The organism is Yunchengibacter salinarum, assembly GCF_037658235.1.
In the GTDB taxonomy this organism is placed as follows: domain Bacteria; phylum Pseudomonadota; class Alphaproteobacteria; order Sphingomonadales; family Kordiimonadaceae; genus Yunchengibacter; species Yunchengibacter salinarum.
In genome coordinates this window covers 1-56615 of record NZ_JBBJLN010000005.1, presented here as the reverse complement: position 1 = coordinate 56615, position 56615 = coordinate 1, and the positions used below count along the sequence as shown (strand labels likewise).

General features: G+C 63.3%; 53 protein-coding genes and 1 other RNA gene (1 of these 54 running past the window's edge). 33 read left to right on the top strand and 21 right to left on the bottom strand.

Going from position 1 to position 56615, the window contains the following annotated elements; genetic code table 11:
- Both WGH93_RS06680 and WGH93_RS06675 read right to left on the bottom strand, forming a co-directional pair.
- A protein-coding gene (locus tag WGH93_RS06680) for a S8 family serine peptidase (RefSeq protein ID WP_374764090.1) crosses the window boundary here: on the bottom strand, positions 1-1617 show its 5' portion. 1359 nt of this gene lie to the left of the window's left edge; the window shows 1617 of its 2976 coding nt (coding positions 1-1617); it begins with the start codon at positions 1615-1617; the stop codon falls past the left edge of the window.
- A 162-nt stretch (positions 1618-1779) separates the two neighbouring features.
- Positions 1780-10371 carry a cadherin domain-containing protein gene (locus WGH93_RS06675; RefSeq protein WP_374764089.1) on the bottom strand — a complete coding sequence of 2864 codons (8592 nt, stop codon included), beginning with the start codon at positions 10369-10371 and terminating at the stop codon, positions 1780-1782.
- Positions 10372-10627: 256 nt separating this feature from the next.
- Between WGH93_RS06675 and WGH93_RS06670 the strand changes: the two genes are divergently transcribed.
- The 3 genes from WGH93_RS06670 to WGH93_RS06660 are packed head-to-tail and all read left to right on the top strand — an operon-like array spanning position 10628 to position 13489.
- Positions 10628-11758, top strand: coding sequence for a Re/Si-specific NAD(P)(+) transhydrogenase subunit alpha (locus WGH93_RS06670; protein ID WP_374764088.1), 1131 nt, complete (start codon positions 10628-10630; stop codon positions 11756-11758).
- A 12-nt stretch (positions 11759-11770) separates the two neighbouring features.
- Positions 11771-12064 carry a proton-translocating transhydrogenase family protein gene (locus tag WGH93_RS06665; protein WP_374764087.1) on the top strand — a complete coding sequence of 98 codons (294 nt, stop codon included), beginning with the start codon at positions 11771-11773 and terminating at the stop codon, positions 12062-12064.
- 9 nt (positions 12065-12073) lie between these two features.
- Entirely contained in the window at positions 12074-13489 is a 1416-nt protein-coding gene (locus WGH93_RS06660; RefSeq protein ID WP_374764086.1) for an NAD(P)(+) transhydrogenase (Re/Si-specific) subunit beta, read from the top strand.
- A 119-nt stretch (positions 13490-13608) separates the two neighbouring features.
- Here WGH93_RS06660 and WGH93_RS06655 read toward each other — a convergent pair whose 3' ends face one another.
- Positions 13609-14181 (bottom strand): PAS domain-containing protein, encoded by a 573-nt coding sequence (locus WGH93_RS06655; RefSeq protein ID WP_374764085.1) that lies wholly within the window; start codon positions 14179-14181, stop codon positions 13609-13611.
- 132 nt (positions 14182-14313) lie between these two features.
- A complete protein-coding gene (locus WGH93_RS06650) occupies positions 14314-15084 on the bottom strand; it encodes a DUF1295 domain-containing protein (RefSeq protein ID WP_374764084.1) in 771 nt (256 codons plus the stop codon).
- 216 nt (positions 15085-15300) lie between these two features.
- Between WGH93_RS06650 and WGH93_RS06645 the strand changes: the two genes are divergently transcribed.
- The 16 genes from WGH93_RS06645 (at position 15301) to tolB (ending at position 29643) form a co-directional block, all read left to right on the top strand.
- Positions 15301-15843, top strand: a complete 543-nt coding sequence (locus tag WGH93_RS06645) for a hypothetical protein (protein ID WP_374764083.1) — start codon at positions 15301-15303, stop codon at positions 15841-15843.
- A gap of 60 nt (positions 15844-15903) precedes the next feature.
- On the top strand, positions 15904-16500 hold the full coding sequence (locus WGH93_RS06640) for a hypothetical protein (protein WP_374764082.1): 597 nt from the start codon (positions 15904-15906) through the stop codon (positions 16498-16500).
- Between the two features lie 295 nt (positions 16501-16795).
- Complete coding sequence (locus WGH93_RS06635) at positions 16796-18025, top strand: sensor histidine kinase (RefSeq protein WP_374764081.1); 1230 nt, start codon at positions 16796-16798, stop codon at positions 18023-18025.
- The gene (locus WGH93_RS06630; protein ID WP_374764080.1) at positions 18022-18828 is read left to right on the top strand and encodes a LytR/AlgR family response regulator transcription factor; all 807 of its coding nucleotides are present in this window, start codon (positions 18022-18024) and stop codon (positions 18826-18828) included. The genes WGH93_RS06635 and WGH93_RS06630 overlap by 4 nt, the downstream gene beginning before the upstream one ends.
- Before the next feature lie 295 nt (positions 18829-19123).
- Positions 19124-20428, top strand: a complete 1305-nt coding sequence (locus tag WGH93_RS06625; protein WP_374764079.1) for a cystathionine gamma-synthase family protein — start codon at positions 19124-19126, stop codon at positions 20426-20428.
- Positions 20429-20449: 21 nt separating this feature from the next.
- Positions 20450-21076, top strand: a complete 627-nt coding sequence (locus WGH93_RS06620; protein ID WP_374764078.1) for a trimeric intracellular cation channel family protein — start codon at positions 20450-20452, stop codon at positions 21074-21076.
- Between the two features lie 72 nt (positions 21077-21148).
- Positions 21149-22207 (top strand): Kelch repeat-containing protein, encoded by a 1059-nt coding sequence (locus WGH93_RS06615; RefSeq protein WP_374764077.1) that lies wholly within the window; start codon positions 21149-21151, stop codon positions 22205-22207.
- A 237-nt stretch (positions 22208-22444) separates the two neighbouring features.
- Positions 22445-23200: a YebC/PmpR family DNA-binding transcriptional regulator gene (locus tag WGH93_RS06610; RefSeq protein WP_374764076.1), complete on the top strand. Its 756-nt coding sequence runs from the start codon at positions 22445-22447 to the stop codon at positions 23198-23200.
- An 81-nt stretch (positions 23201-23281) separates the two neighbouring features.
- Entirely contained in the window at positions 23282-23779 is a 498-nt protein-coding gene (ruvC, locus tag WGH93_RS06605; RefSeq protein ID WP_374764310.1) for a crossover junction endodeoxyribonuclease RuvC, read from the top strand.
- Positions 23776-24399: a Holliday junction branch migration protein RuvA gene (gene ruvA, locus WGH93_RS06600; protein ID WP_374764075.1), complete on the top strand. Its 624-nt coding sequence runs from the start codon at positions 23776-23778 to the stop codon at positions 24397-24399. The genes ruvC and ruvA overlap by 4 nt, the downstream gene beginning before the upstream one ends.
- 67 nt (positions 24400-24466) lie before the next feature.
- Complete coding sequence (ruvB, locus tag WGH93_RS06595) at positions 24467-25510, top strand: Holliday junction branch migration DNA helicase RuvB (protein ID WP_374764074.1); 1044 nt, start codon at positions 24467-24469, stop codon at positions 25508-25510.
- Positions 25511-25544: 34 nt separating this feature from the next.
- Positions 25545-26024 carry a hotdog domain-containing protein gene (locus WGH93_RS06590; protein ID WP_374764309.1) on the top strand — a complete coding sequence of 160 codons (480 nt, stop codon included), beginning with the start codon at positions 25545-25547 and terminating at the stop codon, positions 26022-26024.
- A gap of 21 nt (positions 26025-26045) precedes the next feature.
- Positions 26046-26774 carry a protein TolQ gene (gene tolQ / locus WGH93_RS06585; protein ID WP_374764073.1) on the top strand — a complete coding sequence of 243 codons (729 nt, stop codon included), beginning with the start codon at positions 26046-26048 and terminating at the stop codon, positions 26772-26774.
- Positions 26774-27205, top strand: a complete 432-nt coding sequence (tolR, locus tag WGH93_RS06580; protein WP_374764072.1) for a protein TolR — start codon at positions 26774-26776, stop codon at positions 27203-27205. The genes tolQ and tolR overlap by 1 nt, the downstream gene beginning before the upstream one ends.
- Before the next feature lie 3 nt (positions 27206-27208).
- Complete coding sequence (gene tolA, locus WGH93_RS06575) at positions 27209-28111, top strand: cell envelope integrity protein TolA (protein WP_374764071.1); 903 nt, start codon at positions 27209-27211, stop codon at positions 28109-28111.
- 176 nt (positions 28112-28287) lie between these two features.
- Complete coding sequence (gene tolB / locus WGH93_RS06570; RefSeq protein ID WP_374764070.1) at positions 28288-29643, top strand: Tol-Pal system beta propeller repeat protein TolB; 1356 nt, start codon at positions 28288-28290, stop codon at positions 29641-29643.
- Between the two features lie 26 nt (positions 29644-29669).
- Here the strand turns inward: tolB and WGH93_RS06565 are convergent, their stop codons facing one another.
- The 5 genes from WGH93_RS06565 to WGH93_RS06545 form a co-directional block, all read right to left on the bottom strand.
- A complete protein-coding gene (locus WGH93_RS06565) occupies positions 29670-30491 on the bottom strand; it encodes a TIGR00282 family metallophosphoesterase (protein ID WP_374764069.1) in 822 nt (273 codons plus the stop codon).
- A gap of 72 nt (positions 30492-30563) precedes the next feature.
- Entirely contained in the window at positions 30564-31166 is a 603-nt protein-coding gene (locus tag WGH93_RS06560; RefSeq protein ID WP_374764068.1) for a 5-formyltetrahydrofolate cyclo-ligase, read from the bottom strand.
- A 29-nt stretch (positions 31167-31195) separates the two neighbouring features.
- Positions 31196-31354: non-coding RNA, 6S RNA (ssrS, locus tag WGH93_RS06555), on the bottom strand.
- 12 nt (positions 31355-31366) lie between these two features.
- Positions 31367-31681 carry a cell division protein ZapA gene (locus WGH93_RS06550; protein ID WP_374764067.1) on the bottom strand — a complete coding sequence of 105 codons (315 nt, stop codon included), beginning with the start codon at positions 31679-31681 and terminating at the stop codon, positions 31367-31369.
- 28 nt (positions 31682-31709) lie between these two features.
- Positions 31710-32411, bottom strand: a complete 702-nt coding sequence (locus tag WGH93_RS06545; RefSeq protein WP_374764066.1) for a coiled-coil domain-containing protein — start codon at positions 32409-32411, stop codon at positions 31710-31712.
- A gap of 274 nt (positions 32412-32685) precedes the next feature.
- Between WGH93_RS06545 and tkt the strand changes: the two genes are divergently transcribed.
- The 5 genes from tkt (at position 32686) to thiE (ending at position 38886) form a co-directional block, all read left to right on the top strand.
- Entirely contained in the window at positions 32686-34665 is a 1980-nt protein-coding gene (gene tkt / locus WGH93_RS06540; protein WP_374764308.1) for a transketolase, read from the top strand.
- Positions 34666-34722: 57 nt separating this feature from the next.
- The gene (gene gap, locus WGH93_RS06535; RefSeq protein WP_374764065.1) at positions 34723-35730 is read left to right on the top strand and encodes a type I glyceraldehyde-3-phosphate dehydrogenase; all 1008 of its coding nucleotides are present in this window, start codon (positions 34723-34725) and stop codon (positions 35728-35730) included.
- 100 nt (positions 35731-35830) lie between these two features.
- On the top strand, positions 35831-36997 hold the full coding sequence (locus WGH93_RS06530) for a phosphoglycerate kinase (protein WP_374764064.1): 1167 nt from the start codon (positions 35831-35833) through the stop codon (positions 36995-36997).
- A 216-nt stretch (positions 36998-37213) separates the two neighbouring features.
- Positions 37214-38134: a class I fructose-bisphosphate aldolase gene (locus WGH93_RS06525; protein ID WP_374764063.1), complete on the top strand. Its 921-nt coding sequence runs from the start codon at positions 37214-37216 to the stop codon at positions 38132-38134.
- Between the two features lie 89 nt (positions 38135-38223).
- On the top strand, positions 38224-38886 hold the full coding sequence (thiE, locus tag WGH93_RS06520; RefSeq protein WP_374764062.1) for a thiamine phosphate synthase: 663 nt from the start codon (positions 38224-38226) through the stop codon (positions 38884-38886).
- Here thiE and WGH93_RS06515 read toward each other — a convergent pair.
- From WGH93_RS06515 to purE, 4 genes are all read right to left on the bottom strand, one after another.
- Positions 38883-39248 carry a globin family protein gene (locus WGH93_RS06515; protein WP_374764061.1) on the bottom strand — a complete coding sequence of 122 codons (366 nt, stop codon included), beginning with the start codon at positions 39246-39248 and terminating at the stop codon, positions 38883-38885. The genes thiE and WGH93_RS06515 overlap by 4 nt on opposite strands.
- 163 nt (positions 39249-39411) lie before the next feature.
- Positions 39412-39882, bottom strand: coding sequence for a DoxX family protein (locus tag WGH93_RS06510; RefSeq protein WP_374764060.1), 471 nt, complete (start codon positions 39880-39882; stop codon positions 39412-39414).
- A 138-nt stretch (positions 39883-40020) separates the two neighbouring features.
- Positions 40021-41100 carry a 5-(carboxyamino)imidazole ribonucleotide synthase gene (locus tag WGH93_RS06505; protein ID WP_374764059.1) on the bottom strand — a complete coding sequence of 360 codons (1080 nt, stop codon included), beginning with the start codon at positions 41098-41100 and terminating at the stop codon, positions 40021-40023.
- The gene (purE, locus tag WGH93_RS06500; RefSeq protein WP_374764058.1) at positions 41097-41606 is read right to left on the bottom strand and encodes a 5-(carboxyamino)imidazole ribonucleotide mutase; all 510 of its coding nucleotides are present in this window, start codon (positions 41604-41606) and stop codon (positions 41097-41099) included. Before purE ends, WGH93_RS06505 begins: the two co-directional genes overlap by 4 nt.
- 250 nt (positions 41607-41856) lie before the next feature.
- On the opposite strand from purE, the gene WGH93_RS06495 reads away from it, so the two are divergent.
- On the top strand, positions 41857-42609 hold the full coding sequence (locus tag WGH93_RS06495; protein ID WP_374764057.1) for a GGDEF domain-containing protein: 753 nt from the start codon (positions 41857-41859) through the stop codon (positions 42607-42609).
- An 84-nt stretch (positions 42610-42693) separates the two neighbouring features.
- On the opposite strand, the gene WGH93_RS06490 is transcribed toward WGH93_RS06495, so the two are convergent.
- Complete coding sequence (locus tag WGH93_RS06490; RefSeq protein ID WP_374764056.1) at positions 42694-42891, bottom strand: YdcH family protein; 198 nt, start codon at positions 42889-42891, stop codon at positions 42694-42696.
- Positions 42892-42927: 36 nt separating this feature from the next.
- Between WGH93_RS06490 and WGH93_RS06485 the strand changes: the two genes are divergently transcribed.
- Positions 42928-43425: a TIGR02444 family protein gene (locus WGH93_RS06485; RefSeq protein ID WP_374764055.1), complete on the top strand. Its 498-nt coding sequence runs from the start codon at positions 42928-42930 to the stop codon at positions 43423-43425.
- A gap of 46 nt (positions 43426-43471) precedes the next feature.
- Here the strand turns inward: WGH93_RS06485 and WGH93_RS06480 are convergent, their stop codons facing one another.
- Positions 43472-44062, bottom strand: a complete 591-nt coding sequence (locus WGH93_RS06480) for a UbiX family flavin prenyltransferase (protein ID WP_374764054.1) — start codon at positions 44060-44062, stop codon at positions 43472-43474.
- A 149-nt stretch (positions 44063-44211) separates the two neighbouring features.
- Between WGH93_RS06480 and WGH93_RS06475 the strand changes: the two genes are divergently transcribed.
- Positions 44212-44379: a YdcH family protein gene (locus WGH93_RS06475; protein WP_374764053.1), complete on the top strand. Its 168-nt coding sequence runs from the start codon at positions 44212-44214 to the stop codon at positions 44377-44379.
- A gap of 188 nt (positions 44380-44567) precedes the next feature.
- Entirely contained in the window at positions 44568-45992 is a 1425-nt protein-coding gene (locus WGH93_RS06470) for a sulfatase family protein (protein WP_374764052.1), read from the top strand.
- A gap of 137 nt (positions 45993-46129) precedes the next feature.
- On the opposite strand, the gene WGH93_RS06465 is transcribed toward WGH93_RS06470, so the two are convergent.
- Positions 46130-46762 carry a cell cycle transcriptional regulator TrcR gene (locus WGH93_RS06465; RefSeq protein ID WP_374764051.1) on the bottom strand — a complete coding sequence of 211 codons (633 nt, stop codon included), beginning with the start codon at positions 46760-46762 and terminating at the stop codon, positions 46130-46132.
- Positions 46763-47071: 309 nt separating this feature from the next.
- Positions 47072-48052: an NAD(P)H-quinone oxidoreductase gene (locus WGH93_RS06460; RefSeq protein WP_374764050.1), complete on the bottom strand. Its 981-nt coding sequence runs from the start codon at positions 48050-48052 to the stop codon at positions 47072-47074.
- A gap of 143 nt (positions 48053-48195) precedes the next feature.
- Here WGH93_RS06460 and WGH93_RS06455 point away from each other — a divergent pair, with 143 nt between their 5' ends.
- Positions 48196-48396, top strand: coding sequence for a DUF1192 family protein (locus WGH93_RS06455; protein ID WP_374764049.1), 201 nt, complete (start codon positions 48196-48198; stop codon positions 48394-48396).
- A gap of 108 nt (positions 48397-48504) precedes the next feature.
- Here the strand turns inward: WGH93_RS06455 and WGH93_RS06450 are convergent, their stop codons facing one another.
- Both WGH93_RS06450 and rpmE read right to left on the bottom strand, forming a co-directional pair.
- Positions 48505-48975, bottom strand: coding sequence for an Hsp20 family protein (locus WGH93_RS06450; protein WP_374764048.1), 471 nt, complete (start codon positions 48973-48975; stop codon positions 48505-48507).
- 264 nt (positions 48976-49239) lie between these two features.
- Positions 49240-49464 (bottom strand): 50S ribosomal protein L31, encoded by a 225-nt coding sequence (rpmE, locus tag WGH93_RS06445; protein WP_374764047.1) that lies wholly within the window; start codon positions 49462-49464, stop codon positions 49240-49242.
- Between the two features lie 238 nt (positions 49465-49702).
- Here rpmE and WGH93_RS06440 point away from each other — a divergent pair, with 238 nt between their 5' ends.
- Together WGH93_RS06440 and WGH93_RS06435 are read left to right on the top strand one after the other, a co-directional pair.
- Entirely contained in the window at positions 49703-51490 is a 1788-nt protein-coding gene (locus WGH93_RS06440) for an ABC transporter transmembrane domain-containing protein (protein WP_374764046.1), read from the top strand.
- A gap of 64 nt (positions 51491-51554) precedes the next feature.
- The gene (locus tag WGH93_RS06435; protein ID WP_374764045.1) at positions 51555-52202 is read left to right on the top strand and encodes a DUF8692 domain-containing protein; all 648 of its coding nucleotides are present in this window, start codon (positions 51555-51557) and stop codon (positions 52200-52202) included.
- A gap of 5 nt (positions 52203-52207) precedes the next feature.
- Here WGH93_RS06435 and WGH93_RS06430 read toward each other — a convergent pair whose 3' ends face one another.
- Positions 52208-53623, bottom strand: coding sequence for a mannose-1-phosphate guanylyltransferase/mannose-6-phosphate isomerase (locus tag WGH93_RS06430; protein ID WP_374764044.1), 1416 nt, complete (start codon positions 53621-53623; stop codon positions 52208-52210).
- Between the two features lie 123 nt (positions 53624-53746).
- On the opposite strand from WGH93_RS06430, the gene gmd reads away from it, so the two are divergent.
- Positions 53747-54820, top strand: coding sequence for a GDP-mannose 4,6-dehydratase (gmd, locus tag WGH93_RS06425; protein WP_374764043.1), 1074 nt, complete (start codon positions 53747-53749; stop codon positions 54818-54820).
- Between the two features lie 4 nt (positions 54821-54824).
- Positions 54825-55769, top strand: a complete 945-nt coding sequence (locus WGH93_RS06420; RefSeq protein ID WP_374764042.1) for a GDP-L-fucose synthase family protein — start codon at positions 54825-54827, stop codon at positions 55767-55769.
- A gap of 84 nt (positions 55770-55853) precedes the next feature.
- Here WGH93_RS06420 and WGH93_RS06415 read toward each other — a convergent pair.
- A partial coding sequence (locus WGH93_RS06415) for a transposase (protein ID WP_374764041.1) occupies positions 55854-56615 on the bottom strand: 762 nt, incomplete at its 5' end.

The following is a 56615-nucleotide window of genomic DNA, read 5'->3' as shown; positions in this document are numbered from 1 at the left end:
ATCGGCTTTCTGGGCCTGGATCTGGGGTTCCGAGAACGTCCCCACCGTATCCATGACCCGGCTGACCGTACCGTCGGGGGAGGTGATGGTGATGCGGAAATCGCCGAACTGTTCATGGGCGAAATTGGTCTTCAGCGTGACCACATCCAGTTCCAGATTGTCGCCCACCTCCACTTCAAAGGTGAGGGGGGCGCCGTAATCCACGGTGTGGACATCGTCGTTCGCCAGCACGGCGCTGCGGCTTTCGATCAGATTGTGGCTGGTGCGGGTCTGGTGCCAGGTCTGCGCCAGGCGCACGGCGCCGTGGATATCCAGCAGGCCGAAGCCGTGATCCTTGCTGAAATGCAGGCCCTGGCCGTTCACCTGTGCGGCGCCGTTGATCTCCCACGGGTGGAGGCGGCGATGGCCGGAGACATCCTCCGTCAGGCCGGGGCCGGCATGGCGGGCGGAAATGGCGAGGATTTCCTGCACGTCCCGCCAGCCCAGGTCCACCCCGAACTGATTGGTCTCCGCCGCTTCCAGCATCAGGGCCACCCCGCCGGAGACCAGCGGCGCCGCGGCGGATGTGCCGGTAAAGGCGCTCGTGCCGGAGCCCGCGAGGCCCAGCGCATCCACGTCGAAGCCAAGAATGCGGGGCATGTCCCAAAAGCCGTCAAAGGTCTCCCGGTCAATGGGGCGCAGGCTCGGGAGGGCGGTGTTGATCAGGCCGCTGACCACGGCGGAGACATGAATTTGTGTGCCGAAATTGCTGGCGCCGTCGATGTCGCCCGTTTCCCCCGCCCAGGCCACGGGGAGAATCTCGAACTGGTTGAAGATCGGTTCGGTCATCAGCGATGTCTGAAGATTGCCGCCGTTTCCCGCTGAATTGACCCATATGGCGCCCAGGTCGTCGCGCCCGGTTTCCGCCGCGCGGATGCGCCTGGCAAACATATCGGGCTGATTGAAGCGGGGCGTTTGCATTGAGGGGATGTCAGGGCCGCTGAGGCTGGATTGAATCACATCAAAGGGGCCGAAATCATCAATCACCGTGCTGATGCCAAAGAAGCTGGCATCCGGCGCCACACCCACCATGCCGATGCCGTTATTGCCTTCCGCCGCGATCAGGCTGGCGACACTTGTGCCATGATCGCCCGCGCCCGCGGCGCCGCCCCGGTCCCGTGCATCCGAAACGGTGGCAATCCGGGTGAAGTTTTCTTGCAGGTCCGGGTGGCGGTAATCCAGACCTTCCACGGATTTGATATTGACCCCCTTGCCGGTGAACTCGTCCCAGACGGGGATCAGATTGATATGGGCGCCGCCGGTGATGGCCGGGGCGCCTTCGGGGACGGGATAGAAGGGGGGGGGCGGGGTGCCCGGCACGTCATCCGTCAGGTTATTGATGAAACTGGCGGCGGCAATGGCTGCCTTTGTCATCTGCACGCCCACAATGCTGCCCATCAGGGGCAGCAGCGGGTCGTTGAAGGGCAGGGTGACGCCGGCGAAATCCCCCACGGGGACGGTGAAGGGCTCCTCGCCCGGTTGCCAGTCCCCCAGCAGTTCTTCCGCCACCCGGCGGGCCACATCGAAGCGTTCCGGATAGTCCATATCCGTGTTGCCGTCGCCGTTGGCATCACTCATTACACTCTCCCACAGTCGCGTTTTCTGGTTCGTTTTCTGGCACGTTTTCTGGCATACCGCCTGGAGCCTTTTATCCTGTGCACGTGCATATGTCACTTTTTGGTTGCAATTGAATCCATCAACCGGCCGGGCCCTCAGGCCCGGCCGTGTGGCCCGCCGAGGCTAGAAGTCGTAATAGCCGAGCTGGTGGGTTTGCAGGGTCTGATCGCCGTGATCGGTGTTGTCCTGCGCTTGCAGGATCAGGCTGCCGTCATCGGCGATGAGAAGGGCATTATAGCCCGCGTCCGCCAGGCTCAGCAGCTCGCCGGACTGGCTGATGCCGTCGCCGTTCGTGTCCGCCCAGATCTTGAGCATGTCGGCGAAGTCGTCCTCAAATGTGACCTGCCCGTCGCCATTGGTGTCCAGGGCGTTTGCCATCAGACCGCCGGAGGCCAACGCCCCCAGTTCCCCGCCATCATCCACCGTGCCATTGCGGTTCAGGTCGAAAACAAGAATCCCGTCCGATCCGCCGATCCAGGCATTGCCGGTTTCCGTTTCACCATTGCCGCTGATGTCGAAGGCGACCGTTCCGCCATCGGCGATGGCGCCGTCATGGTCCAGGTCCACGGCGGTGACGGAGCGGGAATTGCTGACCGCCAGCCTGGCATCGCCAAGGGTGACGGTTTCTCCGTCCACCGTCGCCGTACTGGTGTTGATCAGACCGTATTGGCTGTCCGGGTCCAGGCCGGTGGGCGTGGGGGTCAGGTCGATTTCCGTCATGCCCGCTTCCGTCAACGTGCGGAGTTCATCCGCCTGGCTGATGCCGTCGCTGTTCACATCCTGCCAGAGGGTGAAGTCGTCGAACCGGTCGTCATTGGCGGTGAGTTTGCCGTCTCCGTCGCTGTCAAAGGCGGCGAGCCCTTCCAGATCGGTGGTCGCCCCCTCCAGATCCTGCACGAAGGAGATTTCCGTTCCGTTGTCGATGGTGCCATTGCCGTTCCGGTCCAGCGCCAGCAGGCCATCCCCGGCATCCACCCAACTTGTCAGTTCCAGGTCTCCGTCCCCGTCCGTATCGAAACGCACGGTGGGGTCGCTGGTGGGGGTCAGCATGGTGCCGTCCCCGTCCAGATCGAAGATGACGGGGGGAAGGAAGGACCCCGGAATATGCAAGGTGTAGCTCATCAGGGCGGTGGTGCTTTCCCCGTCATCGTCTGTGGCCTTGACGTTGAATATCAGAAAGCCGCTCTTGTTTTCAGCAAAGGCGTTTCGTGGCCGGATTGCGCCGTGGTCATCAATTTCGAAAAGAACATTGGCGAAATTGAACGGCTCCCGCAGGATGTCGGTAATCTCAAAGCTAAAGCCATCCTGTTGCTGGCCCTCCGGGTTGTCCGGATCGAAGGCGTCGGCGTCCATTATGATTGTGGACGTGTTAAAGAAAACGGTGCCGGGGGCCTGAAGGGCCACTTCCCTTTGCTCATTCTCCATCGTCGGCGGGCTGGTGGGCACATTCGCGGTCACTGTGTAGGTTTTTTCATCTTTCCCGCCGTCGTCATCGCGGACGATGCCGGTGAAGGTGACCGAGTCCCCGTCTTGCAGTGTATCGACTGCGTTTTGGGTCCAGGTGATGACACCCGTATTGGCGTTCACATTCAGATAATTGTTGGGGTCGCCCGAAATGGCGAAGGTCAGCGGGTCAAGGTCGTCGTCCGTCGCATTCATGTCGAACACCTGCTGGCCCGCTACCAGATCCCGGGTAGCCGCGCCGTCCCCTCCATTGAAGGGCTCGGTCATCACCGGCGGGGTGTTGTCATTGAAAACCAGGATGTCGAAATCCTTGGTCTCGCTTGAACCATCGGTGGATGTGGCCTTCACCGTAATGGTGAAGGTGGTGTTCTGGCTCACATCCAGCGCGGCGGTGTCTTTCACCTTGACGCGCAGACCCCCGCGATAGGGTTCGGCGAATTCAAACGCCCCACCCGCATCGTCCACCATGGTCAGGGTCACGTCGTCCGACCGGTCCATGTCGCTGGCGCGCACGATCAGGCCGGTATCGGTTTCGGCGGGCTTTGTGTCCTTTACCTGGTTTGGGGAATCCGTGTGAATGTCCCGGAAATCGGAGATGCCGTGCTCGCTCGTGTCGTCCGCGACATGGATCGTGAAGGTCTTGCCAGCCGAGCGGGTTCCGTCGCCGGCGATCGCCTTGACGGTGACATCGTGATGTTGATCGCTCTCGGCGTCCAGCTTGCTGCTGTCATTCACCCGCAGCGTGCCGTCGCTGTCGATGCGGAAGGCGCCCGCATGTTCCTGGGACACGATCTCGAAGCCTGTGACGCTGTCCGATACATCGGCGTCCCCGGATTTGGCAACCACGCCCACCGTGCTGCCATTGGCCGCGCTTTCAATGATGGAATTGGCAGCGGGGTTGCTGTCCGTGGGGCGAGAGGGCGAAAATTCCTCCACGTCCTTGACGGCGATCGTCAGCGCCAGATCGTCCGACCATGTGCCGTTGCTGGATTTGGCCTGGATGTTGACGCTGTGGTGCTGGTCGCCTTCTGCATCCAGCTTGCTGGCGTCACCCACTTTCAGTTGGCCGCCATTGGTGATGGTGAAGGCGCCCGCATGTTCCTGGCTGGAGATGCGGAAGCCGACGATGCTGTCCGAGATGTCCGGGTCGTTGCTGGTTACGCTCAGGACATTGTCGCCCGTGCCCGCATTTTCCTTCAGCATGGGGCTGCCACCGGTAATGGTGGGCGTGGTGGGGCCGAATTCGCCGGTGTCGTCGTCAATGCGAATGGTGAAGTTCTGGGACGCGGACCACTGGCCATCGCTGGACCGGGCCTGCACGGCGATGCTGTGGTGCTGATCGCTTTCCGCATCCAGCCTGGTTCTATCGGCCACCGTCACGCGGCCGTTGCTGTCGATCGTGAAGGCGCCATCGTGTTCCTGACTGACAATGCGGAAATCGACAATACTGTCGGATTTGTCCTTGTCGCGGGAGGATGCATCCAGTTCAACGAAGGTGCCGTTTGTGGCGCTTTCCAGGACATGGTTCACGGTACCATCCGTATCCCAGGGGCGCTCAGGGGCAAACTCTTCCACGTCCTTGATGGTGATGCCAATGGTCTTGCCATCGGACCAAGTGCCATCGCTGGAGAAGGCTTGTATTGTTACATTGTGAACCATGTCGCCCTCGGCGTCGAGCAGGCCGGGGTCGTCCACGCGAACTTGTCCGTTTTCGTTGATTTTGAAGGCGCCCGCATGTTCCTGGCTGGAGATGCGATAGTCGACAATGCTGTCGGATGTGTCCGCGTCGGTGCTTGTCACTGTCAGCACATTGGCGTTCGCGGTGGCATCTTCTCTCACCATGGGGCTGCCGCCGGTAAGCGTGGGCGTGGTGGGGCCGAATTCTCCGGTGTCGTCTGAGACTGTAATGGTGAAGTCAGAGTCAGATATGGAGCCATCAGTGGACGTGGCGCGCGCCGTGATAGTGTGTGTCGTGGCAAGTTCCGCATCCAGTTTGCCGGGATCGGCCACGGCAACGACACCGGTATCGGGATCAATGGTGAAGGCACCCCCGGCATTATTCGTCAGAGAAAATGTTACAGTGTCGGTGATATCGCCGTCCTGGGCATTCGCGTTGATGCCCACTGTGGTGCCGGATGCCGCGTTTTCCTTAACGCGGTTCGCGGCGCCGTCACCGTCTGTTACAGCGCTTACACCCTCTTCATTCACATCACCGATGTCGATGGTGAAATCAGCATCGGAGATGGACCCGTCATCTGACGTGGCGCGTACGGTGATGGAGGCCGTACCACTTGTTTCCGCGTCCAGGAGATCACCATCTCGGACATAAACATCACCACCCACCGGGTCGATGCTGAAAGCGCCCCCCGCATCATTCGCAAGAGAGAATCTGACATTATCGGTCAGGTCCGGGTCTTTGGCGTTGGCGTTGATACCCGTCGTTGTGCCCGTGGCCGCGCCTTCGTTCACCCTGTTGGGGGCATTGTCTTCGTCCGTGACCGTACCGACCGGGGCTTCGTTGTAATCCAGCACTTCAACGGTGACACGTTGAACCGCTGACTCCGTACCGTCCGAGGCCACGGCAACCAGGTCGATATGATGCAATGCGTCGGTTTCCGCATCCAGCTTGGTCGGGTCGGCGACGGAAATACGGCCTTGAGAATCCACCTCAAATGCGCCAGCGACATTTTGGTCCACAATGCGGAATGTGGTGATGGTATCGCTGACATCCTTGTCTGAAGCAGACAGGTCAATGCCGGCGCTTTGGCCTGGGTCGGCGTTCTCCGACACGCGGTTGGGTAGGAGGTTGGTATCCCCGGATTCGATTACCGGCTTGTGCTCCTCCACATCCTTGATGTCGATGGTGAAGGCGCGCGTGGTGCTGGAACCATCAGTGGACGTGGCGCGCACTATGATGGTTTCCTCAGCCTCGAACTCGGCATCCAGGCGTTCTTTGTTCCGAACGCTGACCACGCCGGTATAGCGATCGATTTCAAAAGCCTCGTCGGCGTCATCATCCAGCGAATAGGTGACTCCGTCGGTCAGGTCCGGGTCGGTGGCTGTGGCGGTAATGCCGACCAGCGCGCCGTTTGATGACGGATTTTCCAATACAGCGTCATCGTCATTATTGCTGTCGGAAAGGCCGCCAATGTCGGATTCATTGATGTCCGTCACCTGTATGGTGAAAGACCGACTCCGATCACCGCTGTCGGTTTCGGCGCGAACGAACACCTGTTGACTGGCAGCGCTTTCCGCATCCAGCTTGCTGGGGTCCGTTACAAAGATTTGGCCGGTTTCCGGGTTCACGTCAAAGGCGCCGCTGTTGTTCTGGTTTGGGTCCAGCGAATAGGTGGCCGTATCCGTTACATCCTTATCGTCAGCGAAAGCAGTGACCCCGGTGAGCGTGCCCGCGACCGCATCTTCGCGCACCGTATTGATGTCGTCATTGGCGTCTACGATGCGCTCCAGGTCGAATTCGTCCCGGTCCAGAACTGTGACGGTGAAGGTCTTGTCCTGAAAGCTGCCATCAGTGGACGTGGCGCGCACGGTGAGGTTGGCGCTTTGTGACACTTCCGCATCCAGTTGCCCGCCATCAAGAACGCGGATTTCACCGGTCGCGGAGTCGATCTTGAAGGCGCCATTCGCGTCGTCGGTTAGGGAAAATGTTACAGTGTCGGTGATATCCCTGTCTTCGGCGGTTACCGTCAGGCCGACTTCCGAGTTGCTCGTCGCGCCTTCGAATATACGGCTTCTATCATTGTTCCGGTCTTGCAGCCCTTCCACAGCGAATTCGGTGGTGTCATCGCCGAGCGTCACGCCAATGCCCGTGCTGCTCTGGGAACCATCCGAAGACGTGGCGATAACATCGATGGGAAGGGTCCCTTCCGTTTCCGCATCGAAATCGGCGCCAGCGACGGTGAAGACGCGGCCGGTATCCGGGTCTATGGTGAAACGATCATCGCTGTCGGTGCTCAGTGCGAATGTGACAGTATCTTTAGGGTCCAGATCAGTGGCGGAAAAGGTGATGCCCGTATCCGCATTACCGCCGATGGATTCCAGCATGGTGGGGGTTTCCCGTGTCACGGAGACATCACCCACGGAATATTGATTGTCGGGGGTTATGGTGATGGTGAACTGCTGGTCGGATGTGGAGCCGTCGGTGGATGTGGCGCGGGCCGTGATCGTGTGATCCACCGGGCCGGTGTCGGCGTTCAGAAGGGTGTCGTCGGCGACGGTGATCCGGCCGCTGTCCGGGTCCACCTTGAAGCGCCCGCCCGCATCGTCCACCAGGCTGAAGGTCACGCTGTCCGTCAGGTCCGGGTCGTCGGCGGAAAGCCTGATGCCCACCGGGGTGTCTTGACCGGCCACATCCAGCACCGTATCGGCATCCGAATTGGCGTCCAGAAGGGCGCTGACGCTGTGTTCATTGGCATCGGTCACGGCCACGCTCACCGTGCGGCTGCTGGTGGAGCCATCGTCGGAGGTGGCCAGGACGGTCAGGCTTTCGCTGCTGGATGTTTCGGCATCCAGCAGGCTGCTGTCGGCCACGGTGATAACGCCGGTCTGGGCATCGATGGCAAAGGCGCCGCCCGCGTTGTCCGTCAGGCTGAAGCTCACAGAGTCCGTGCCGTCGGCGTCAGTGGCATTGGCGTCGAACCCCACCAGCGTGCCATTCTCGGCGGCTTCGCTGACATTCTCGGCGGCTGGGTCGCCGTCCGTGATGGCGGAAATAGCCGCTTCATTGGCATCCGTCACAAGAATGGTGAAGGTTTCGCTGCTGGCGCTGCCATCGTCCGAATTGGCCATGACGGTGATGCTGTGGCTCTGGGCACCTTCAAAGTCCAGGGACGCGCCGTCCGCCACGCTCACCGCGCCGCTTTCCGCATCAATGGTGAACCGGCCCCCGGCGTCGTCGCTCAGGCGGAAGCGCACGGCATCTGTCACATCCGGGTCGGTGGCGGTGGCCGTGATCCCCGTGGATGTCCCGGCTGTGGCATCCTCGCGCACGCTGTTGGCGGCGTCGTTCCCGTCGGTGACGGCGGAAATGTCCACCTCGTCCACGTCATCCACCGCGATCAGGAAGGTTTCGCTGCTGGTGCTGCCATCATCCGAATTGGCGGCGATGGTCACGCTTGCCGTGGTGCTGGTTTCCGCGTCCAGCAAGGAACCGTCCAGCACCGTGACAACGCCGGTCTGGGCATCGATGGCAAAGGCGCCGCCCGCATCGTCCAGCAGGCTGAAGCGCACCTCATCGGTGCCGTCGCCGTCCATGGCCCTGGCGGTCAGGCCCACCACGGCGCCCTGTGCGGCGCCTTCGCTCACGCGGTTTTCATCGGTGTTGGCGTCCGATACCGGCCCCACGGGGGTCTCATTGGCGTCGGTCACGGTGACTGCCACGGTGGTTTGTTCGGTGGACCCGTCCGAGGAGGTGGCCACCACCGTCAGGCTTGTCTGGGGGCTGGTCTCGAAATCCAGCCTGCTGCTGTCGGCCACCGTGACGACGCCGGTTTGAGCATCGATGGCAAAGGCGCCGCCCGCATCGTCCGCCAGGCTGAAGGTCACCGTATCGGTCACGTCCGGGTCCGTGCTGGTGGCGTCGAAGCCCACTGCCGTCCCGCTGGCGGCGGATTCAGAGACGGTTTCATCCAAAGGGTCCGCATCGGTGATCGGCGTGAGATCCGCTTCGTTCACGTCCCGCAGGAAGATCTGGGCGTTGAATTCGGAACTGGTGCCATCGGTGGACACCGCGCGCGCCGTGATCGTGGCATAGCTGGCGCTTTCCGCATCCAGCAGGCTGTTGTCGGCCACGGTGACGACGCCGGTTTGGGAGTCGATGGCAAAGGCACCACCCGCATCATCCGCCAGTTCGAAGCTGACCTCGTCAATCGCGTCCGCATCCTCGGCGGCCACGCGAATGCCCACCGGGGTTCCGGGGGCGGCATCTTCCGCCACGCTGCTGTCGTCGCCATTGGCGTCAAAGGCGGCGCCCAGCGGATTTTCATTGCCGGCGAACTGGGTGGGCAGGTCGTCAATGGAAAGCGTGCCGTCATTGGTGGAGACCTGCTCCACATCGCCGGTAAGCGTGGTGCGGTTGCCGTCGCCGTCCACAATGGTGATGGTGCCGTCCTGATTGTCGAAAAAGGACAGGGAGTCGCTGTCGGCTTCCAGAACCACGCGGTCATTACCCGCACCGCCGATGACCGTATCCTCGCCCAGTCCGGCGCGAATCAGGTCGTCGCCATTGCCGCCGTTCAAAAGGTCGCTGCCCGCGCCGCCTTCCAGCGTGTCTTTCTTGTCGCCGCCGAAAAGGCTGTCATTGCCGGCGCCGCCGCGCACGGTGTCATAGCTGGCGCCGCCGTTCAGGCTGTCATTTCCGGCACCCCCGTTCAGCACGTCGATGCCGTCCCCGCCGAGCACCACATCGTCGCCCGCCGTGGCGACCAGCGTGTCATTGCCGCCGCGCAGTTCGATGCGGTCAATGCCGGTAACATTGGTCTGGCTCAGGTCAATATTGTCGTGGCGACCGAAACTGGCGCTGTCGCGGCCCGCTAGGGTGACCCCGTCGAAGCCGCCGCCGGTGATGGTTTCCACCGCCCCGGCTTCAAAGCCGTTCAGGGCGATGGTCACGCCGTCCGCCGTGGCGGTCACCGTGTCGTCGCCATTGCCGCCGATGAAGCGGTCAGTGCCCGAATCCAGCCCCACTTCGAAGCGGTCATTGCCGCCGCGGCCCTGAAGCACGTCATTGCCGCTGCCGCCAGCGATCACATCGTCGCCCGCCGTGGCGATCAGCGTGTCATTGCCGCCGTGCAGTTCGATGCGGTCAATGCCCTGAAGTGCGGTGCCCGAAAGGTCGATGTCGTCATGCAGGCCGAAGCTGGCGCTGTCCCGCCCGCTGACCGTCACGCCGCTGTGGCCGCCCGCGCTGATGATTTCCACATCGCCCGCCGTCAGGCCGCGCAGGCCGATGGCCGTGTTGTCCGCCGTGGCGGCAAGGGTGTCGTCGCCAGCGCCGCCGATGATTTTATCCAGACCGTCGCCGGGACCGGTCAGAAACAGGTCGTCGCCCGCGCCGCCGAAAAGGTTGTCGTTGCCGCCGCCGCCCGCGAGGGTGTCATTGCCGTCTCCCCCGCCCAGCGTGTCGTTGCGACCACCACCGATCAGGCTGTCATTACCGCCCAGGCCCTGAATATCATCGGTATCGCCGCCGCCGGTCAGGGTGTCGCCATTTGCCGTGCCTGTGATGATCGCCATTGTGAACCTCTTTACACCTCGAAACAAAACACAACCAATGCGGATCGGATCGCATCAGAACTCAACCGATAAAGTAAGAAGCTGGTGGCCACGACATGACAACCAAAACATTTATCACAAAATTGTGTTGCCATTTAAGGGTGTAAATTCCGGCTTGCGGAATGGGCGGTGGGGGTTTGTGGTTGTCAGGCGCCAGTGAGTCTCTACCATCAGGGAACCCGCCGGAGGGGCGGTTCAATATTGGGAGGAGCCAAGAATGAAGCTGTTTGCGGTCAAGGAGCAGCGGCAGGATGAAAGGCGCGTCGCCCTGTCGGCGGAAACCGCGCGCAAGTTCATCGATGCCGGGCTTGAAGTGACGGTGGAGTCCGGCGCCGGGGTGGCTGCCGCGATTCCCGACAAGGCGTATGAGGCGGCGGGCGCGACGCTGGTGACGGATCGGGCAAAGGGCCTTGGCGAGGCGGATATCATCCTGTCCGTTCAGGGGCTGGAAAGCGCGGATGCGGGTGCGGTGAAATCCGGCGCGTTTCATCTGGCGCTGCTCAATCCGTTCGGCGAGCGGGATCGGCTTGAAGCGTTGGCGAAGGCGGGAATCACCGCCTTTTCCATGGAATTCGTGCCCAGGATCACCCGCGCCCAGTCCATGGACGTGCTGTCCAGCCAGGCCAATCTGGCGGGGTATCGCGCGGTGTTGGATGCGGCCCATACCTTCGGGCGGGCCATGCCCATGATGATGACGGCGGCGGGCACGATTCCACCGGCCAAGGTGCTGGTGATGGGCGCCGGTGTGGCGGGGCTTCAGGCCATCGCCACCGCCAAGCGTCTGGGCGCGGTGGTGCATGCCACCGATGTGCGCCCGGCGGCCAAGGAACAGGTGGAAAGCCTGGGCGGCAAATTCGTCATGGTGGAGGATGAAGAGACCGAAGCCGCCGAGACCGAAGGCGGTTATGCCAGGGAAATGAGCGATGCGTATAAGAAGAAGCAGGCCGCGCTCATTGAAGAGACCATCGCCAAGATGGACCTGGTGATCACCACCGCCCAGATTCCGGGCAGGCCCGCGCCGGAACTGGTGAGCGACGCCATGATCGAAACCATGAAACCGGGCAGCGTGATCGTGGACCTGGCGGTGGAGACCGGTGGCAATGTGTCCGCCAGCAAGCCGGGCGAAGTGGTGGAGCATGGCGGTGTGACCATTGTGGGTCACCGCAATGTGCCCAGCCTGGTGGCGGCGGATGCTTCCCAGTTTCTGGCGCGCAACCTGATGCACTTCCTGTCCCCCCACATCAAGGAGGGCCGGTTCGACCCGGATATGGAGGACCAGATCATTCAGGACAGCCTGGTCTGCCGGGACGGTGCCATTGTGCACGAGCGCCTGAAAGATGCCGGTTAAGGGAGAACCATCATGACCGAAATCATCGCAAACCCGTTTATCCAGCAGATCACGGTTTTCGTGCTGGCCATTTTCATCGGCTATTATGTGGTCTGGTCCGTGACGCCAGCCCTGCATACCCCCTTGATGAGCGTGACCAACGCCATTTCCAGCGTGATCATTGTCGGCGCTTTGATCGCCACGGGCGAAGGGGTGGGCTGGTCCCGCCTTCTTGGTGCGCTGGCCGTGGCGCTGGCATCCGTCAACATCTTTGGCGGATTTGCCGTGACCGCGCGTATGTTGTCCATGTACCGGAAAAAGAAATAGGGGGCCAGTGTGAGCCAATTTCAAACCGACATCACGGCGGTCGCCTATCTGGTTTCCGCTGTTCTGTTCATTCTGGCGCTCAGGGGGCTGTCCAGCCCGGAAACCAGCCGCCGGGGTAATATCGCCGGTATTCTGGGCATGACCATCGCGGTGGTGACCACCGTGCTCAATCCCGGCATCGTATCCTATGACTGGATTATCGGCGCCGTGGCCGTGGGTGGCATTGTGGGCTATGTGATCGCCCGCCGCATTGCCATGACCGCCATGCCGCAACTGGTGGCGGCGTTTCACTCCCTGGTGGGGCTGGCGGCCGTGCTGGTGGCATCGGCGGCTTTCCTCAATCCCGGCGCCTTTGGCATTGTGGGTGCGGATGGCGGTATTACCGTCGCGTCCAAGGTGGAAATGTCGCTGGGGGCTGCCATCGGGGCAATCACCTTTTCCGGTTCCATCATCGCCTTTCTCAAGCTTCAGGGGCTGATGTCCGGTACGCCGATCATGCTGCCCGCCCGGCACTGGATCAACGGCCTGATGGGGTTGGCCATCATCGCCCTGATCGCCGCCTTTTCAGCCGACATGGCCCTGATCGGCGGCGGCATGGAATTCTGGGTGCTGGTGGCGCTCAGTTTCATCATCGGCTTCCTGCTGATCATTCCGATCGGCGGGGCGGACATGCCGGTGGTGGTGTCCATGTTGAACAGCTATTCCGGCTGGGCGGCGGCGGGCATCGGCTTCACGCTGGCCAATACGGCGCTGATCGTGACCGGGGCGCTGGTGGGTTCCAGCGGGGCGATCCTGAGCTATATCATGTGCAAGGGCATGAACCGGCCCTTCCTGTCGGTGATTCTGGGCGGCTTTGGCGGTGACGATCCGACCGCCGCCGCCGGGGGCGGGGAAGACCGTCCGGTCAAGCAGGGCTCGGCGGAAGATGCCAGCTTCATCATGGCCAACGCCAACCGGGTCATCATCGTGCCCGGCTATGGTATGGCCGTGGCGCAGGCCCAGCACAGCCTGAAGGAAATGGCCGACGAACTGAAAAAGCAGGGCGTGGAGGTGTCTTATGCCATCCACCCCGTGGCGGGTCGGATGCCGGGGCACATGAATGTGCTGCTGGCGGAGGCCAATGTGCCTTATGACGAGATCTTCGAGCTGGAAGACATCAACAACGCCTTCAGCCAGGCTGATGTGGCCTTTGTGATCGGCGCCAATGATGTGACCAATCCGGCCGCCAAGACCGACCCGCAAAGCCCGATCTATGGTATGCCGGTTCTGGATGTGGAAAAGGCCAAGACCGTACTGTTCGTCAAGCGCTCGCTCGGCAGCGGTTATGCCGGGGTCAGCAACGAACTGTTCTATCGGGACAACACCATGATGCTGCTTGGCGACGCCAAGAAAATGGTGGAAGGCATCGTCAAAGCCATGGACTGAGGCGGCATTGCCCCCGTGTCATGCGTCGCCTGACGCACGAAGAGCCTCGCGGTACGCCGCGGGGCTTTTTTCATGGCTTGCGCGTGGGCTTTGCGGAGCTTGCCCCGCATGGGCGCCGTTCAGGGGTCGATCCGCTCCGCCGGCAGGCCCCCGCCGATATCGATAAAGCGGTGATCGGCCAGTTCCGGGTCCAGCTTCCTGGGGTCAACCGGCACCCATGGATGTCGGTTTCCGGCGGAGTCGCGGAAATCCATTGCCGCCACGCCGCGGGTTACGTCTCCATTCCGATCAGCCAGCGGCAGGATGTGCATGTCCAGCAGGATATGACCGGCCAGCGCCGTGTCATGGCGAAGGCGCCGGGTGGTGTTCAGCCCGCACGGGGTTTCCAGCATCCGGCGTACCAGATGGCGCTGTTGCGCAATTCCTTCAAAGCTGACGGGGTGATAATCCCCCGTGATCGGGGTGTCCTGATCCAGGCCCAGTATATCCTTGATGTGAGCCCCGACCATGTGCGCCGCCACATTGCCATCGCCCCGATGCTGGAATAGCAGGATATAGGGCATGACGGCCCGCAGGGCGGTGAGCTTCAGGTCGCTATGGGCGGGTACCAGGGGGTGTCTCGTGCGGGGCAGAGCCGTCCAGGCCTCCCGCAGGGCGGCTGGCACGTCCATTTCCGGCGATATCACAATCATGGATCATCCTGTGGTGATGTCATTACCCTTCCTGCGCTAGAGTATGTGCCCCCGCTCCCTCAAGGTTTGAATAAAATTATTCCTTTTCCGGTGTGTGGTTCCGGTATGCGGAATGGCGCGCCCGTAAGCGGGTCAGGGGCGCCGGGGCGGGCGGGGGAAAAAGGCGGGAACGCGTGCCATATAGTCCTCATAACCGGGCCGACGCTTGCGAAGTCCCTTTTCCAGCATGGGAACGCCGGACCATTTCATCAACAGAACCGTCATGATCACCGGGGCCGCCAGCGCGACCGGATCATGACCGATCAACCACAGCCCCCACCACAGGCAGGCATCCCCGAAATAATTGGGGTGACGGGTCCAGGCCCAGAGCCCGCTATCCAGCACGCGCCCCTGATTGTCCGAATCGGCTTTGAAACTGGTCAACTGGTGATCCGCCAGCGCTTCCAGAGCGATGCCGGTCAGGGCCAGCAGCGCGCCGCCCGCCACCAGGGGGGTTGCGGGATCGGGCGCCGCGACCACACTGAGCAACGGCAGACCGATCAGTCCGATCAACAGGGCCTGAAGCGCAAATATGACAGTGAGCGTATACAGGTGTCGGGAAAGGCCCTGCCGGTTTTTCAGGATCAGTGTGTAACGGCGGTCTTCCCCTTCTGTCAGATGGCGCCGCAGCAGGTGCCCGCCCAGCCGGAGCGCCCAGAGGCTGACAAGCCCCAGCGCCAGCCATATGGCGAGGGCGGTGGGCCGCCCCGCCGCCAGCCAGCCGGACCAGCCCAGCAGCGCGAAGCCGGGCGCCCAGGCCGCGTCGATGAAACTGACCCGGCCAAGCACGATGGACAGCAGCCACAGAACGCCCATCAGCGCGGCTACAGGGGCGAATGCTTCAAGCCAGAGGGTGAGGGTCATGGCGGGTGAACTCCTTCTTTGCCTTTGGGGCAGGGTGTCGCTGGTTTGTCTTGGTCCTGATACGGGTAGGCCATGGCGCCGGATGAGAGTGCATCGGTCAGTGGGGTGCCATCGGCCCCGCATTGAGTGCCCAAATGCCCGTTGCGGCGCCGATGGAAATGCACAGTCAAGAAAAGGTGGTTTGGCACCGGGCATCAGAGCGATTATACACGCACCATGAACAGCGCGCAGCAAACACCGGCTCAGTTGATCGACTTCCTGGCCGCCAGCCTGGACCGGCACGGCGGTGACGGGCGGTTCAGCCTGTCGCCGCGGGAACAGAAGGCGGCGGATGCCCTGTCCCGCGCCGTGGATGGTCAGCTTCATGAAATGGTCAGCGCGCTGGAAGACGTGGCCAGTTGTCAGCAGCCGAACCCCGCGCCCGCCCATGAGGACCTGCCGCCGCTTGAATCGTTCTGCGCCGGAATGCGGCATATCGGGGAACAGTTGCTGCCCTTGCTGTTCGACCGCTTCGAGGCGGCCGCCGCAGACGAGGGCGTGCGGCCAGGGGCCCTGGCCTGGATCGTCCGCAGCCGGGCGGAAGCCTATGTGGGCTATCTGATGCAGTTGGCGCGGGTGCATGGGCTGGCCTTTGACGGGGAGCGCCTGCAAAAGCGCGATACCCCGCCCACCGTGCGGGAGCAGGGAGTGCTGCTGGATCTGGAACGGGCTCTGAACGCCATATGTGATGACCGCCTGAGGCGCCTCGATCAGCTCTGACGCCCTATTCACATCCCGTTCACGTGGCTGTGTTTACGCTCACACAAGAAAATTGCATATGTGCGGCAAGGTGGGATTCGTGCCATTGGCGGACAACAGGAGGCTGGTCTTATGACAGACGCGACGATGCTTAAGAGTGTGGCGGGATTGGTACGCCCCCTGAGCGGGGTGGCGCTGGTCGCCGTTGTGATGCTGACATCTGCCGCGATCGCCGGGTCCGGCGCCGGTCAGGCCGGGGAGCAGTCCCAGGAGACATCGGCACAAGAAGACGGGGAACAAGCCGGTGAAGACAAGAACAAGGCCGTCAGCCGCATGGAAAGGCGGGCTGCCGAGCGTATGGCCCGACTGAAGGAGCGGTACACCTTCACCGGCGAGACCACCCGGTGTGTCAATGTGCGCCGCCTTGGCAACAGCGACGCCATCGATGACGAGACGTTATTTTTCAAGGGGCTGGGCAAGACCGCCTATGTCAATCGACTTCTGAACAAGTGCCCGCGGCTCGCGTCCGAAGACCGGTTCGCTTATGACACGCCATCTTCGCAGCTTTGCCGGGGGGAATTGATCACCGTCATGGACAATTTCGGCCAGGCATGGGGAAGCTGCGCAATTGGTGACTTTGAAATCCTGAAGAAAAAGCAAAAGCCGTCAAAAGACTAGAGAGGGCGACCGGTGGATCGGCCATTCGCGCCGTCCGTTGATCGTCTTTGGCGCACTGCCTGTCGCATCATTGTGGCAAGGCGGTGCGTTTTCTTGTCATCAAGAGCGGGCGGTCAAGCGCCCGGATCAACAGGGCGCCGCCGTTCAGGTGACCGGCCCGGCAGCCCGTGTCACGGTGCGAGGAAAAAGAGCCGGCCCGGCGCCCCGTGAACCGTGGGGCGCGGGCCGACCGCCCCATCACTGATACCCCCGCCACGGATCGCCCCCGGCGGGCGCAACCGGGAGACGCCCCCCGATGCCGCAATCCCCAGCCGACCCGCCGATGGGCCTGAAGGCCGATGCGCTTCGGGAGCAGGCGGAATATGACAATGGCCTTGGCTTTCGCCCGCGGCGCGGGCAGTCTCGGGGCACGGGGCCGGATCGGGATTCCCGGCCCGGAAGGGGCATGATGGCGGGGTTGTTTTCCAATCGGGACCGTACCTTCTGGACCTTGCAGGCGATCGGCTGGTCCGGTTATGCGCTGGTGCGCATGTTCCACGCCATGACGGTGGGCTGGCATCCGCTGGACTATTATCCGCTGGTGCTGTTCGCCATGGTGTTCGGCTTTCTGCTGTCCACGCTGATGCGCTATCTCTACCGCCCGCTCAGGGACCGGCCCATGCTGGCGGTGCTGCCGCTGGTGCTGCTGGTCAGCGGGTCATTGGGCCTGTTGTTTTCCAGTGTGGAAGTGGCCATGGCGCCGCGCCTGATCGACGAGTTCGAACCCGCGCGGGGGCTGGAGCGCTTCGGCAATGCCATGTTCGAGGCCACGGCCCTGTTCGCCTGGTCATCGATTTATTTCGGCTATCATTATTATCGCGGTTACCAGCGCCAGCAGAAGCAGTTGCTGAAGGCCACCGCCATGGCGCATCAGGCGCAACTGTCCATGCTGCGCTATCAGCTCAACCCGCATTTCCTGTTCAACACGCTCAATGCCATCTCCACTTTGGTTCTGGAGGGCGCGTCGAGCGAGGCGAATCGCATGATCGCCAAGCTGTCCAGCTTCCTGCGCTATACGCTGGTCAATCAGGCCAGCCACAAGATCAGCCTGGAGCAGGAACTCTATGCGCTGGGCCTGTATCTGGACATCGAGAAGGTGCGGTTTGAAGACCGGCTGAAGATTGTTTATGACATTGATGAACGGGCACGGGATGCGCTGATCCCCAGCCTGATCCTTCAGCCCCTGATCGAGAATGCCATCAAATACGCCCTTGCCCCCAGCATTGAGGGGGGAACCCTGACCATTCGCGCCGAGCGCCGGGGGCCGCGCCTCAGGCTTGCGGTGTGCGATGACGGGCCGGGCATGACCAACCCGGACGCGCCGGTGTCCCGTTCCGGTTCGGGTGTGGGGTTGGCCAATACCCGCACCCGCATGGAGGAACTGTACGGGGCGGATCAGGCCATGACCATTGCCAACCGGCAGACAGGGGGGCTGTGTGTGACCCTGGATCTGCCCTTTGAAAAGGATCAGGGGAAAGCCACATGATTCGTGCGCTTCTGGTGGATGACGAGCCGCTGGCGCTGCGGGGGCTGTCCCGGCGGCTGGCCGCTTTTGACGATCTGGATGTGGTGGGTACCTGTTCCAATGGCCGGGATGCGGTGCGCCGGATTCGGGAGGAAAAGCCCGACCTGATCTTTCTGGATATCCAGATGCCGGGCTTTGATGGCTTTGCCGTGCTGCGTGCCCTTGTGGGGGAAACGGCCATGCCCATGGTGATCTTCGTCACCGCCTATGATCAATATGCGCTGGATGCGTTCGAGGCCCACGCGCTGGACTATTTGCTGAAACCCGTTGACGAGGACCGCCTGGCCGATGCGGTGGCCCGCGCGCGGGACCATCTGGCCCAGCGCATGGCGGTGGAGCAGACGGCGCGGCTGGTCACCCTGCTGGACGAGATGGGGGACGCCCCCGCCAGCGCGCTCACCGCCATGCTGGAAAGCGCGCCGGTGCCACGGGGCAAAAGCTATGACCCGCAAATCAGGATCAAGGACCGGGGGCGCATCACCATCGTGGACGTGGCGGACGTGGATTATATAGACGCGGCGGGCGACTATATGTGCATTCATGTGGGCGAGGACACCCACATCCTGCGGGAAACCATGAAGACCATGGAAAAGCGCCTCGACCCGGCGATTTTCCAGCGCATCCACCGCTCCACCATCGTTAATCTGGAGCGCGTCTCGGAAGTACGCCCCCATTCCAATGGCGAATGCTTCCTGACCCTGAAAAGCGGCGGCGAATTGAAAGTGTCCCGTTCCTATAAAAGTGTCGTCGCCCGCTTTTTATGAGGTGACGCCTGCGCAGGGCCGTGCTGGCCCGCGCGCAAACCACTCCCCACACACACTCCTGCCGCCTCTACCGACACCACACAGCCCCCTCCCTTGGTCGCGACTGCGCCCCGCCGCCAGTGCGGCGCCCATTTGGAGCGGGGTGCGCAGCACCCAAGCGTGAAATCAAACATAGCCGGGCGCGGAGCGCCAAGGCGTGAGCGAAAACAAAACCCAAAACCGGTTGCTTCTGAAACCGGTTTTGGTGACAAGGGGGGAGAGCCAGCAGGCCGTGCAAACTCGGGGGAGGAAAGCCATGGCAGACAGTCGCAGCGACAAGGTGCGCCGGGATTATATGAAGCGATCGGTGGGGGAGCACAGGCTGCACCCGGAAACCCAGATGATGGGCTATGGCTATGATCCATCGCTGTCGGAAGGGGCGCTGAAACCGCCGCTTTTCCTGACCTCCACCTTCGCTTTTGACCGGGCGCAGGACGGCAAGGAATTCTTCGAGCTGGCCTATCAGAAGCGGGAAGCCAGCGAGGGCGAGGAGATGGGGCTGATTTACAGCCGCATCAACAACCCCAATTATGAAATCCTCGAAGACCGGTTGGCGCTTTGGGAGGAGGCGGAAAAGGGCCTTGTATTCGCCAGCGGCATGTCCGCCATTTCCACGGCGCTCTGGGCCTATCTGCGCCCCGGCGATGTGCTGGTGCATTCGGAGCCGATCTATGGCGGCACCGAGTTTCTCGCCCGCAACATATTGCCGGAATTCGGGGTGAAAACTGTCTCCTTCCGGGCGGGCGGGCCGCAGCCCACCCTTGCGCCGGCGGTGGAAAAGGCCCGCAGTCTGGGGCGCGTGGCGGTGATCTATACGGAAACGCCCGCCAATCCCACCAATGATCTGGTAGACCTGAACGCCGCCCGCCAGATGGCGGACAGGCTGGAGCAGGAGCAGGGCTATCGCCCCATCGTGATGACCGATAACACCTTTCTCGGCCCGGTCTGGCAGAAGCCCCTGCAACAGGGCGCGGATATCGTGCTTTATTCCTTGACCAAATATATCGCCGGTCATTCGGATGTGGTGGCGGGGGCCGCCATCGGCTCCAAGGCCGTCATGACCCCGGTTCAGGGTTTCCGCACCATATTGGGCACACAGTGCGACCCGCACAGTTGCTGGCTGGTGATGCGTTCGCTGGAAACGCTGAAGCTCAGAATGGAAAAATCCAACGAGAACGCCGCCCGTGTTGCCGCTTTTCTGAAGGATCACCCCAAGGTTACTCATGTGAACTATCTGGGTTTTCTGGCGGATGACGATCCCAACAAGGCCATTTATGACCGTCAGTGCCTGGGCGCCGGGTCCACCTTCGCCTTTACCGTCAAGGGGGATGAGGCTGCCGCCTTCCGGGTGCTGGATGCGCTCAGTGTCATAAAGCTGGCGGTGTCGCTGGGCGGCACGGAAAGCCTGATGGAAGCGCCCTATTCCATGACCCATTCAGACGTGCCTGACCATGTGAAGGACGGTCTGGGCATGACACCCAGCATGTTGCGCATTTCCGTGGGGGTGGAGCACCCGGACGACCTGATCGCCGATCTGGCACAGGCGCTGGACCATGCCTGATGCCCGTGGTTTAAAGGGGGCATGGATCAGGCCCTGACCATTTTGAATCATCTTGGCACGCTGGCGTTTGCGCTGGCGGGTGCCATGGGTGGTGTGCGCAAGGAGTTGGACCTTTTCGGCGTCCTGGTCACGGCGCTGCTGCCCGCCATCGGCGGCGGCACCATACGGGATCTGATTCTGGATGTGCCGGTGTTCTGGGTGGTCAGCACGGTGCCCATCTGGATCGCGTTGGGGGCGGGGTTGATGGCTTTTCTGCTGGCCCGGCATGTGGAGCGGCGCCGCGTGGTTCTGGATTGGGCGGATGCCGTGGGTCTGGGTATTTTCGCCGTGGTGGGCGCCGAGCGGGCCTTTACCGTCACCGGCGATCCGCTGGTATCCGTGATGATGGGGGTCAGCACCGGCGTGCTGGGCGGCCTGATCCGGGATGTGGTCACGTTTGAATTTCCCATGATCATGAGCCCCAGGGAGCTATATGCCACGGCGGCCTTTGGCGGCGCCGGAACCACCGTGCTTGTTCTGATGTTTCAGCCGGAAATGGGGCCCTGGGCGCTTTGGCTGGGTGTGGTGGTGTCCTTTGTGATGCGGGCGGGCGGCATGGTCTTTGGCTGGACCCTGCCACGCGCCAAATTCCCGGACAGTCGTGAATGAAGGGCACGATCTTGCGCGGCCCGGCGGCTTGGGCGATAGTGCCATGACAGCGCAGTAAAAAAGGGCGAGCTCATGCGATATGCGGGATGCGTTGGCGGATGGCTGTTTCTGGCATGGGCGCTGATGGCGGCGCCGATCCGGGCGGCGGACGGCCCGCCGCCGCTGCCCGTTCCCCATGCCAATAATGCGGTGGCGGCGGTGACGGTGGCGGGCCGCACCTATGTGATGAGCGCCACGGGCCTGATGCCGGGCAAGACCCATGCGGATACCAGCCGTGCTCTTTATATCCATGAACAGGGCGCGCCCGGCTGGCGCCGCCTGCCACCGCTGCCGGTGAAGCAGGGTCGGCTGGCCGCCACGGCGCAGGCGGCGGCGGGCACCTTTTATCTGTTTGGCGGCTATAGTGTGGCCCCAGACGGGTCGGAAGTGTCCACGCCGGAGGTGTTCGCCATCGAGCCGCTTTCCGGCAAGGTGACCCGGCGTGCGGATATGCCCCTGCCGGTGGATGACACGGTGAGTTTCACCTATCGGGACCGCTTTATCTATCTTGTGTCCGGCTGGCATGATGACGGCAATGTGGCTGCCGTACAGGTTTATGACACCCGCACCGATACCTGGCAGCGTGCCACCGATTATCCGGGAACGCCGGTGTTCGGCCATGCGGGCGGCGCCGCGGGCGGGCGGATCGTCATTGCCGATGGCGTGGCCGTGCTGGGCGAAAAGGAAGGGCGCCGTACGTTCGGGCTGGTGGGGGAGGTATGGCTTGGCACCATCGCACCGGGTGACGCGACCCGCATAGACTGGCGGAAAGGCCCGCCCCATCCGGGGGCGCCGCTCTATCGTATGGCTGCCGCCCGGCACCCCGATGCGGCCATGGTGATATTCGCGGGCGGTTCGCCCAATTCCTATAATTTTGACGGCATCGGGTATGACGGGGCGCCGTCCCCCGCCAGCGACCGGGTGATGGCTTTTGATTTCAATGCCATGGCATGGCGGAAGATGCCGTCCAAGCCCATCGCCAGCATGGACCATCGCGGCCTGATAAGCCTTGGCGGGCGGCTGTGGACCATTGGCGGTATGCTGTCCGGCCAGACGGTGACAGGGCGTGTCCTGCCCCTCGGCGGGCGCTGAGATCGGTCGTCGGCGATCCCTATCCTCAGGGCCTGCGGTTACGGCCTGGACGGCGTTGTTTCCCCACGTTCTTTGCAGGCCCGGTCAACTTTATCCTGTCATCACGCGGCAAATTTGCTAAACAAAGGCCACTTCGCGCCCGGCCATGGGTCTTTCGGGGGCCTTTCGGGGTCTTTCGGGCGCGATCGTTAGATTCAGTCCTTTCATGGCAGAGAAAAAGCAGGATAGAGGCAAGACATGGCGGGTCATTCCAAATTCAAGAACATCATGCACCGCAAGGGGGCGCAGGACGCCAAGCGTTCCAAGCTGTTTTCCAAGCTGTCCAAGGAAATCACCGTGGCGGCCAAGATGGGCGACCCGGACCCGGAGAAGAATCCGCGCCTCAGGCTGGCCATTTCCAATGCCAAGTCCCAGAGTATGCCGAAGGACAATATCCAGCGGGCGATCGACAAGGCCAGCGGCAATGACGCCGACGAATATGAGGAAATGCGCTATGAGGGCTATGCCTCCGGCGGCGTTGGTCTGATCGTGGAGGCGCTGACGGACAATCGCAACCGCACGGCGGCGGATGTGCGTTCGCTGTTTTCCAAATATGGCGGCAATCTGGGTGAAAGTGGTTCTGTCAGCTTCATGTTCGATCTGGTGGGGGAGATCACTTTTCCCGCCAGCGTGGCGGATGGGGAGGCCATGTTCGAAGCCGCGCTGGAGGCCGGCGCGCAGGAAGTGGATTCCGACGATGACAGCCATGCCATTTACACCGATGCGGAAGACCTGCACGATGTGGTGGCCGCGCTGCGTGATCAGTTGGGTGAAGACCCGGAAAGCGCCAAGCTGATCTTCAAGCCGAAGGAACCGCCCATGCTGGAAACCGCTGACGATGCGGGCAAGGTGCTGCGGCTGATCGAAGCGCTGGAAGACAATGACGATGTGCAGACCGTCTATGGCAATTACGATATACCGGATGCCGTGATGGCGGAACTGAGCCAGGACTGATCGGCGGTTCAGGCGCGCCGGCACATGCCCGTAATGGCCGGGCTTTTCGGACTGGCTGACCGGGGGAAGGACACAAGACTGATGCGGCTGATGGGGCTCGATCCCGGTTTGCAGCGAACCGGCTGGGGCATCGTGGAGGCCAGCGGGTCACGGCTGAGCCATGTGGCCAATGGTGTGATTGCATCGAGCGCTTCGGACAGCCTGGCAAACCGGCTGGTGGCCCTGCATGATGGCCTGGCGGCAGTGATCGCGGACTGGCAGCCCGCCTCCTGCGCGGTGGAGGAAACCTTCGTCAACAAGAACCCCACATCCACCCTGAAACTGGGCCAGGCGCGGGGCATCGCCCTTCTGGTGCCCGCCGCCGCGGGTCTGCCGGTGGCGGAATACACCCCCAATCATGTGAAAAAGACTGTGGTGGGTGTGGGCCATGCGGACAAGGATCAGGTGGCGCACATGGTCCGGGTTCTGTTGCCGGGCGTTGTCATCAACGGGGCGGATGCGGCGGACGCGCTGGCCGTGGCCATCGCCCACGCCCATAACAGGTCCGCCGCCCAGACTCTGGCGGGGAAGAGCGCATGATTGCCAAGCTGACCGGCCTGGTGGACAGCGTGGACACGGACAGCGTGGTCGTGGACGTGGGCGGCGTGGGCTATCTGGTACATGCCTCCAGCCGCACGCTGGCCAATCTGCCCGGTGCGGGGGAAGCCACCCGCCTGTTCTTGGAAACCGTGGTGCGGGAGGATGCCTTTCTGTTGTACGGCTTCACCGACCGGCAGGACCGGGACATGTTCCGTCTGCTGACCTCCGTGCAGGGGGTGGGGGCACGGGTGGCGCTGGCCATTCAGAGTGTGCTGTCGCCGGGGGATCTGCACAATGCGATTGCGGCGCAGGACAAGGCGTCGGTGGCCCGTGCCAATGGTGTGGGGCCGAAGCTGGCCGGGCGGATCGTCAATGAATTGAAGGACAAGGTGGCCGGCATCGCCGCCACCGGCCATGCCGGGTTGCAGGCGGGCCAGGCGGGTGCCGGGGGCGCCGTTGCTGGTGGCGTGGCGGAGGATGTGACCTCCGCCCTGGTCAATCTGGGATACAAACCCGGCGAGGCCCATGGGGCCGCTGTCAAGGCGGTGCGGGAACTGGGTGACGGCGCGGAGGTGGCCACGGTGCTGCCCATCGCATTGAAGTCGTTGTCGCCGGGTTGATGCGGGGCGATGATGCGGCGCAGGTCGGCGGCGCGGTGTCGACCAGAGTGGATAAGGCAGGATTGCCATGACGGACGAGCAGGACAGACTGGTCAGCGGCGACGCCGCCCCCGGTGACGTGCCGGAGGCGAGCCTGCGCCCGCAGCGGCTGGCGGAATTTATCGGCCAGGCGCAGGCGCGGGAAAATCTGCGCGTGTTCATCGATGCGGCGCGGGGTCGCGGCGAGGCGATGGACCATGTGCTGTTCCATGGCCCGCCGGGTCTTGGCAAGACCACGCTGGCCCAGATCGTCGCCCGCGAACTGGGCGTGAACTTCCGGGCCACGTCCGGCCCGGTGATCGCCAAGGCGGGGGATCTGGCGGCTCTGCTGACCAATTTACAGGCCCATGACGTGCTGTTCATCGACGAAATCCACCGCCTGAATCCCAATGTTGAGGAAGTGCTTTATCCGGCGATGGAGGATTTTCAGCTTGACCTTATTATCGGCGAGGGGCCCGCGGCCCGTTCGGTCAGAATCGATCTGCCGCCGTTCACACTGGTGGGCGCCACCACGCGGTCGGGCCTGATCACCAAGCCGCTCAGGGACCGGTTCGGCATCCCTACCCGGCTGGATTTCTACAGCCCGGCGGAACTGACGGAAGTGGTCACGCGCGGCGCCGACCTGCTGGATTTCGCGCTCAGCCCCGACGGCGCGCGGGAAGTGGCGGCCCGTTCCCGCGGGACACCGCGTATCGCCGGGCGGCTGCTGCGCCGGGTCAGGGATTTTGCCGAGGCGGACGGCGCCGGCCCGGTGGACGCGGCGGCTGCGGATCGGGCGCTGACCCGCCTTCAAGTTGACAAACTTGGCCTTGATATCATGGACCGTCGCTATCTGGGCTGCATCGGCGAGACCTATGGCGGCGGCCCGGTGGGCATCGAAACGCTGGCGGCGGCCCTGAGCGAGCCGCGCGATGCGATCGAGGACATCATCGAACCCTATCTGATGCAGGTGGGGCTGGTTCAGCGCACACCGCGTGGCCGGATACTGTCACCGCAGGGGTGGAAGCATCTTGGTCTGACCCCGCCCAAAGGACAGGAAGACGGACAGATCAGTTTTCTGGACCGGCGCTGAGCGCCGAAAGAGTGAGGAGCAACCCTTGGCGACAGTGATGGAACCCGCCACCGGCCAGTGGCATGAAGGCTGTTTTCGCTTCCCCATCCGTGTTTATTACGAAGATACGGACGTGGGCGGCATGGTCTATCATGGCCGCTATGTGAGCTTTTTCGAACGGGTGCGCACGGAAAGTCTGCGCGGCACGCCGGTGGATGTGGCGGCGCTGTTCAAGTTGCCGGAAGCGGATGGCGGGCCGTTTACCTATGTGGTGCGGGATCTGAAGGTCACCTATCACCGGCAGGCCACGGTGGGCGATGTGCTGATCGGGGGCTGCATGGTGACCCGCGTGCGCGCCGCCGCGGTGGAGGTTTTTCAATGGATAGACCGGGACGGCGAGCGGCTGGCCGACGGGCCGGTGACCGCCGCCGTGATCGGTGCGGATGGCCGCCCCCGGCGCTGGCGGGATGATCACAGGGCTGTCTGGCAGGGCTGGCACGAGGATGCCATCAAGGCCGGGCACCTTCCCCTTTGAGACAAGCGGAGCAGACAGAGCATGGATGAAACGGTAGAAGTGGCCGAACTTGGCGGCAATGCCTCGGTGGATTTTTCCATCCTGGGCATGTTCGCCAATGCCGACCTGGTGGTGCAAACGGTGATGCTGCTTCTGGTGGCGGCCAGCGTGTGGAGCTGGGCGATCATCTTCAACACCGCCTCGCGGCTGCGGCGCGCCCGCAACCGCGCCGACGGGTTCGAGGACCTGTTCTGGTCCGGCCAGTCGCTGGACGACCTTTACGGCGAGTTGCGCGCTGCGCCCGGCCATCCACTGGCGGCGGTATTCGTGGCCGCCATGCGGGAATGGAAGCGCAGTGTCGGGGGCTCCAAGGGCCGGTCCCTGGACAAGCTGTCCATCAAGGACCGCATCCTGCGTGTGATGATGGTCACCCAGGCGCGGGAAATGGGCCATATGGAAGGCCAGGTGGGGATTCTGGCCACCATTGGCTCGGCGGCGCCTTTTGTGGGGCTGTTCGGGACCGTCTGGGGCATCATGAACAGCTTCAAGTCCATCGCCATGGCATCCGATACCTCGCTGGCCACGGTGGCGCCGGGCATTGCCGAAGCCCTGCTGGCCACAGCGCTGGGGCTGGTGGCGGCAATTCCCGCCGTGGTGGCCTATAACAAGCTTTCCGGTGATCTGGATCGCTATGCCGGGCGCCTGGAAGGCTTCTCGGACGAGTTCGCCGCCCTGATTTCCCGCCAGATGGACGACCGGGAGGCCGCCTGATGGCCATGCAGATGCCGGGCGGCCAACAGAACGGGCGGCGGCGGGGCCGTTATCGCCCGCTGGCGGAAATCAATGTCACCCCCTTTGTGGATGTGATGTTGGTGCTGCTGGTGGTGTTCATGGTCACCGCGCCGATGCTGACCGCCGGGGTCAATGTGAACCTGCCCAAGGCGGATGCGCCCAATCTGCCGCAGGATGACAAGCCGCTGGAAGTGAGCATTGATCAAAAAGGGGCCATATTCCTTGGCGAAACTCGCATTGCCATGAAGGAACTCGTGCCCCGCCTGAAAGCCATTGCCGGCACGCGCCGGGATCTGCGCATCTATGTGCGCGGGGATGAAGGGCTGGATTATGGCCGGGTCATGCGGGTGATCGGGGCGATCAATGGCGCGGGCTTCACAAGGGTGGCCCTGGTGGCGGAGCGACCCTGAGGCATGGCTGAGTGGCGGATCAACAAGGGCCTGGTGATTTCCCTGTCGCTGCATGTGGGTGTGGCGGCCCTGGCGGCGGTGGGGCTGCCGCATCTGGGCGTTCAGCGCCCGCCCCCGCCGCCCCCCATCGCGGTGGATTATGTGAAGATCGCCGACCAGACCCGCGTGACGGAGCCGGAGACCGCGTCCGCGCCGGAGCCGGACAGCGAGCCGACGGAGGAGGCCAGCAAGCCCAAACCCGCGCCGTCCCCGCAAAAGTCCAGCCCCGCCCCGGCACCGGCCCCCAGTGCCGAGAGCGCGGACAGTATGCCGCTGCCCGATGCCAGGCCTGAACCGAAGGCGCAAAAGGCTCCGGCCCCCGAACCAAAGCCGGAGGTGACGGCACGCACCCGGTTGCGCAATTCGGTAAGCCCGGCCATGAAGCCGCGCCCGCCGAGCCGCATTCGCGCGGATCGGATCAGTGCGCTGATCGACAAGTCCATCAAGGAAGAGCAGTCGCGCACCCGGCCCACGGATGAAGACAGGGAACAGGCGGCGCAGCCGCAGGAGAAAAAGGATCAAAGCCCTTTTCTGGACCAGTTGCGGGGCCGCATTGCCACGGCGAGCCTGCGGGATGCGCTGTCGGCCAAGCTGGAGGAATGCTGGAACTTTCCCGGCGGCGCCAAGAATGTGGACGACATGGCGGTGACCGTGCGGATCTGGCTGAAGCCCGATGGCAGTTTGGCGCGGCCCCCGGCTTTCGTGGAAACGCAGAACATGGATGATGGCTTTTACCGCACCTTTGCCGAAAGCGCCCGCCGCGCCGTGCTGATGTGCGAACCTTACGACGAGGCAACGGATTATATTGCCAGCGGCCAGCGTTTCATTGATTTTGTCTTTACGGGGGAAGAGTTTGGCGGGACATAAAGTCCCGCCACATGCGTAAGATGGAACCTGACGGTTCACCACATGCGTAAGGTGGAACCTGACGGTTCACCAGTTAGGTAAGGCGGCTCGGTGGGCCGCCACGGGTTGGACAGGGCCAATATCGGCCACGGAGAGAGCCCCCGGACGGGGCGCGAGAAAAGACAGGGATGATGCAAATGGCTTTCCGATTGGGTTTGGCGATTATACTGGCGGCGGCGGTGCTTTCCGTGCCCGCACATGCCCAGCTCAAGGTGGATGTGACGCGCGGCAATGTGGAGCCGGTGCCTCTGGCCATTCCCGATTTCCGACCTGTTGAGCCGGGGGAGACCAGCACCGGCAGCCTGTCCGAGATCGGCGGCAGCATCACCGATGTGATCACGAACAATCTGGAATCCACGGCGCTTTTTCGGGCCATCGACCAGAATGCCTTTATCGAGGAAATTTCCGCCGAGCCGAGCCGACCCAATTTCGCCGCCGCCTGGCGGCCGCTGGGTGTGCAGGGGCTGGTGGCCGGGCGGCTGGAATTGCTGCCGGGTGGCAATCTGCGTGTGACCTTCCGGCTGTGGGACGTGCTGGGCGAAAACCAGCTTGAAGGGATGAGCTACACCACTCCGCCCGGCAACTGGCGGCGCATTGCCCATGTGATTTCCGACCGCATCTATACCCGCCTGACCGGGGAAGAGGGTTATTTCGACACCCGCATCGTCTATATCGCGGAACAGGGCGACCCCCGTGACCGTCAGAAACGACTGGCCATCATGGATCAGGACGGCGCCAATCAGCAGTTCCTGACCGATGGCAGCTATCTGGTGCTGACCCCGCGCTTTTCCCCCAGCCGGCAGGAAATCACCTATCTCAGCTATTATAACGACAAGCCGCGCGTTTATCTGTTCAACATCATGAACAACAAGTTCGAGGTGCTGGGCGATTTCCCCAACATGACCTTCGCCCCGCGCTTTTCGCCGGATGGCAACAAGGTGATCATGTCGCTGGCGGAAGACGGCAATTCGGACATTTACGTGATGGACCTGCGCACCCGTGAGGTGACGCGGCTGACGAGCGATCCGGGCATCGATACCTCGCCATCCTATGCGCCCACGGGGGATCGGATCGTTTTCAACTCCGACCGGGGCGGCAGCCAGCAGCTTTATGTGATGGATGCGGACGGCGAGAACATTGAGCGCATTTCCTTTGGCGACGGGCGCTATGCCACGCCGGTCTGGTCGCCGCGCGGGGATCTGGTGGCCTTCACCAAGATCGGCGACGGCAAGTTCCGCATCGGCGTGATGGAACCGGACGGCACGGGCGAACGCCTGCTCACCGACAGCTATCAGGACGAAGGCCCCACATGGTCCCCCAATGGCCGGGTGTTGATGTTCTTCCGCACCACGCCCTATGACAATTCCGGGCAGGGGGGCGGCACGTCCCTGTGGTCCGTGGACCTGACCGGCTATAATGAGCGCAAGATCCAGACCCCCTTTGACGCCAGCGACCCGGCCTGGTCCCCGCCCCTGCCGCTGAAACGGAAATAGGGCGTCGTCGTCGGGTCATTGGCCGGTCAGTCCAGCGTCGGCACCGTATTGGCGAGCCGGGGGCCGATGCGCACGGGCTCGATGCGTTTGGCAAGGCCGGTGCGGTCGTCCGATTCCACGAACACGCCGCACACCGTGGCCTCCCCCTTGGCGGGTTCGAAGCGGCCCCGGTTCAGCTTGGTGCGAAAGCGGCTGAGCGGCTCTTCCTTCTGCATCCCGATCACGCTGTCATAATCGCCGCACATGCCCGCATCGGTCTGATAGGCGGTGCCGCCGGGCAGAATCTGGGCATCTGCCGTGGGAATATGGCTGTGGGTGCCCACCACCAGCGTGGCGCGGCCATCCGCATGGTGGCCCATGGCCATCTTCTCGGATGTGGCATCCCCGTGAAAATCGATCAATATGGCGCTTGCCTTATGGCCGAGGCGGTGCTTGCCCAGCACCTCATCCACCGCCCGGAAGGGGCAGTCCATCGGGTCCATGAACACCCGGCCCATGGCGTTGATCACCAGCAGGGAGCGTCCGCGCCCGGCATCCATCATGTGAAAACCGCGCCCCGGCGTGCCGGGGGGATAATTGACCGGGCGCAGCACGCGCGGCTCACTTTCCAGCAGGCCGGTAATCTCGCCGCGCTGGTCGAAGGTGTGGTTGCCGCCGCTGATGATATCCACGCCCGCCTCGAAAAGCTGGGCGGCGATCTTGCCCGTCAGGCCAAAGCCAGCGGCGGCGTTTTCGCCGTTCACAACCACGGCATCCAGTTTCAGGCGATCTTTCAGGTCGGGTATGGCCTCCATGGCAGCGGTGCGGCCGGTGCGGCCCATCAGATCCCCTAGAAACAGAAAGCGCATGATGTGTCTTGTCCCGATTGCCCTGGCCCTTGACGGGGCCGGTTGGTGTCGCCCGTTTGAATGGTCGCCCTTTTAGCCGGTTTTGCGGGGAAAGACCACACCGGCCTCCGTGATCACGCCGTGCAGCGGCATGTCGTGGGGTTCCACGGGCAGGTGGTCCACCAGTTGCGCGCCATACGCATAACCGAAGGCCCGCACATGGGGATGGGCGGCCAGCGTGCGGTCATAATAGCCGCCGCCATAGCCCAGCCGGTGGCAGGTTTCGTCAAAGGCCAGAAGCGGCACCACCAGCGTATCGGGTATGACTTCCGGCGCGTCGGGCGCGGGGTGGCTGGTGCCAAGCGATCCCTGTTCCAGCGGGTCGCCCGGCGCCCAGCGGCGGAAGCGTAGCGGCGCGCCGCGCTCCACCACGGCGGGCAGGGACAACTCGATCCCGGCGCGTTCCAGTTTCTGGATCAGGAATCGGGGGTCCAGTTCGTCCCCCATGGGCCAGTAGAGCGCCACCGTGCCCCCGCTGCCGGTAAGCAATCTGGCGCCGTGATCAGCGGCCTGCTCGGCGGCGCTTGTGCCCAGCAGGGCGCGAGCGCCTGCCCGCATCTTTCGGGCATGGGCGCGCAGTGCCGACTTGTCCAGGGTCGGGGCCGGGTTGTCGAACGGGGGGGTGGTCTCTGTCATGGGCGCCACCTGTTGGGGGGAAGATACGCGGCGGGACCGCCTCTGCCGTGGAAAGTTTGGACCCTCCGGAACCTGTTGACCAGGTGGGCGCCGTTTGGAAGAGACCACGGCCTCTAACAGGGACAGCTCCCTATCGGAGATTATAGCCCCAGGGGTACCTTCGTATTCCACGCACAGCGCAGTGCCCGCCTGCGCCTTATTTAGGGCCTTGGCAGGCTGTCCGCAATGGTTTCCACTTCCCCGGCGATTTCTTGGATCATGCCGGCCACGTCGGTGGCGCTATAGTCCCCGCCAATGCCGCCGCCCTTGCCCGCCAGCGTGTCGTGCAGTTCATCCGTGATCAGGATGGCCACCATCACTAGCAGCCGCGCTTCGCTCACATGGCCCAGCTTTTCGGTCAGTTCCGTGGCCTTGTCATCCACATAGGTGGCCAACCGGCGCAGATGGTCTTCTTCCCCCTCGCTACAGCCGAGGCGGTAATTCTGATTGTTGATGCTTACCGTGATCTGCGCCATGGCCGCTGCCCCTGCCTGATTGTGTATTCTATTCGGCTGCCCTGGTGCCGTGGGCCTCCAGAACGCTTTCCAGCCGGGTGATGGCATCATCCAGCGCCTGACTCAGCGTGGCCCGCTCCGCGTTCAGTTGCGCCATCTGGCTGGTCATGTCCGACTCGCGAGCGCTCAGGCGTTCATTGCTGGCCTTCAGGGCGGCGATTTCGGCCTCCCGCTCTTTCAGGCTGTCCTCAAGCGCGCGCTTGCCCTCGTCATTGCTGTTGCCTGGGCTGTTGCCGGGCGCGTTGACGGCGGCTTCGGCCTTGGCCTCAAGGTCGCGGAACTGGGCCATCAGCCGCTCCTGATCCGCCTTGAGCCTGTCCACCTCCGCCGTCAGATCGTCCCGTTCGGAAGTCAGACGGTCCCTGTGGGATATCAGCTCATCGCGTTCGGCTTGCATCTTGTTGGCATCGGCCCTGGCAGCGTCCCGTTCTTCCCGGATGCGGGCGAGCGTTTCCGCCTGTTTTGCCTCATCGGCCTTGCTATCCCGCGCCGCCGCAAGGTCCGCCGACAGGGCGTCGGCTTTTTCGGTCGCGGCCTGGGCCTGCTCTGTCCGTGCCTGAAGGCGGGCTTCCGCCTGGTTCAGGCGCTCGGTCAGGGTGCGGGTGCTGGCTGCCTGATCCGCCAGTCGGCTGAGTGCGGTTTCGAGTCGGCGTCTGGCCGCTTCCAGCGCATCGTCTGCGGTGGCCGTCATGCTGTCCCCCTGCATGGAAACGGGTGGGGTGCCGGACGCACCGCCCGGCCCGGCACGAAGAATAGGGCGGGGTGGCCTTTCACGTCAATCGCCACGATCGCCGGGCGGGGCGGTTGACTATCCGGGGGGCAGAGTCCATTTTGTGCGCGCTTTTGAGGCGCGGGACCGGGGCAGGCGGTCTGTCGCGCCTGTTGCCAGTCCCCGTTGCCCGCCCGTTATGTTCAGGCCCAATTTTCGGAGCGATACGCCCATGAGCGATGTGAACGCAGCCCCCATAGAGGATACCCGCCGCCAGACCATGGCCAATGCCATCCGCGCCCTGGCGATGGATGCGGTGCAACAGGCCAATTCCGGCCATCCGGGGATGCCCATGGGCATGGCCGATGTGGCGACTGTGTTGTATGACCGTTTTCTCGCCTTCGATCCCGCCTGGCCGGACTGGCCGAACCGGGACCGCTTCGTGCTGTCCGCCGGGCACGGGTCCATGCTGCTGTATGCGCTGCTGTATCTGACCGGCTATGAGCGGCCCACGATCGACGACATCCGGAATTTCCGCCAGCTTCACAGCCCCACCGCGGGCCACCCCGAATTCGGGGAATGTCCGGGGATCGAGACCACCACCGGCCCGTTGGGGCAGGGGTTGGCCACATCGGTGGGCATGGCGATCGCGGCGGAGAAGACCCGCGCCGAGCTGGGGCCGGACCTGGTGGATCATTACACCTATGTGATGGCGGGCGATGGCTGTCTGATGGAAGGCGTGAGCCATGAGGCGCTGTCCCTTGCCGGGCATCTGAAGCTGTCCCGCCTGATCGTGCTGTGGGACGACAACAATATCTCCATCGACGGCGATACCGGCCTTGCCACGTCGGACGATGTGCAGGCGCGCGTGGCCGCCCATGGCTGGCATGTGCAGAGCGTGGACGGCCATGACATGGAATCCGTCGAGGCCGCCATCGAACAGGCGCAGGCGGACGACCGGCCCAGCCTGATCGCCTGCCGCACCGTGATCGGTTTCGGTTCGCCCAACAAGAAGGGCACCGCCGGGGTGCATGGCGCGCCGCTGGGGGATGAGGAAATCGCCCTTGTGCGCAAGGAACTGGGCTGGGACGCCGCGCCCTTCGAGATCCCGGACGATGTGCTGGCAAACTGGCGCGCGTTGGGCGAAAGGGGCGGTGAGGCGTCGGCCCGCTGGAAGCAGGCTTTTGACGGGCTTGCGCAAGACCGCCGCTCGGACGTGATCCGCCGTCAGGAAAAGCGCCTGCCCGCCGGATATGACGCCGCGATGGATGCCTACAAGAAGTCCCTGGCCGAGGAGCCGCAGACCGTGGCCACCCGCAAGGCCAGCCAGATGGCGCTTGAGGTGATCAATGATGCGGTGCCGGAAACGCTGGGCGGGTCGGCGGATCTGACCGGCTCCAACAACACCAAGACCAGCCAGACCACGGCGATCACGGCTGACGATTTCTCTGGCCGTTATATCCATTATGGTGTGCGGGAATTCGGCATGGCGGCGGCCATGAACGGCATTGCGCTTTATGGCCAGCAGATTCCCTATGGCGGCACCTTTCTGGTGTTCACCGATTATGCCCGGCCCGCCATGCGCCTGTCGGCGCTGATGGGCCAGCGGGTGATCTATGTGATGACCCATGACAGCATCGGGCTGGGCGAGGACGGGCCGACTCACCAGCCGGTGGAGCATCTGGCCAGTCTGCGCGCCATGCCGAACATGACCGTGCTGCGCCCCGCCGACCCGGTGGAAACGCTGGAATGCTGGGATTTGGCCCTGCGCAATACCACGGGGCCGAGCGTGCTGTCGTTGACCCGGCAGAAGCTGCAACCGGTGCGCACCACCCATGAAAGCGACAATCTGTGCGCGCGGGGCGGCTATATATTGCTTGAGGCCAGCGACACGCCGCAGGTGGTGCTCGTGGCTTCCGGTTCCGAGGTGGAGATCGCCGTGGCGGCCCGCACCGCGCTTGAAGGCCGGGGCGTGCCCACGCGGGTCGTTTCCATGCCGTCCACCACGCTGTTCGATGCCCAGAATGCGGATTACCGGGCCGATGTTCTGCCCGATGCGCCTCTCAAGGTGTCCATCGAGGCGGCGACCACGTTCGGCTGGGATCGCTATGTGGGCACGCGCGGCATCAAGATCGGCCTGGACAGCTTCGGGGCCTCCGCCCCGGCGGACGCGCTGTATGAGCATTTCGGGCTGACCGCCGAGCATGTGGTTGCGGCGGTGCAGGATAGACTTTAAGTACGGGATCAGGCGGGCGACAAGCCCTGTATCAACCGGTTCAGCAAGGAGAGTGCAATGAGTGTTCGCGTATCGATCAACGGGTTTGGCCGGATCGGCCGGAACGTGCTGAGGGCGATTGCGGAAAGCAAGCGCACCGATATCGAAGTGGTGGCCATCAACGATCTGGGCGATGCGGAGATGAATGCCTATCTCCTTAAGCGCGACTCGGTCCACGGCCCCTTCCCCGGCACCGTGGAGGTGGACGGCGACAAGCTGATCGTCGATGGCAAGTCGATCCGCGTCACCGCCGAGCGGGACCCCGCCAAGCTGCCCTGGAAAGAAGAGCGGGTGGATATCGCGCTGGAATGCACCGGCCTGTTCACCGATCGCGCCAAGGCGGCCCTGCATCTGGATGCGGGCGCGAAAAAGGTTCTGATCTCCGCGCCGGGCAAGGAAGTGGACCGCACCGTTGTATATGGCGTGAACCATAAGGATCTGACCGCCGATGACGTGGTGGTCTCCAATGCTTCTTGCACCACCAACTGCCTGGCGCCGGTGGCCATGGTGCTGGAACAGGCCGTGGGGATCGAGCGCGGCTACATGACCACCGTGCACTCCTATACCGGCGATCAGCCGGTGCTGGATACGCTGCACAAGGACCCGCGCCGGGCGCGGGCCGCCGCCATGTCGCAGATTCCCACCTCCACCGGGGCCGCCAAGGCCGTGGGGCTGGTTCTGCCGCAACTGGCGGGCAAGCTGGACGGGTCCGCCGTGCGGGTGCCCACGCCCAATGTGTCGCTGGTGGACCTGACCTTCGATGCGCGCAGCGAAACGGATGTGGATGCTGTTAACGCGGCGATCAAGGCCGCGGCGGAAGGTCCGCTCAAGGGTGTTCTGGGCTATGAGGACATGCCCGCCGTCAGCATCGACTTCAATCACAATCCCAACAGTTCCACATTCGATTCCAGCCAGACCAAGGTGATCGATGGCCGCTTCGTGCGGGTGCTGAGCTGGTATGACAATGAATGGGGCTTTTCCAACCGCATGGCCGATACGGCGGTGGCCATGGCGAACGCCGGTTAGGACAGCAACAGGGGGCGGCGCTTGCGGGTGCCGCCCCTTCTGGTTCCGGCAAAGTGTCACATAACAGAGGGTCCGCCCCCGGCGGCGGGCAAGACAGGCTATGAGTTTCAAGCGACTGGACGATCTGGGCGACCTGACGGGCAGGACCGTGCTGGCACGGGTGGATTTGAACGTGCCCATGAAAGACGGCGCCGTGAGCGATGACACACGGCTTCAGGCGGTCAAGCCCACCGTGGACAAGATTCTGGCCAAGGGGGGGCGCGTGGTGCTGCTGGCCCATTTTGGCCGCCCCAAGGGGGAAGTGGTGCCCGAAATGTCCCTGAAGCCCGTGGTGCCCGCGCTGGCGCGTGTGCTGGGCCGGGATGTGGGCTTTGTGGAACTGGGGGACGGCCTGCCCGACACGGCGGTCACGGTGATGGAAAACACCCGCTTCTTTCAGGGCGAGGAACGCAATGACTCGGACCTGGCCGAACGCTTTGCCAATTACGGCGACATTTATGTGAACGATGCCTTTTCCGCCGCTCACCGGGCCCATGCCTCCACGGAGGCGCTGGCCCGCCTGCTGCCCAATGCGGCGGGGGAGACCATGGCCGCCGAGCTGGAGGCGCTGGAAGCCGCCCTTGGCAAGCCGGAGCGCCCGCAGGCCAGCGTGGTGGGGGGCGCCAAGGTGTCGTCCAAGCTGAGCGTGCTGGAAAACCTGCTGGACAAGACCGACCATCTGATCATTGGCGGCGGCATGGCCAACACCTTTCTGTATGCCAAGGGCGTGGATGTGGGGGCATCGCTGTGTGAAAAGGACATGGCCGACACTGCCCGCACCATTCTGGACCGGGCCGCGGAACTGGGCTGTACCGTGCACCTGCCCAGCGACGTTGTGGTGGCCAGGGAATTCAAGGAAGGCGCCGAATGCCGCACGGTGCCGGTGGACAGCGTGGCCGCCGATGAAATGATCCTGGACACCGGGCCGGACAGCGTGGAAGCCCTGAAAAAGGTGCTGGATGGCTGCAAGACCCTTGTGTGGAACGGCCCCATGGGCGCCTTTGAAATCCCCCCCTTCGACGCGGCCACCAATGCCCTGGCCCGTCATGCGGCGGACCTGACCCGCGCGGGCAAGCTGATGTCCGTGGCGGGCGGCGGTGATACGGTGGCGGCGCTGGCCGGTGCCGGGGCACGGGACGGGTTCACCCATATTTCCACCGCGGGCGGGGCCTTTCTGGAATGGATGGAAGGCAAGACCCTGCCGGGGGTGGCGGCCCTGTTCGACTGACGCGCGTTTTACCGCACTGCAAAATAGCAGGTGCCGTATCGGGTTGCCCGGTGCGGCATTTTTTCTGCCTTTTCAGACGTTTGCATTCGATTGCAAAGCCTGTGCGGCGTTGCGGCATGAAGGCGCTTGAGCTATGCCCTAGGAAGGCGCCGGATCGGTGCCGGAGCGACAGGGCCCGAACGCGGGAGGTCGGGCGACGCAAGCAGGGGGGCATCCATGCGGGTGACGAAAAAGGTTCAATCCATCCTTTCCAATTATGGCAGCGACAATCCGGGCACCAAGGCCAATCTGGCCCGCATATTGTGTACCGGCAGGCTGGCGGGCACCGGGCGCATGGTGATCCTGCCGGTGGATCAGGGGTTCGAGCACGGCCCCGCCCGGTCCTTCGCGCCCAATCCGGCGGCGTATGATCCGCTGTATCACTGGCAGCTCGCCATCGATGCGGGGCTCAATGCCTTTGCCACCACCCTGGGGATCATGGAGGCGGGCGCCGATCGCCTCGCCGGGCGGATTCCCACCATTCTCAAGATGAACAGTTCCAATAGCTGGGCCACGGCCAGGGACCAGTCCACCACCGCCAGCGTGGATGACGCGGTGCGGCTGGGCTGCTCGGCCGTGGGCTTTACCGTCTATCCGTGCAGCGATCACGCGCTGGACCTGTTCGAGGAGTTCGCCGCCATTGCGGAAGAAGCCAAGGCGAAAGGGCTGGCCGTGGTGCTGTGGTCCTATCCGCGGGGCGGAGAGCTTTCAAAGCCCGGCGAAACGGCGCTGGACGTGGTGGCCTATGCCGCCCATCTGGCGGCGGAAATGGGGGCGCATATCATCAAGGTGAAACTGCCCAGCGACCATCTGGAACAGCCTGAGGCGAAAAAGGCCTACCAGGACCACGGCGTGGCCATGGCCACACAGGCCGATCGGGTGCGCCATATCATGGATGCCGCCTTTGCCGGGCGCCGTCTTGTGGTGTTTTCGGGCGGCTCCAAAAAGGGCAGCAACAGCCTGTATGACGATGCCCGCGCCATTCATCAAGGCGGCGGTAATGGCTCCATCATCGGGCGGAACACTTTTCAGCGCCCCCGTGATGAGGCCCTGGCCATGTTGTCGGATGTGATCGCGATCTATAAGGGGCAGGGCTGAGCGCCGCGCCCCGGCCTTGCTGTGTCCCCCGGTCCACCCGTGCGGCGGCAGGATTGACGCCGGGGGCGGGGCGGCCTATGACAAGGCCCATGACGGAACAAACGCCCCCCTTGCAGGACCGATGCGGCCTGTATCTCATCACGCCGGATCGGATCGATGATCCGGCGGCCTTTGCCGACGATCTGGCCGCCGGGCTCGCCGCCGGGCCGGTGGATGTGCTGCAACTGCGCCTGAAGCATGGCGGCGATGCCGCCATCAGGGCGGTATATGCGGCGATCGAGCCGGTGTGCGCGCGCTTCGATGTGCCCATTCTGATCAATGACCGGGCGGACCTGGCGGCAGAGTTGGGCGCGGACGGCGTGCACCTGGGCCAGGATGACGGCGACGTGGCCACTGCCCGCGCCCTGTTGGGCCATGACAGGGATATCGGCGTGACCTGCCATGACAGCCTGCATCTGGCCTTTGAAGCGGGGGAGGCGGGAGCCGACTATGTGGCCTTCGGCGCCTTCTATCCCAGCGGTACCAAGGAGCGGCGCTTCGCCCCGGAACCGGACTTGCTCAGCCAGTGGGACGTGGTGACGGAACTGCCCGCCGTGGCCATTGGCGGCATCACGCCGGACAATTGCACGGCACTGGCCCGTGCGGGGGCGCATTTCGTGGCGGTGTGCGGTGCTGTCTGGCAGGCGCAAAACGGCCCGGCTGAGGCCGTGGCCGCGTTCACGCGGGCGCTGGATGCGGCGCGTTCCGCCTAGACACCGTGCAGGATGATATCCTTGAGGCTTCGGGCGGCGCCCACCAGCTTGGCGGTCATCACATCGGATACGTCGGCTGCTTTCAGTGATTCATCCAGCAGGCAGGTGAACCGCTCGAACAGGGCGGGGGTGACCTGGCCCGTCTTTCGCAGGCGGGCATGGGCGCGGGACATATAGTCCGCCGTGTCGCTGCGCCCTTCCATCACCAGGGTTGCCAGCATCCAGTGCAGCTTGCGCTTCAGACTGTTCGTATCCGCGCGTGCAAAGACCGGGGCAAGCTCCGGGTCCGTGATCAGGCGGTCATAGAAGTGATTGATGGCCGTTTTGACGGCGGGGGATGTGAGGGGGTTGGTGTCCGGCACTGCGCGATTTCCCTACTTGGCCTGATCTGTCTGATTCTGCAACATGGCAGGCAAGCTGCCATGGACCGGTTACTGTTGCGTTAATGGGCGGGTCACAAGGGTGTGACCCGCCATCTTGTTATACTGGTGCAACTGCCGATCGGGTCAGTGTGATAACGCTATCTCAGAGCGCCCAGCCGATGCGGCGGTCCAGACTGTGGCGGTTGCCGCCTTTCAGGGTGAAGTGCAGGGCGATCATGGCCCAGAGCACGGGGTATTCAAAACCGCCCGCATTCCAGAAAAAGCCGTTTCCAAGGTGAATCGTCGCCGCCACCAGCAGCATGACGGTGATCGCCGCGCCCGCCAGCCTTGTGAGCAGGCCGATGGCCAGCATCAGGCCGCCGAAAAACTCCACCATGCCAGCGCCGAAGGCGGCAAGAAGGCCATGCGAGAAGCCGAGCTGGCTTTCGAAGAACTGGCCGGTGGTTGTCAGGCCGTGGCCGCCGAACCAGCCAAACAGCTTCTGGGCGCCGTGGGGCATCAGGAAAATCCCGGCCCCGGCGCGCAGCAGCGTTTCGCTGAGCGGGGCGAGGGGGGACAGGCGGGATTGCAGATCGAACCGGGGCGCGCCGGCGGTGGTGGTCGTGTCGGTCATGATGGCCTCCTTCAGGTCAGGGTGGGGCGGCCGATCCGCCCCGTCTGATCACCAGACTAAGCGGGCAATCCGATCCCGCCTAGCCTTGAAGCCGTCATCGCCGTGTTGCGCTTTGGGCAACGCCGCCGGATATTGCGATCAGGACCGTTCGTCCCGATAGACCCAGGTGATGTGGCCCATCTTGCGGCCCTCGCGGGCTTCCCGCTTGCCATAATGGTGATAATGGGCCTGCGGGTCCTTCAGGCATTCCTGCCAGTCATTGATGGCATCGCCCAGCAGGTTGATCATGCGACAGCGGGCCAGCAGGTCCGTCGGCCCCAGCGGCAGGCCGCAAATGGCGCGAATGTGCTGTTCGAACTGGCTGGTGGCGGCACCTTCCAGGGTCCAGTGCCCGCTATTATGGACGCGCGGCGCCATTTCATTGGCGTTCAGGGTGCCGTCGTCCCGCACGAACAGTTCCAGCGTCATCACGCCCACATAGTCCAGCGCATTGGCGATCTTTGTGGCCATAACCTTGGCCTTGGCTTCCAGCGGATCGGACATGGCGGCGGGCACCTGGGTTTCCCGAAGCTGGCCTTTTTCATGGTGATTTTCCGAGACCGGAAAGGCCGCCACATCCCCTGCCACGCTGCGGGCGACGATCACGCTCACCTCCCGGTCAAAGGGAATCCGCTCCTCCGCGATGGCGGGTGCTCCGCTTAGCGCCTGCAAGGCTGGCTCAATGCCCTTGCGCGTCTTGATAAGGGCCTGACCCTTGCCGTCATAGCCGCCGAAGCGCGTCTTGACGATGGCGGGTTTGCCCACGGTCTTGAGGGCGCCGTCCAGCCCTTCCGCGTCCTCAAAGGCGGCATAATTGGCGGTTTTCACGCCACTTTCATTGAGAAAGTCCTTTTCCCGCAGCCTGTCCTGAGTAATGCGTAGCGGTTCGGTGCCGGGCCGCAGCAGGGTGTGGCGCGCGACGATTTCCGCCGCGGCAACGGGCACGTTTTCGAATTCATAGGTGGCCACGGATACGGCTTTGGCGAAAGCCTCCAGCGCTTGCTCGTCGTCATAGGCTGCCTCGTGGACGGTGTGGGCCACGTCGAAGGCGGGGCTGTCCGCGTCCGGGCAGAATATATGAACCCGGTAGCCGAAACGGGCGGCGGCCAGCGCCAACATGCGGCCCAACTGGCCGCCGCCAAGAATGCCGATGCTGCCGCCCGGTGCGATAATGGTCATGCCTTTGAGCCTTCATTCCGTGTGGGGTGGGCCGGAACACCGGCGCTTTGCTGGCTGCGGAACTGGTCCAGCCGGTCAGCCAGTGCCATATTGTTGAGGGCCAGAATCTGGGCCGCCAGAAGGGCGGCATTGGTGGCGCCCGCCTTGCCGATGGCCAGCGTGCCCACGGGCACACCGCCAGGCATCTGCACGATGCTGTGCAGCGAGTCCACACCGCTGAGCGCCTGGCTTTCCACCGGTACGCCAAGAACCGGCAGCGGCGTGAGGGCCGCCACCATGCCGGGCAAATGGGCCGCCCCGCCCGCGCCCGCGATGATCACCTTGATACCCGAATCCCGCGCGCTTTTCGCAAAGTCATACAGGCGCTGCGGCGTGCGATGGGCGGATACGATGCGGCTTTCATGGGGAACGTCGAGCTGTTCCAGCACGTCCACGGCATGACGCATGGTGGGCCAGTCGGACTGGCTGCCCATGATGACGCTCACGAACGGGGTCTGATCGGTCATTGGCACTCACTGGTGTTGCATTGCAAAATGTCGAAAGCGCGGCGCAGTCTAGGCCCCGGCCACCCGGCTGACAAGCCCTGCACATGGCCCCGCTCACGGGCGATGGCCATGCGGTATCCGGCGACCTTGATTCCGGCGCGGTGGCGGCTGGCCTTGTAAGGGGATTCCTTTTGGCTGCATAATGGGCTAGAAAACCCAAGCCGTGGCGCGCAAATGCGGGCGCGCTGACGACCACAAGGGCCCGGTGTCGATGAAAGTATCCAACAGCCCCGGAATCAGCCGGACCACGCCCACGCGGCGCACCGGTGCGGCTGAGCGGGTCTCCGCCAGTGACCGGACCGGGCGCGCGTCGGCCCCGAGCCGAACCGTGCAGGACACAGTGGAGGTTCTCGGCATCCCGCCCGAGGAAATGACCCCCAATGTGAAAAACGCCATCATGACCCTGATGTCGGAGGTGGATGGCCTGCGCCGGGATCTGGAACAGTCCAACCGCCGCCTTCGGGAGCTGGAAGACCTGGCGGATATGGATGCCTTGTTACCCATCCCCAATCGCCGAGCTTTCGTGCGGGAGCTGAATCGCATGATTTCCTTTGCCCAGCGCTATGGCACGCCGTCCACGCTGGTATTCATCGACATGAACGACATGAAGCAGATCAATGATACATTCGGGCATGAGGCGGGGGACAGGGCCCTGTTCCACATGGCCCGCCTGCTGGTGGACAATACCCGCGGCACGGATGTGGTGGGGCGCCTGGGCGGCGATGAATTCGGCGTGATTCTGGCTCAGGCGGACGAAACCACAGGCCGGGAAAAGGCCGCCGAACTGGCGGATATGGTGATGGCCACACCGTTCGAGGCGGGGGGCGAGGCGATCCGGCTCAATCTGGCATATGGCCTTTATACCTTTCGCGGCGAGGACGATCCGAACGCGGCGATCCAGAAGGCGGACGAGGCCATGTACGCCCACAAGAAGGCGGTCAAGGGCGAAGCGGACATACGATAAGGCGATACCCGGTCACAACCGGGGGAGTGGCGCCGGGCGCCCACGGATGATAAAGACCCGTGCAGACTGGGAAATCATGCGGGGTCAGGCAATGATGTCGGGGATGAGCATACCTTGCAGGCGACCGATCTGGTCTTTCAGGGACAGCTTGCGTTTTTTCAGGCGGCTGACCTGCATCAGATTGGCCGGGCCGGTGCGTGTCAGGGCATCTATGGCATCGTCCATGTCCCGGTGCTCCTGCTCCAGCGCCGCAAGACGGGCGCGCACACTCTCCTGATCCATATGAAACCGGGCCTCAATTCAGGGAAATTAATCACGATGCAGACCAGTGGGGAGATTAACACGGGGGATTCTGGAAAGACAATCTCTACCGAGTTTTTCCGCGATGCGGATGCCTTCTGGGCGCACAGTCTGCGCCTGTACGATGTGCCGGGGGTGGCCGATCGGCTGATCAGGGCGCAGGACAGCACCGGCATGGACGTGAACATGGCGCTGCTTCTGGGCTGGCTGGAAGGCTTCGGGCTGGAGCCCGCCGGGGATGTGTTCGAGGCATTGGGCGCGGCATCCCGCCACTGGCACAAGGGTATTCTGGCGGATGTGCGGGCGCGGCGCCGTAAAATGAAGGGCCAGCCCGGCTATGATGTGGTGAAAAAGCAGGAACTGAAGCTGGAACGCGCTGCCCAGAAGGCGCTGATCCGGGCGTTGGGCGGCAAGGCGGTGAAAGGCACCGCCACCCTTTCCCAATATCTGGAAGCCCTGGGCCTTCAGGCGGATGAGGCCCGCGCCCTGCACGCGCATCTCATCACCCGGCCCTGAGGGGCGGCGGCCAAAGACGGGGTAGGGGCCAAAGGCGGGATGGGCTTTACCGATCCGGTGCGCGCCCCGTCCAGCGATGGACGGCGGGGCTGTTCAACTGGAACAGGTCCAGCGCGCGCCCCACGCTGTGCCGGACCATTTCATCTAGGCTTTCCGGGCGGCCATAAAAGCCGGGAACGGGCGGCGCGATGATGGCGCCCATTTCGCTCAGGCTGGTCATGGTGCGCAGATGGCCCGTGTGCAGCGGTGTTTCCCGAACCATCAGCACCAGCGGGCGGCGCTCCTTCAGCATCACGTCTGCGGCGCGGCTCACCAGGCTGCTGGTTACGCCGCCGGCAATCTCCGACATGGTGCGCACGCTGCACGGTGCCACCAGCATACCCCGCGCCCGGAAGGAGCCGCTGGCAATGCTGGCGCCGATATCCCTGGCATTGTGCACCACGTCCGCAAGGGCGCGCACGTCCTTCGGCGCCAGGTCGGTCTCCTCGGTGATGGTGCGGTCCCCGGCGGCGGAAACGACGAGGTGCGTCTCCACCGGCAGGTCAGAGAGAAGCCGGAGCGCGGTGATGCCAAAAATGGCACCGCTGGCACCGGTAATGGCAATCACGATCCGATCTTTGTGAGTCTTTTCCGTCATGATGGATCGGCCCTTTGCCGCGCGCCGCAGGGCGCAGAATAACCGATGGAAAATACTGATTTTTAGGGGCGCGTCAATTCCTGTCTTGAGAAACCCGTTTTGGTCTGCTTGACTTGGTGTTCCAACCAATCGAAAGGGAGTACCAAGGGATGAGCATGCAAACGCACGTGGAAGCGCTCAACAGTAAACATGCCCGGATCGAAAACGCGATCCATACCGAAGAAACCCGTCCCAATCCCGACACCATTCGCCTGATGCAGATGAAGCGTGAGAAGCTGCGCCTGAAGGAGGAGATTTCCCGCCTGAAAGCTCATTAATCCTTCCAGATAGCGTCAGGCAGAATCAGCCTGAGCCAGACATGCACGGCGCCGGGCCCTTGGGTTCCGGCGCTTTTATTGTGTGCGGGGCCGTGCTTCGGTACGCGGGCGGAGCAGGGCGGTATTGTAATCGTTTGCATTCGCGCCTAGCCTGCCCGCGGGGACACATATCAGGAGGGAGGCGAATCATGGTCGATCTGACCCGCAGGCAGTTTACCGGGGCCGGTGTGGCCGGTATGGCATTGAGCGGCCCGGCGGCGCGCATGGCGTCGGCGGCCACAGGCGCCCCGCCCAACATTCTGGTGTTCGTTGCCGATGATGCGGGCGCCCGGCATTTCGGCTGCTATGGCAATCCCACGATCCGCACGCCCCATATTGATCGACTGGCCGCCGAGGGGTTGACCTTTGACAATGCCCATTTGACTACGCCGCAGTGCAGCCCGTCGCGCATCAGCATTCTGACCGGACTGTACCCCCATGCAACCGGGGCCGAAGACCTGCACATGCCCATGCCGAAAGAACACGAGGTGGTGCCCGGTTATCTGCGCCAGCAGGGCTATTTTACCGGCATGATGCAGAAAACCCATATCGGTCCCTATGCCGAGGCGCGGTTTCACTGGTACGACCCGGAGCTGGACGGGCTGGATCGCTTTCTTGATTCCGCTAAGGAAAAACCCTTTTTCATGTGGGTGGCCTTTGGCGATCCGCACCGGCCGGCGGACCCGGAAACCGGCCTGCCCACTTATGCCAAGGGGGCGGTGGAGCCGCCCCATGATCCGGCAAAGGTGGCGGTGGCGCCCTATCATGCGGACACGCCCGAAACCCGCGAGGATATTGCCCGTTATTATGACTATATCGCCCGCATGGACGGCGTGATCGGGGAGCAGATGGCAACGCTGGAGCGGCGCGGCCTTCTGGACAATACGCTGGTGGTGTTCCTCAGCGACAATGGCGCCCCCTTCCCGCGGGAAAAAGGCGCGCTCTATGACGGCGGGGTGAAGACCCCCCTGATCTTCCGCTGGCCGTCCCGCGTGCCAGCGGGGCGGCGTTATGGGGGCGTGGCCAGCGTGATCGATCTGGCCCCCACATTCGTCGATCTGGCGGGGATGGCCGTACCGGATGTGATGCAGGGCCAGAGCATCAAGGCCGGGCTGTTCAATCCCGACCGGCTCAGCCGCGCCCAAGCTTTCAGCGAACGCAACTGGCACGACACGGATGAACATATCCGGTCCATCCGCACCGAGCGCTATCGCCTGATCCACAATGCGTATGTGCATCTGCCGCACGGGTCGCCCGCGGATGTGTCCGAAAGTCCCACATGGCGGGCGCTTTATGCGCGCAAACAGGCGGGCACCCTGACACCCGCTCAGGCCCGGCTGTTCGAGGTGCCGCGGCCTGAGATAGAGTTCTACGACCTGGAAGCGGACCCGTGGGAAGTGACCAATCTGGCCGGTGATCCGGCGTATCGGGCGCTGATCCGCGACCATTTCGCGGAACTGGCCCGGTGGCGCGAAAGCACCGGGGATTTCCCGCCGCATGAGCGCCGCCGCGCCGGGCATACGGATCGGGTGACCGGCGTTTATTTTGGGGACAGCATACCGCCACAGCGTTAAGAGGCGGGCCTTGCGGGCCTGCTTCCCCCTGTTAGCTTTCCCCCGCCAGCTTTCCCGTGTCGGCTTTTCTGTGCCGGGCCGGGCAGAGGGGCGTGGCCCCCCCTGGCGCCGCCCGGCTGAACGGGGGCTGGCTGACCTTAGCTGGTTTCGCCGCTTTCGCCCGCATCCCCGGCGGTCGCGGCTTCGCTTTCAGGAGCGCTTTTTGGGGCATCCTGAGCGGCTTCCGCTTCCGCTTTGGCTTCTTTCCTGGCTTTCTTGTCGGCGGCTTCGCGCACGGCTTCATCCAGTTCCGTCTGGCGGCACAGGCCGAGTTGAACCGGGTCCTGGGCGCGGATATTGGACTTGTTCCAGTGGCTGCCGTCCCGGATCGATTGGATGGTGGGCTTGGTGGTGCCCACAAGCCGCGAAATCTGAAGGTCGCTCAGTTCCGGGTGGTGGCGCACCAGCCAAGCAATGGCATCCGGCTTGTCCTGGCGCTTGGACAGCGGGGTATAGCGCGGCCCCTTGGTGCGCTTGATGGCGGCCACATCATCCTTGACCATTTCCAGGCGCGCATCGGGGTCCGCCTGACAGCGATTGATCTCGTCCCATGTGAGCTGGTTCGTGGTGGTGGGGTCCTGGCCGACCATATTGGTGGCGATGGTGCCATCCGCGATACCCTGAACCTCCAATTCGTGCAGCTCGCAGAAATCGGCGATCTGCTTGAAGGTGAGCGCGGTATTGTCCACCAGCCAGACGGCGGTTGCCAGCGGCATCAGGGGTTGGGTCATGGCGTCATTCCTCATCCTTTAAAGACAGCGCGGCTCCTTTCAGGCTGCCCGGCTGAACACCGGACGGCCTGTCCCCTTTCCGGTCATATGGCCAGAGGGCGCGCCCGGTGCAAGGCCAGCTTCAGCTCTCAAAGGCGCGCAAAAAAGGGGAAGGACACCTTCCTGAAATCGGCTTATCAGGCTTTGACCGGCTTGTCACATATTTTGGTGCCCGTTTCGGTGCGCGCTTTCGGGTGCCGGGGCGTGCATCCGTGTGCGCATCTGGGCGTGCATCGGGGCAGCGTATCTGGGTGGCCTGCCCCCCATGGTTTACAGGGTCAGGATCACCTTGCCGCGATGTTTGCCTTCATCCAGATAGGCATGGGCGTCCGCCGCCCTGTCCAGCGGGAAGGTGCGGTCCACCACTGCCGTAACCATGCCCTGTTCGATCAGGGGCCAGACCTTGACCCGGAGCTTGCCCGCGATGGCGCCCTTGAAGCCATTGTCCCGCGCGCGCAGCGTGCTGCCCGTCAGCACCAGCCGCTTGCGCATGACCGGCCCCATATCCAGCGACACTTTGGACCCGCCGAGAAAAGCGATGGACACATGGCGCCCTTCTTCGGCCATGCAGGCGATATTGCGGGCCACATAATCACCGCCGATCATGTCCAGCACCACATCAACACCCCGATCCTTGGTGAAGGCTTTTGTTTCCGCAACGAAATCCTGTGTCTTGTAATTGATGGCCAGATCGGCGCCCAGTTCGTCGCGGCAGAAGGCCGCTTTTTCATCCGACCCGACGGTGGTGATCACCGTGACATTATAGGACTTGGCAAGCTGGATCGCCGTGGTGCCGATGCCGCTGGTGCCGCCGTGGATCAGCAGGGTTTCGTCCTGTTTCAGTTCCGCCCGGTCGAACATGTTGGACCAGACGGTGTAAAAGGTTTCCGGCACGCCGCCGGCGGCCACTTCATCCAACCCTTCCGGTAGATAAAGGCAGGTTTCCACCGGCGCCACGCAATATTCCGCATAGCCGCCGCCCGTGACCAGGGCACAGACCGGCTCCCCCTCCTGAAATTCGGTCACGCCTTCGCCAAGGGCGGCCACGCGCCCGCTCACCTCCAGGCCTGGAATGTCGGACGCCCCTTCCGGCGCGGGGTAGAGCCCCATGCGCTGGAATACGTCCGGCCGGTTGACGCCAGCCGCCGTGACCTTGATCAGCACCTCGCCGGGGCCGGGTTCGGGTACGGGTCTTTCCACCGGTTTGAGAACTTCCGGCCCGCCGGGCTGGGTGATTTCAATGGCTTTCATCTGGATTGCGCTCCCTCAACTGTTGGGCCAGAGTTTGCCCACCGGCGGCGCCCCTGACAACCCCTTGTGGGTGGATGGGCCTTGCCAGACACGGGGCCGGGTGGCCATGCTGGGCCGGGGCGTATCAAGTGGGAGATGACGGCATGGACGAAGACGACAGCCCGAAGCCGCGCGGCGATGCGCTTGCCGCGGTGGAACGGGAGGACCTGTCCACCCTGGGCGTGGAGGGCTTGCAGGACCGGATCGCGCGGCTGGAGGGCGAAAAGGCCAGGACCGAGCAGGCGCTCGCGGCGCGGCAGTCCTCCCGCGCGGCGGCCGAGGCGCTATTTTCCGGCAAAGGGTGAGGCTGTCGGGGCAGGCATGAGGCCGGTCATAGTGGGGCCGGCGTCAAAAACCGAAAAAAAGGGACGGCCCGGTGGCCGTCCCCCTGATGTGCTTGCGCATTGTCGCCCTTAGGCGGCGTCCGCCTCGATCGCCTTGGGCGCTTTTTCATCGGCGCCGCTTTGAATGGCGATCTGGCGCGGCTTCTTGTGGTCGGGAATGACCCGTTTCAGGCCCACTTCCAGAAGGCCGTTTTCGAAGCGCGCCTCACCCACCTGTACGGTCTCCGCCAATTGGAAGCGGCGCTCAAAGGCGCGTTTGGCGATGCCGCGATGCAGATAGGTGGGGGCCTCGTCCTCGCTGGTTTCTTCCGCCTTGCCGGAGATCACCAGTGTTCCGTCCTGCACGGTCACGTCCAGTTCATCCGGGCGGAAACCGGCCACGGCCATGGTGATGCGATAGTCGTCTTCGCTCAGCTTTTCGATATTATAGGGCGGATAGCCGGGCGCCTCGTCCGAGGCGAAGGAACTGTCCAGCAGACGGTTCAGATGGTCGAAACCAACGGAACTGCGCAGCAGGGGGGTCAGATCGAAGTGTCTCATGGGTTTGTCCTCCTTTTGAAGCGACAGGGTTTGACCCGCCATTTGGCCGGGTCTTGTCTCAGGTCCGGTCCCGTATGGATCGTGGCGACCGGATACTTGAGCAGATAAGAAATTATCGCTTCCGTTCAAGAGGGCAGGGCCCGGTTTCCGCAAAAAACGGGCACAAAAAACGCCACCCGAAAAGGGCGGCGCTTTTTAAATGGTTCGCCCACGACATCAGATGCCGGGGGCGGCCTGTATCCGGCGCGTGGCGCCGGAGCAGACTTATTTCTTGAGACCGAAAGAGCCGAACCGCTTCTTGAAGCGGGCCACCTGGCCGCCTTCCAGCGACTTGCGCAGGCCACCGGTCCACGCCGGATGGGACGTGGGATCGATTTCCAGCTTCATGGTATCGCCTTCGCTGCCCCAGGTGGAGCGGGTTTCGAATTCGGTCCCGTCGGTCATTACCACCTTGATTGTGTGGTATTCGGGATGAATGCCCTGTTTCATGGTCGCACCTCCAAAATTTGAGGGCGGTGTATAGGGGATCGCGGGCGCGATTGCAAGGCTTGCCGTGCACCCGGTGACGGTTTTTTCAAATGGAAGGTCAGGGTTTTTCATCTCAGGCGCTGGCGTGCCGGTAAAAGCCCGCTGGACGGGGGAGCGCGACCCCGTATATCAAGGCGTGGGACATGATGACGGCGCGGCGGATCATCCGCCCGTGGCGGCCATCCGTGCAGGAGCTTTTATGGCAGACGCCCGATCTGACACAGCGGCCCCGGAGTCGCCCGACGGGGCGGAGCCGAAACGGCTGGCCAATCTGGCCACGCTTTGGGGGTTTGTGAAGCCCTATAAGGGGCGGCTGGTGCTGGCGCTCACTTTTCTGGTGATCAGTGCCATGACGGTGCTGCTGGTGCCCACGGCTTTTCAGGGGATCGTGGACCGGGGCTTTGCGGCGGGCGACACCGGGCGGGTGGATCGTTATTTTCTGATTTTCGTGGCCATTGTGCTGGTGCTGGCGCTGTCCACGGCGTTTCGGTTTTATTTCGTCACCTGGCTGGGGGAGCGCGTGGTGGCGGATATTCGCAAGGCGGTCTATGGCCGCCTGATCAGCCTGTCCCCCGCCTGGTTCGAAACCAACCGTCCGGGGGAAATCGTCTCCCGGCTCACCGCCGACACCACCCTGGTGCAGAATATTGTGGGGCAGGATGCCAGCATCTGGGCGCGGAATGCGCTGATCGCGCTGGTGGGCACGGGCTGGCTGTTTTTCATGTCGCCCAAGCTGATGGCCCTGATCGCACTGGTCATTCCGCTGGTGATCGGCCTGCTGGTGGCGGTGGGGCGCCGGGTGCGCACCCTGTCCCGCACCAGTCAGGACCGGGTGGCCGATGTGGGGGCCCAGGCGTCCGAGTCGCTGATGGCGCTGCCGGTGGTGCAGGCGTTCACGCAGGAAAAGGCCGAGGCCCGGCGCTTTGGCGGTCGGGTGGACGAGGCGTTCAGCGCTGCCCGCCAGCGCATCCGGGTGCGGGCGATCCTGACCTTCAGCCTGATCTTCCTGATCTTCGGCGCCATTGCGCTTGTCATGTATGAGGGCGTGCAGGATGTGATGACGGGTGCCATGTCCGGCGGCGAAATGCTGGCTTTTATCATGCGGGCGGTGTTCGTGGCCGGGGCCTTCGGCGCGCTGTCGGAGGTGTATTCCAATCTGCAACGGGCGGCGGGTGCCGCCGGGCGGCTGGCGGAGCTTCTGAACGCCACCAGCCCCATACGCCCGCCTGAAAACCCTGCGGCCCTGCCGCTGCGTGTGCGCGGTGACATCGACTTCGAGCATGTGGGATTCTGCTATCCCGCCCGGCCCGATGCCGCCGTGCTGGATGACATCCATGTGAGCATTGCGCCGGGGGAGACCGTGGCGCTGGTGGGGCCGAGCGGTGCGGGCAAGTCCACCATGCTGCAATTGCTGCTGCGCTTTCACGATGTCACCACGGGGCGCATCCGTATTGACGGCGTGCCCGTGGACCGGCTGAACCCGATGGACCTGCGCCGCCAGATGGCGTTCGTGCCACAGGAAACCGTGGTGTTTGCCGATACGGTGCGGGAAAACATCCGCTATGGTCGGCCGGACGCGGGGGATGCGGAGGTGCGCGCGGCAGCCGAGGCCGCGGCGGCGCTGGATTTCATCGAGGAACACCCGGACGGCTTCGATGCCCAGCTTGGCGAGCGGGGTACACGCCTGTCCGGCGGCCAGCGCCAGCGCATTGCCATTGCCCGCGCTATCCTGAAAAACGCCCCGGTCCTGCTGCTGGACGAGGCCACAAGCGCGCTGGACGCCGAGTCGGAAGGCAAGGTACAGGCGGCCCTCACCCGTCTTATGGCCGACCGCACCACACTGGTGATCGCGCACCGCCTTGCCACGGTGAAGCAGGCGGATCGGATTCTGGTGATGGACAGGGGCCGTATCGTCGCCACCGGCACCCATGATGAACTGGTACAGGCGGGCGGTCTCTATGCCCGGCTGGCGGCGCTGCAATTTTAAGGCGTGCTATCCGTATGGTGCTTTGATACACTCTCAGGTCGTACTTTGTATGTGTGAGTTTGTTATGCGACCTTCCTTTTTCGCTGCACTGAGATGGCGCGACCTTTATTTCTTCGCCCTGTTTCCGCTGATTCTTCTGGCGCTGAAGGGGCTGGAATGGCGCACGGGCACGGCGTGGCGCGTGGACCTAGCCGGTGTGAATGCCCTGATCGGCGCCAGTTTCGCCCTGATGGCGGCCAGTTTGAGTCACGGGGTCTATCTGTTGCTCAGCTGGGCCGATGGGGCGCGGCAGGCGAGGGCAAGCAGCCGGGTGCGGATTTTCTGGGTCGCGGCCACACTGCTTTTCCTGTTGCTGTTTCTTGATGCGGCCCTTGGCCTGCATGAGCGCATGGGGCTCCTTGGTCTGCCGGAGGTGAGCCTTTTCCTGGTTGAAGGCGCCCTGTTGGGGGGTGTGTTGGCGCTCAGGCGGTTCCGGCTGCCGGTGCCCGCGCTCGGTTTGCTGGGTCTGTTTGCCGTGCTGGCGGGTTCCGCAATACTCGGCGATATGAGTGCCGGCGGTGAAGGGGTGGTGCGCCTTTTCGGCCTTCGGTTCAGTTTCGAACAAAGCTTCGAGACGTTCGGCCTGTTCGCTCTCATGGCCGCCTTTCTGGTGCAGGCGCGCGCCGACCTGATGGACCAATGGAAGCTGACCTCGTCAGGCCGGGGCGCCTGACGGCCCTAAAGCCGGACCACGTCCGTATCGCTTAGTGTGCCGGTGCGTACTTCGATCAGGGTGACGGGGGCGTCCGTGCGGTTGGACAGGCGGTGCGGCACGCCGGGCGGCAGGCAGGTGCTTTCGCCGGGGCCGAGGGTGAGCGTGTCTTCCCCCCGCTCCAGCGTGGCCTTGCCGCTGACCACCACCCAGTGCTCGGTGCGTTCCTGATGATATTGCAGGGCCTGTTCCTCCCCGGCGCGGATCATCACTTCCCGCACTTCATAGGCGTCCCCCTCCAGCACCAGACGGCGCCAGAAGCCCCAGGGCCGGTGGCGCGTGCGGTGAACGGTGGCCTCTGGCCGTCCCTGCTCCTTTAGTCGTGTCACAAAGCGTTTGATGTCTTGATCCCGGTCGGTGCGGGCCACCAGCAGGGCGTCTTCCGTGGCCACCACGCTGATGCCGTTGAGGCCGAGGCCCGCCACCAGCAGGCCGTCCCCATTGATATAGCAGTCTGTGCAGTCCTCCAGCATCACATCGCCGCGGGTTACATTGCCCTGACCGTCCTTTGGCTGAACCGCCGCCAGCGCGCTGTAGGAGCCCAGGTCCGACCAGCCGAAACGGGCGGGCACCACCGCCGCGCGGTCGGTTTTTTCCATCAGGCCGTAATCGATGCTGGTGCCGTCCATGGCCTTGAAGGCCTGTTCGTTCAGGCGCAGAAAGTCCAGGTCCTCCCTGGCGTCTCCGATGGCGGCGCGGCAGGCGGACAGCAGGCCGGGGGTGTGGGCTTCCAGTTCATCCAGCACGGTGCCCGCGCGCATCAGGAACATGCCGCTGTTCCAGCTATAGCCGCCCTGCGCCAGATAGGTTTCGGCGGTCTTGCGATCCGGCTTTTCCCGAAACGCATCCACACGAAAGGCGGGGTGGGTGGCATGGTCGGTGAGCGCGGCGCCCGCCCGGATATAGCCATAGCCGGTCTCTGGCCGGTCGGGCGTCATGCCGAAACAGGTCAGATGGCCCTGGCTGGCCGCCTCCGCCCCGGCCCATACGGCTGCGCGGAAGCTGTCCGGGTCGGTGATCACATGGTCGCTTGGCAGCACGAGAAGCAATCGATCCGGGTTGTCCCGCGCCGCCAGCAGGGCCGCCACGGCGAGCGCGGGCAGGGTGTTTTTCGCCACCGGCTCCAGCACGATGGCGGCAGGGGCCGTGCCGGTTTCCCGCGCGGCCTCCGCCATCAGAAAGCGATGATGGTGGCTGCCAATGACGAGCGGCGGCAGAAAGCCGTGCTCCGGCGCCACACGGGCGAGGGTGCCCTCGAACAGGCTCCCGTCCCCCACCAGCGGCAGGAACTGCTTGGGGTACTGTTCTCGTGACAAGGGCCAGAGGCGAGAACCAGCGCCGCCTGACAGGATGACGGGCTGTATTGGAAGGGAAGGGGTCAAAATGAGGTCTCCACGGAGTCAATGTCGGCGATGCACTCTTAAGTAATACTGTTTCCCAAAATCTGGCAAGTGTGCTAAGCGATCTGACCCTAAAGAATGGTCATAAAAGAGGTCTCGCGTATCATGGCAAAAACCGCGCTCATTACCGGTATCACGGGGCAGGACGGGGCGTATCTGGCCCGCCAGTTGCTGGATGAAGGCTATGTGGTGCACGGCATCAAGCGGCGCTCCTCTTCTTTCAATACGGGGCGGATCGATCCCATCTATCAGGATTTGCACGAAGAGAATACGCGCCTGATCCTTCATTATGGGGACATGACGGACAGCGCCAATCTGATCGGCCTGATGAGCGATATCCAGCCTGACGAGGTGTATAATCTCGCGGCCCAGAGCCATGTGAAGGTGAGCTTTGAGACCCCCGAATACACCGCCAATGCGGATGCCATCGGAACTCTGCGGCTGCTGGAGGCGATCCGGCTGCTGAAGCTGGAGAACAAGACCCGCTTTTATCAGGCTTCCACCTCGGAACTCTATGGCCTGGTGCAGGAAACACCGCAGAGCGAGACCACGCCGTTTTATCCGCGCTCCCCCTATGCGGCGGCCAAGCTGTATGCCTATTGGATCTGCGTGAACTACCGGGAAGCCTACGGCATTTTCGCTTCCAACGGCATTCTGTTCAATCATGAGAGCCCGATGCGGGGGGAAACCTTTGTCACCCGCAAGATCACCCGCGCCGTGGCCGCAATCGAACTGGGGCTACAGGACGTGCTTTATCTGGGCAATCTGGATGCCAAGCGGGACTGGGGCCATGCCCGCGACTATGTGGATGGCATGTGGCGCATTCTTCAGCATGACAAAGCGGATGATTTCGTGCTCGCCACGGGGGAAACCCGCAGCGTGCGCGACTTCGTGGAGCGCGCCTTTGCCCGCGTGGGTCGCCCGCTGGAATGGCGCGGCAGCGGCGTGGACGAGGTGGGCCTTGATGCGAAAACGGGCGATGTGCTGGTGCGGATCGACCCGCGTTATTTCCGCCCCACGGAAGTGGACCTGTTGATCGGGGACGCCAGCAAGGCGCATGAGCAACTGGGCTGGCGGCATACGACCGATTTCAGTGCTTTGGTTGATGAAATGGTGGATGCGGATCGGGAGCTTCTGAAAACTGAGCGCTTGGTTCGTCTACAATATGGTCGGGACTGAACGAATGTCGGAAACTCTTTACCCTCTTGAGAATAAGAAAGTGTTGGTTACGGGGTCTGCGGGAATGGTGGGTTCCGCCGTCGTTCGGCGCCTTGAGCAGGAATCGTGTCAGGTGCGCCCGGTTGCGCGCAAGGATGGTGATTTGACGCGCCAGAGGGACGCGGAAGCTTTGTTGCAGGCGGAGGCTCCCGATGTGGTGGTTATCGCTGCGGCAAAGGTTGGCGGCATACTTGCCAACGATACCTACCCGGCTGATTTTTTATATGACAACCTCATGATCGCGGCCAATGTGATCCATGCTGCACATGAAAGCGGCGTGACGCGGCTATTGTTTATGGGGTCCAGTTGTATCTATCCCAAGTTCGCCCAGCAGCCGATGGAGGAATCGTCTCTCCTGACCGGTCCGCTGGAGCCCACCAATGAAGCCTATGCCGTGGCGAAGATTGCCGGTATCAAGCTATGCGATGCGTACCGCCGTCAATATGGGCGGCACTATATTTCCGCTATGCCTACAAATCTGTATGGTCCCGGTGATAATTATGACCTGAAGAACAGCCATGTTCTTCCTGCTCTTGTGCGAAAAATGGTGGAAGCGCGTGAGGCTGGTTCCCAGAGTGTCGAAATATGGGGGGATGGTTCTCCTCTCAGGGAATTCATGCATGTGGATGATCTGGCGGATGCCTGTGTTTTCCTGCTGAAGTCCTATGACAGGGAAGGGCCGATCAATGTGGGAACCGGGGAAGAGGTTTCTATTCGCCAGTTGGCCGAAATGATTGCCGCTGAGGTGGGGTTTGACGGTGATTTGGTGTTTGATACGGAAAAGCCCAATGGCACACCGCGCAAACTTATGGATTCCAGTCTGTTGCGGGAAGCCGGTTGGTCATTCGGGATCAGCCTTGAACGCGGCATAGAAAAGGTGGTTGCGGACTATCTGAACATGTCGAGATAGTCCGCAACAGGTAGTTCTATTGAAAGAGAGGTGGCCCTGTTTGGTTGGACAGGTTGGCGGCAAAATTAAGGGTGCTGCGACGCATCAAGTGGATTTTGTGACGTCGCCGATGGGTGCGGCGAGCAGGTATATCATGGTAATGAAGGTTTTTGGGTTGCTGTAGCCCCGGGCCCGGTGACGGGCGGCCTGGAAGATGGAGTTGAGGCCCTCCAGGCGTGCGTTGGAGTAAGTTGAGTGCCAGCGCTGGATGATGCGGTCGATCTGCTGGCGAACGGTGTTGATGGCCTTGCGGACCGGCGCCAGGGCCTCGGTTTCGGCGACGATCCCCTCTGCCATATGGAGGAAGCGGGTCAGGCGCCAGCGGGCGGCCTGGGGCGTGGATGCCCCCCGGACCCAGCGGAGCTTCTCCTTGATCTTGTAGGCCTCTGCCGTGGCCGTGCCGAGATTTTCCAGTTCGGCGAGGGCGTCCCTGTCGCGGGGCTTCAACTGCCCATCCCCGGCCTTGAGGGTCGCCCAGCGGGCACCCCTGGGCAGGCGGGTCGCCTTGGCCTCAAGGCGGCGGACGTTGTCCACGGCGTTGGTGAACAGTTGCACCGTGTGGAACCAGTCGACGGTGAGATGGGCATTCTCGAAGGTCTCCCCGGCAGCCTTCTGGAATGCGGCGGACATGTCGCAGACCACCTCGGCGACGGCGCTGCCGTCCCCGCCCTGACTTTCCAGGAACGCCCGGAACTGCCTGACACAGGCCTTGCCCTTGCCGGGAACGGCAAAAACCACCGGGGTCTCGGCACGATCAAGGTCGATGAAGACGGTCACATACCGATGACCGCGCTTGGCGGCGGTCTC

Bases quoted from the DNA above. Each gene is read 5' to 3' on its own strand.
- WGH93_RS06675 (WP_374764089.1), bottom strand. From the start codon at position 10,371: ATGGCGATCATCACAGGCACGGCAAATGGCGACACCCTGACCGGCGGC.
- WGH93_RS06670 (WP_374764088.1), top strand. From the start codon at position 10,628: ATGAAGCTGTTTGCGGTCAAGGAGCAGCGGCAGGATGAAAGGCGCGTC.
- WGH93_RS06665 (WP_374764087.1), top strand. From the start codon at position 11,771: ATGACCGAAATCATCGCAAACCCGTTTATCCAGCAGATCACGGTTTTC.
- WGH93_RS06655 (WP_374764085.1), bottom strand. From the start codon at position 14,181: ATGATTGTGATATCGCCGGAAATGGACGTGCCAGCCGCCCTGCGGGAG.
- WGH93_RS06650 (WP_374764084.1), bottom strand. From the start codon at position 15,084: ATGACCCTCACCCTCTGGCTTGAAGCATTCGCCCCTGTAGCCGCGCTG.
- WGH93_RS06645 (WP_374764083.1), top strand. From the start codon at position 15,301: ATGAACAGCGCGCAGCAAACACCGGCTCAGTTGATCGACTTCCTGGCC.
- WGH93_RS06635 (WP_374764081.1), top strand. From the start codon at position 16,796: ATGCCGCAATCCCCAGCCGACCCGCCGATGGGCCTGAAGGCCGATGCG.
- WGH93_RS06630 (WP_374764080.1), top strand. From the start codon at position 18,022: ATGATTCGTGCGCTTCTGGTGGATGACGAGCCGCTGGCGCTGCGGGGG.
- WGH93_RS06625 (WP_374764079.1), top strand. From the start codon at position 19,124: ATGGCAGACAGTCGCAGCGACAAGGTGCGCCGGGATTATATGAAGCGA.
- WGH93_RS06620 (WP_374764078.1), top strand. From the start codon at position 20,450: ATGGATCAGGCCCTGACCATTTTGAATCATCTTGGCACGCTGGCGTTT.
- WGH93_RS06615 (WP_374764077.1), top strand. From the start codon at position 21,149: ATGCGATATGCGGGATGCGTTGGCGGATGGCTGTTTCTGGCATGGGCG.
- WGH93_RS06610 (WP_374764076.1), top strand. From the start codon at position 22,445: ATGGCGGGTCATTCCAAATTCAAGAACATCATGCACCGCAAGGGGGCG.
- ruvC (WP_374764310.1), top strand. From the start codon at position 23,282: ATGCGGCTGATGGGGCTCGATCCCGGTTTGCAGCGAACCGGCTGGGGC.
- ruvA (WP_374764075.1), top strand. From the start codon at position 23,776: ATGATTGCCAAGCTGACCGGCCTGGTGGACAGCGTGGACACGGACAGC.
- ruvB (WP_374764074.1), top strand. From the start codon at position 24,467: ATGACGGACGAGCAGGACAGACTGGTCAGCGGCGACGCCGCCCCCGGT.
- tolQ (WP_374764073.1), top strand. From the start codon at position 26,046: ATGGATGAAACGGTAGAAGTGGCCGAACTTGGCGGCAATGCCTCGGTG.
- tolR (WP_374764072.1), top strand. From the start codon at position 26,774: ATGGCCATGCAGATGCCGGGCGGCCAACAGAACGGGCGGCGGCGGGGC.
- tolA (WP_374764071.1), top strand. From the start codon at position 27,209: ATGGCTGAGTGGCGGATCAACAAGGGCCTGGTGATTTCCCTGTCGCTG.
- tolB (WP_374764070.1), top strand. From the start codon at position 28,288: ATGGCTTTCCGATTGGGTTTGGCGATTATACTGGCGGCGGCGGTGCTT.
- WGH93_RS06565 (WP_374764069.1), bottom strand. From the start codon at position 30,491: ATGCGCTTTCTGTTTCTAGGGGATCTGATGGGCCGCACCGGCCGCACC.
- WGH93_RS06560 (WP_374764068.1), bottom strand. From the start codon at position 31,166: ATGACAGAGACCACCCCCCCGTTCGACAACCCGGCCCCGACCCTGGAC.
- WGH93_RS06550 (WP_374764067.1), bottom strand. From the start codon at position 31,681: ATGGCGCAGATCACGGTAAGCATCAACAATCAGAATTACCGCCTCGGC.
- WGH93_RS06545 (WP_374764066.1), bottom strand. From the start codon at position 32,411: ATGACGGCCACCGCAGACGATGCGCTGGAAGCGGCCAGACGCCGACTC.
- gap (WP_374764065.1), top strand. From the start codon at position 34,723: ATGAGTGTTCGCGTATCGATCAACGGGTTTGGCCGGATCGGCCGGAAC.
- WGH93_RS06530 (WP_374764064.1), top strand. From the start codon at position 35,831: ATGAGTTTCAAGCGACTGGACGATCTGGGCGACCTGACGGGCAGGACC.
- WGH93_RS06525 (WP_374764063.1), top strand. From the start codon at position 37,214: ATGCGGGTGACGAAAAAGGTTCAATCCATCCTTTCCAATTATGGCAGC.
- thiE (WP_374764062.1), top strand. From the start codon at position 38,224: ATGACGGAACAAACGCCCCCCTTGCAGGACCGATGCGGCCTGTATCTC.
- WGH93_RS06510 (WP_374764060.1), bottom strand. From the start codon at position 39,882: ATGACCGACACGACCACCACCGCCGGCGCGCCCCGGTTCGATCTGCAA.
- WGH93_RS06505 (WP_374764059.1), bottom strand. From the start codon at position 41,100: ATGACCATTATCGCACCGGGCGGCAGCATCGGCATTCTTGGCGGCGGC.
- purE (WP_374764058.1), bottom strand. From the start codon at position 41,606: ATGACCGATCAGACCCCGTTCGTGAGCGTCATCATGGGCAGCCAGTCC.
- WGH93_RS06495 (WP_374764057.1), top strand. From the start codon at position 41,857: ATGAAAGTATCCAACAGCCCCGGAATCAGCCGGACCACGCCCACGCGG.
- WGH93_RS06490 (WP_374764056.1), bottom strand. From the start codon at position 42,891: ATGGATCAGGAGAGTGTGCGCGCCCGTCTTGCGGCGCTGGAGCAGGAG.
- WGH93_RS06485 (WP_374764055.1), top strand. From the start codon at position 42,928: ATGCAGACCAGTGGGGAGATTAACACGGGGGATTCTGGAAAGACAATC.
- WGH93_RS06480 (WP_374764054.1), bottom strand. From the start codon at position 44,062: ATGACGGAAAAGACTCACAAAGATCGGATCGTGATTGCCATTACCGGT.
- WGH93_RS06475 (WP_374764053.1), top strand. From the start codon at position 44,212: ATGAGCATGCAAACGCACGTGGAAGCGCTCAACAGTAAACATGCCCGG.
- WGH93_RS06470 (WP_374764052.1), top strand. From the start codon at position 44,568: ATGGTCGATCTGACCCGCAGGCAGTTTACCGGGGCCGGTGTGGCCGGT.
- WGH93_RS06465 (WP_374764051.1), bottom strand. From the start codon at position 46,762: ATGACCCAACCCCTGATGCCGCTGGCAACCGCCGTCTGGCTGGTGGAC.
- WGH93_RS06460 (WP_374764050.1), bottom strand. From the start codon at position 48,052: ATGAAAGCCATTGAAATCACCCAGCCCGGCGGGCCGGAAGTTCTCAAA.
- WGH93_RS06455 (WP_374764049.1), top strand. From the start codon at position 48,196: ATGGACGAAGACGACAGCCCGAAGCCGCGCGGCGATGCGCTTGCCGCG.
- WGH93_RS06450 (WP_374764048.1), bottom strand. From the start codon at position 48,975: ATGAGACACTTCGATCTGACCCCCCTGCTGCGCAGTTCCGTTGGTTTC.
- rpmE (WP_374764047.1), bottom strand. From the start codon at position 49,464: ATGAAACAGGGCATTCATCCCGAATACCACACAATCAAGGTGGTAATG.
- WGH93_RS06440 (WP_374764046.1), top strand. From the start codon at position 49,703: ATGGCAGACGCCCGATCTGACACAGCGGCCCCGGAGTCGCCCGACGGG.
- WGH93_RS06435 (WP_374764045.1), top strand. From the start codon at position 51,555: ATGCGACCTTCCTTTTTCGCTGCACTGAGATGGCGCGACCTTTATTTC.
- gmd (WP_374764043.1), top strand. From the start codon at position 53,747: ATGGCAAAAACCGCGCTCATTACCGGTATCACGGGGCAGGACGGGGCG.
- WGH93_RS06420 (WP_374764042.1), top strand. From the start codon at position 54,825: ATGTCGGAAACTCTTTACCCTCTTGAGAATAAGAAAGTGTTGGTTACG.